Raw genomic sequence first — 40,458 nt, 5'->3', positions numbered from 1 at the left:
CCAGACCGTTCAGCACAGCAGATGAAAGCACCGCCTCGATCTGAGGCTTTTTGTTCAATCCAACTGGTACAGTTTTAAACCGGAATCTTGCACAATTTTACCCCGACGTTGACAAGCGTGGTTGGCGAAACAGCAGGCGCGACAGCCACTTGAAAGTCATGCCATCCTCCGCTTAAAACGATGTGTCGCCTCTACGGCGAGGCGCGCGGCCATCGCGGACAAAGTCGTGCATCGACCCGTGCGGCTGTTGGTCAGCCAGTCCCCGATCGTCCAGTCCCCATGGGGACCGCGTGCGTCGATCGCCTTGTAGGCCAGCCGATTCCAGGGCGCGCAGACAACGCCATTGCCATGGAAGAAATTACCGCCGATGCCGGTCACCGATGACACGTCGATCACGTCCCCGGTCGCATTCGCCCAGTGCCATGCCGGGGGCCAGGTCGGGTAACGATCGGTCTCGCAGCGCCAGAACAGCATGGAGCCGTCCCTGGCGGGAACGCCCAACACAAAAGCGCCGCCGTCGAGGACCGCCAATGACCAGCTCATCTCGCCCGCATTGGCCGTGAGCTTGGCCAACTCCTCCTCGACGATGAGGTCGGTTGCCGTGACCACCGACTAGACGCCTTCGCCCTGCGCCGCGAGGAGCAGCTTGTCGCCATCGGCCAACCCGAAGCTGACGAGCGTACGCGTGACCGGCTTGAATTCCTGGTCTCCATGGAAGACCTCGAAATCCTCGGGCGCGCCACTTAGCTTCATCCGTTTGATCGCCGCTTCAATCACGTCCGAGACCTTGGCGGTCTTGGCGAAATCGGCGGTGAACGGACCCTTGGGCGTGCCGATCGTAAGGGTCAGTCGATCATCGCTGCCGCGCCCCTTGTCATCATCCTTGCTCATACTGTCATGCTCCTTTCGCAATCGTCGCCGATCGCCTCAGGCGTTCGGCGTATCCCTGTGCAGTGCTCTGCCCCTTGCCAAATACCCTCTGACACCCTGACATAAAGTAGGGTTATTTTTATATTGGTAGCGGCGCGGAGGAAATCTTCCGATCCTCCGGTGAGGATGACGACGGAGAAAGACGGAAATGGTGTCATAGGTGTCAGGATGTCAGAGCGGCCACCAGAAAATGGGTATGTAGCACCGACGAGTCCAGTGGAACCGCGGACACACACCTGAGACTGCGAGACGGCACCGAGGCCCGTCCGGGCTCCAGTCCTGCCGGGGAGGCCTGCGAAGGTATTCGCGGGAGGCATCGAGGCACTGGGCGGTACTGACCCGGCACACACGCCCGAGACCTATCCGGAAACCCGTCTCGACCGCGTCGTCATAATCTGCGCCCAGTTACTGGCCATCGCCGGAACGTGCCGTGACGTTCCGGCGATCGATTGCATGCTAAAGGGGCAGAGGGTCGTGGCCGTTCGATCGCGGTTTTCCGCGGCCTTAAGGGGGTAAGCCTATTTCGTGTATCCAGCTGTGTATACGAAAGGCGCCATTTTCCGTTCACACGGTCGCGAATAACCGTATTATTGCCGATGCATCTTCAGCAACCGAGACGATTATGGACGAAGACGAAGCAGTCAGGCGGACCGAGGCCGCGATCAAGAAGGCAAAAATCGATGCCTTCGGCGATAAGGCTCATCTTGCTCGCCATCGGACTGTCGGAAGCACAATTTCCGAGACGATCCAAATATCTCTGAACGTTCGCGATAATCCAGATTTCATCCAAAACATGCCGCTGCCATGGACTGAAAACCGCAATATGATCATAAGCGCGTTCGAAGACTTTTTTCGTCGCAGCCACATTTGTCCAGGCCTGAACAATCCGCGATGCTGCCATGCTGCAGCCGGTAAATACTGCTTCCCTAATTGGCAGGAACGGGAAGATCCTGAATGGTACGCGCAGCAAATCAATCTGTTGCTCTCACAAATAAATGATCGGATCACACAAAGCGGTCCGCTGGTCCCAGCACTCGCTGCAGATGAGGCATTTGAACTTGGCCGACTGTTCACCGAAGCAGTGAACAAATTCAATTGGGATGAGCATGCGAAACGTGGATTGAAAACAGTCAAAAGCGCGAGACGAGGTGGTGCAGACGGCAGTCGCGTCAGGGCGGGTCAGGTGAGGTCAGACCGCTATTTGGGTTCGATCAACCCAACCACATGCTCCGACCAAGTCTCGAGGGCCAGTTTCTTCTCGTCGTCGTACTGGTGGTGCAGATAATGCGCACCCGCGCCAGACCGGGTGCTGCCGACATGGCCTATAACTTGGTCCGCGATAGAGGTTGCACATGAGGAGATGATGCCACAGCAGCGACTAAAGGCAATCAAGAGCGAAAACGGTTGATGGCCTTCTTCCATTCATGCTCCGGCGGCAAGAGGAAGGGAGGTGACCGTGGGCGCTTCCCGCACAAGCGATATGCGTGCGGCACCCTTTGCCTGCATCTGCCAGTTCTGCCGACACGGGATGCAAACGAAACGCCTTGCTGCGGCTGGAAGGCGGTCGTCCCACCCTTTACGGTGGAACAGCCACCAGAGCGCGTGAGGATCGAAAACTGCCATATGCGTGCACCATCCACAGGAAACGCGGACGGCATATTGCCAGGCGGCGGCCTCAAAGAGATTGGTCGCCTGCTTCGATCCGTCCACCGTGAAGCGGCTCATATGGTTTGCTCCGTCGACTCGCTAGGGTCGTGATTATGGAACATATAGGGTACAAATGCACCTGTGCCCCAACGCAAACATGCTCGGGATGCCGTAAGCGTCCGCCGTGCACCGCGGGGGGAAATCTGTCTGAAGCCGCGCGGCCAATCAGACATCAGAATATTCGCCCCTATTGTCCGGGCCGAGTTAAAAAAGCCCATTCTTCAGACTCGTCGTGGCTCCCGTCCAGTTTATGAGCGTGCAAATTCACCAGAGATGGCGCGACCGTTTTTGCAAATCAACATTTGACGGCACCGTGTTGACATTCGATCCCGGGCGTTATACACATTTGACCGCACCCTGTTAGGAGTCCTGTATGACAACCAACAATACGATCCGAGCGTCGCTGCGCCTTAAGCCCGACGTACACGCTGCAGTACTGAAGGCAGCGTCAGCGAGAGGCGTGGAGGCTGCCACATTCATGCAGAACGCGATTGAGCAGGCGGTTTACGAGTTTCTTCCTGAGGAACGGAGAAGGGAGTTGGAAATGATGGATCAGTTTTTCACAATTGCACAGGATTTAGCGCGCCAGATATTCGACCAAGGGCGGTTCACCGAGCACTTCACCCTGACGGTAATCCAGGACATGACGGAGAATCCCGATATTAGGCTACTATACGCAAACTTGATTGGCGATGACGACATTTTGAAGACGGGCGTCGCTAAGAAATCACCCCTCAACATGTATCTAGGCTGGTACATAAAGAATGCCATCGACGCCAAGCCGCTGCTCGACGGCAGTGGGAAGCCCCGACGAGCCTTCGTCAAAGGACAGATCATTCAAAGCTACACGCTGCTGACACTGAATTAATGCGCGACGCCCCCAGTGGTCCGCGCGACAATTCCTATGTCGATGCGTATGTCGACGCGATGTTCGTGGAGTTAACGTGGAATATCTGTCACTTTAGTGGGCTTCTAAACAATTGGTTCACATTGTTGAAGCTTCACGACGAAATGGGTCGGCCGGCGGATGCTTCGGCAGAATGGGATGATGTGTATTTCCCCGATTTTGTCGCAGCCTACAACTCGACCGTTCCCGACAGCATCAAGGTGAGGAACAACAATCTCCTTGGAGGCGACGGCTTCGGAACATGAGACGACCGGCAGCTTTCGGGGCCGGCTCATTCTAACCAGAACGACTGAGATGGGCGAATTGCTGCCGTTGACGGAGGATCGCCTTGCTGAGTTTTCCGTGTATCCAGCCGTGTACACAGAGAGCCCGTATCTTGGTGTGTGCCCCCGTATGGACCTGTAATGCAATATCCATCGACAATGGCGGATTTACGTCACTTGTACATCGATCATGTAATTTTATGATAATTTATGATAATTATATTTCACTATTTTACACCGAGAATGTCGGCGGTTCGAGCCCGTCATCGCCCACCATCCTTTAAACAGGCCATGCCGGGGGCATGGATTGTTTAAAGGATCAAAGAGGTACGCGCCGGGGTGCCTTTATTGAAAATCAAACCGTAATCTGCAGGTCATACGCAAGAAGTTGAAAGCGCCCTAAAGCGCGGCGGCAATCAGTTCCGTCGCTTCCTTCCCCCGCCAATCCAGCGCGCCCAGCACCCGCGCCACTTCCTTGCCCTCCGCATCATACAGCACCGTTGTCGGCAGCAAGCCAGATCCATAGTGAAAACCGAACTGGTTCTCGGCGTCAATATAAGGTTGCAACGCGGCGAACTTGCGTTCCTTGAAAAAAGGATCGACTTTTGCCCGACCCTGGCTGTCCTGCGAGATCACGACGACCTGCAGCTTGCCATTATGATCGATCGCCAGTTGGTCCAGCGTCGGCATTTCCAGCACGCATGGGCCGCACCACGTAGCCCACAGATTGACAAGCAGCGGCTTGCCCTTGAAGTCGGCCAGCATCACATCCCCGCCATCGGGGCCTTCGAAAGTGAAATCGGGCGCTGCCTCTCCGGCATGACTGGTGTCGATGGTGAAGCTGCCGCCGGATTCGCTGTTCGACGCTTTTTCTTCCTTTGGTGCAGCCGCGCCTTGCGCATTCTCTTGCCCCGCGCCCGCCGATTGCTTATCGCAAGCGCTTAATAGTACGGGCAGTGTGGCAAGCAGGAGAATGGCAATTACGCATCGCACGACGGCAGGCTCCAACAGCATGTGGGGCGGGCGCTTCGCTGAAGGCCCGGCTTCGGTGATGCGCGAGATAAATGCCTCCATCCCATTCGACAAGCGTTTATGGCGACAGGACATTGCCGGATCGAAGGCGCATGTCGCCATGCTGGCGCAGCAAGGCATTGTTTCCGCGGACGACGCCGCTGCGATCAGTGCGGGTCTGGATCAGATTGCAGCCGAATTCGCAGCGGATGGCATTACTGAAAATCTGGACCTTGAAGACATCCATATGCATGTCGAGGCACGGCTGGCCGAAATCGTGGGACCAGCAGCGGGACGCCTGCATACGGCACGTTCGCGCAATGATCAGGTTGCGACGGATTTCCGCCTGTGGGTGCGCGACGCCATCGACATGGTGGATGCAGGGCTGAAGGCATTGCAAATCGCACTCGTCACCCGTGCCGGGGAACACACCGCCAGCGTCATGCCTGGATTCACCCATCTTCAATCGGCGCAGCCGGTGACGCTCGGCCATCATCTGATGGCTTATTATGAAATGATTCGTCGCGATCGTTCCCGCTTTGCCGATGCGCGGGCGCGGATGAACCAGTGCCCGCTGGGCAGCGCAGCATTGGCTGGCACAGGCTTTCCCATCGACCGGCACGCGACGGCAGCGGCGCTCGATTTCGCCAAGCCAACAGACAACAGCCTCGACAGCGTATCGGATCGCGACTTTGCCCTCGATTATCTAATGGCGGCGACGCAATGCAGTCTGCATCTGTCGCGTCTGGCCGAAGAATTCATCATCTGGGCGAGCCAGCCTTTCGGTTTCGTGTCGCTGCCCGACGCCTATTCGACGGGCAGTTCAATCATGCCGCAAAAACGCAATCCCGACGCGGCCGAACTGGTGCGCGGCCATGCCGGACGAATCGCCGGCTGCATGACAGCTCTGGTCATCACCATGAAGGGCCTGCCGCTTGCATATTCAAAGGATATGCAGGACGACAAGCCGCCGGTATTCGAAGCGCATGACCTGCTGGGTCTGTCCATCGCCGCGATGACCGGCATGGTGGGCACGGTTACCTTCCGTACCGATCGGATGCGCGCGCTGGCGGAAAGCGGTTTTGCCACCGCGACCGATTTGGCCGACTGGCTGGTGCGCGAAGCCGATGTGCCCTTCCGCGAGGCACACCACATTACCGGCCGCGTAGTGAAGATAGCCGAAACAGAGGGCAAGCCACTTGCCGACCTGCCATTGCCTACATTGCAGGCGATCGACGCGCGGATCGATGCGCGGGTGTTTGACGTCCTCACCATCGATGCGTCGGTTGCCAGCCGTAAAAGCCATGGTGGCACATCGCCCGATCGGGTAGGCGAACAGATCAAGGCCGCCCGCGCCGAACTGAACATTGGATGACAGGCCCCATGCGTACCCCTTTCTGGTTCTTGCTTGCCCTGCCTCTGGTCCTTGCCGCCTGTGGCAGTCGTGTTCCGCTGACACCGCCCGAAGGCCATAGTCTTCCGCCCAAACCTCGCGCCGCTGAAACGGTGCCCACGCCAACCGAATTGATGGAACCATCGACGCAGGCGCAGCCGGGTCGAAGCGATGAATTGTTGAAAAAATCCGAAAAACGCGAACAAGACGAATTCGACCTGCCGCCTCCGGGCTAAACCTTCCATGCTCTTATTCCCCACGGAACCCCGATGAACCATTTTGAATACAAGAACGGCGTGATGCATGTCGAACAGGTGCCGATGGGCACGATTGCGCAAGCCGTCGGTACGCCTGTCTATGTCTATTCGACAGCGACGCTGGAACGACACGTCCGCGTGTTTCAGGAGGCATTGGCGCCATTGCCGGATCCGCTGGTTGCCTTTGCAGTAAAGGCCAATCCCAACGCAGCGGTGTTGGCGACACTGGCACGACTCGGCCTGGGCGCCGACGTGGTGTCTGCCGGTGAGCTTCGCCGCGCGGTGGCAGCGGGGATTGAACCTGGTAAAATCGTCTTTTCGGGCGTCGGCAAAACCGCCGATGAGATGCGGCTGGCGCTGGACCTTGGTATTTTCCAGTTCAATCTTGAGAGCGAGCAGGAGGCCGAAATGCTCTCCGAAATCGCACTGTCGATGAACAAGGTTGCACCTGTCGCCTATCGCATCAACCCGGATGTCGATGCCGGAACGCACGAGAAAATCTCCACTGGAAAATCTGAAAACAAGTTCGGTATTCCCTATGAGCGCGCGATCGCCAGCTATGACCGCGCGGCACAACTGGCGGGGCTCGATGTGCAGGGCGTCGCCATCCATATCGGCAGCCAGCTTACCGACCTTACCCCGCTTGCCCTCGCCTTTGAAAAACTGGGCGTGTTGATAGAAGATCTGCGCGATGAGGGGCATGACATTCGCACGGCGGATCTGGGCGGCGGATTGGGCGTGCCCTATGACTCCTCTCTGCCCGTGCCTCCGCTCCCGGCTATCTACGGCGAAATGGTCAAGCGCATTGTGCAGGACTGGAATGTCCGGATGGTTTTTGAACCGGGCCGGGTGATCGTCGGCAATGCAGGCGCCCTGTTGACCGAAGTCATCCGCGTAAAGCAGGGTGCGACGCAGCCCTTCGTCATTGTCGATGCAGCCATGAATGACCTGCTTCGTCCCAGCCTGTATGATGCATGGCACGATATTCGCGCCATCAAGCCACGCGGCAAGCAGACATCCGCCACGGTTGTCGGTCCGGTCTGCGAAAGCGGCGATACCTTTGCAAAGAACCGTGAAATGGACGTCGTGCAAGCTGGCGACCTCTTGGCCTTCATGACGGCGGGCGCTTATGGTGCGACCATGGCCAACACCTATAACAGCCGCGCGTTGACCCCCGAAGTGCTGGTCTCCGGCGACAAATGGGCCGTGGTGCGCCAACGCCCGCCGATTGAAACCTTGATCGAAGGCGACATCATCCCGGATTGGGTGCGGTAGGATGCACAGCCTGCCGCTTTTCCTTCGCCTTCAGGATCGACCCGTGATCCTGCTGGGTGAAGGTGAGGCAGCAGAAGCAAAGGCGCGGCTGCTCCGCCGCTCAGGGGCCCGAATTGTCAGCGAAACGCACGAAGCCGCCCTGGCCATTGTCGCTATCGAGGAAGAAGAAACGGCGCTGGCTGCCATCGCACGATTGAAGGGGCGCGGCATATTGGTCAACGCTGTGGACAGGCCGGATCACTGCGACTTCACCCTGCCGGCCATCGTCGATCGCGATCCGGTGCTTATCGCGATTGGCACAGGCGGGGCTTCAGCGGGTCTTGCCAAGACACTCCGTCAGCGGCTTGAACAGTTCCTCCCTCCCGGCCTTGGCGGTCTGGCGATGGCGCTCAAGGATGCTCGCGCCGCCATGAAAGCGCGCTGGCCCGATGCCGCGAACCGGCGGAGAGCCATTGATACAGCGCTGGCAGAGAATGGACCTGTCGACCCCTTTGTGCCGCAGGATGCAGACGCCGTTGAAAAGTGGCTATCAGGGAAGCAGCCGACAATAGCTGACGATTTCGTCGAAATTCCGCTTGCATCGACCGACCCGGACGATCTGACATTGCGTGCCGCCAGATTACTTGGCCAAGCCGATACTCTCTATCACTGGCCCGACATCCCGGCAGCCATATTGAATCGAGCCAGGGCGGACGCGGTTCGCATTCCCGTCAGCGAGGCACCCACCAAGGCCCGCCCCGGCCTGTCACTCTATGTGCGATGGAATAAATGATCGGCGGCTTCATCATACACAATGGTCAACCGCAAAGGATCAGCGAGGCGCAGATCCAGAGTCCTGTCGGCGGCCATGATTTTCTGTGGCTACATCTCGACGGGCGCGATGAAAACTCTCGACCGTTGATCGAGGCCGATGCCGCAATCCCATTGACGGCGCGTTCCGCCCTGTTCGCGCATGAAACCCGCCCGCGCTGTACGGTGATGGATGGCGGTGCGCTTATCAACCTGCGCGGCCTTGGTTCAACGCCAGAGGACGACCCCGACCCTTTGGTGTCCATCCGCATATGGGCGGAAAGGGGCCGTGTCATTACCGTCAGTTTCCGCAGCATCACCGCTTACCGGCCCGTAGCCGACCGATTTCTGAGCGGGCAGATACTCGATCCCGGCGACCTGATCGCCGCCATTGCCGATGAAATCACGGACTCGCTTGATCCTGATGTCGCCAGCTTGGGCGACCGGCTGGACGATATAGAGAGCAAACTGGACGGAAACCCGCCTACAAGTTTAAGGCGTCAGGTCGCGGAAATCCGATCGCAGGCCATCGGTTACCGCCGTTTCATCGCGCCCCAGCGTCAGGCACTCGACCGCATTTCCCAGACGGATTTGCCCTGGCTTGACGATGTCGACCATGTCCACCTGCGCGAAGCCGCCGATCGATGCGCCCGCATGGCCGAGGAACTGGAGGCTGTCCGTGAACGCGCGGCATTGGCGCATGAAGAACTGACGGACCTTCGCGCCGAACAGCTTGATCGCCGTTCTCTGCTTATATCCATTGTAGCGCTTATTTTTCTGCCGGTCACATTCGTCACCGGCCTTCTCGGCATGAATGTCGAGGGCATCCCCTATGCCCATGAGCCTTGGGCTTTTTGGGGCGTGATAGGTTTTTGCGCCCTGATTGCAGGCGCCGTCGGCTTATGGTTCGCCAGTACGCGCTGGGTGAACAGATGAATCCGAATCAGTGCTGCATCGCGGCGCTTACTCGCTGCAATTCATCATGGAGTGACTGGATGGACGCGACCAGCCGTGCCCGATCGGCGTGCAGTTCTTCCAGCTCCGCCCTGGTTTCACCCAATTCGACCGCACGCCGCGCAATTCGGGCATCAAGCTGATCATTGTGCCGGATGAGCAGACTCATCTGTTCGGCCCGGTGAACCAGATGACGAATCCGGGCATCGAGCACGTCAAAATCGAAAGGCTTGACGATATGCTCATCGGCCCCCTCGGCAAGGGCCTCGACCGCTGCATGGCTATCGGAACGACCGGAAATCATCATGATCGCGGCATTGCCCAGCAGGCCTGAAGCCTTCATTTTCTTCATGGTGTCGATACCCGACAGCATCGCCATCATCATATCGATAATGATCAGATCGAACCGCTGCGCCTGCATCAAGCTTAAAGCGACAATGCCATTTTCGGCCAGAACCACATCATGCCCCCGGTGCGACAAGCGCCGCGCCATGACACTCAGTGCGATAGGGTCCTCATCGACGACCAGCAACCGGGTCCGCCGCTGTCCGGCAGCCGGTCCCGTTTTGTCGCCCGAAAGGTCCTGCGCCTTCTCTCGCTTGAATATCTGCATGAGGTCCACCTGTTGAAAGCTGCTGAAATGCTATGCTTAAGGCCCTTACAAATGGTTAACGCCGTAGCCACGCCGCAACCATGATCCTAAGCTGGCCAGATGGAGAAACCCATGAATGATCGTATAAATATCGTTATTGAAGACGGCGTAGCAGATGTCCGGTTCAACCGTCCTGATAAGATGAACGCGCTCGATCCCGCTTTGCTCGATGGAATAGTTTCAGCAGGCGATACGCTACGGTCCATACAGGGCTTGCACGCCGTTGTTTTGTCTGGCGAAGGTCGCGCCTTTTGCGCCGGGCTTGATCTTACCAGCTTTTCCGCCATTGCCGAGACGGCGGGCGACCTGATGCAGCGCAGCCATGGCATTTCCAACATCTTCCAACACGCGGCAATGCTCTGGCGCGAACTGCCCGTGCCGGTCATAGCGGCAATTCACGGCGTCTGCTTTGGCGGCGGTCTGCAAATCGCGCTGGGCGCAGACATTCGCATTGCCGCCCCAGACACGAAGCTTTCAGTCATGGAAATCAAATGGGGTGTCGTCCCCGACATGGGCGGCTTCGTTCTTACACGCGGCCTGGTGCGCGGCGATGTCCTCCGCGATCTTGTTTACAGCGGTCGTCAGGTCGAAGCCGCCGAAGCGCAGGCGCTTGGCCTGATCACTCACCTGTCCGATACACCGCACGCAACGGCTATGACCATGGCGCGGAACATAGCGGCGAAAAATCCCGATGCCATCCGCGCGGCCAAACGGCTTTTCGATCTGTCACAGGATAAGGACTTGGCCGATGTCCTTCTTGCCGAAAGCCGCGAACAGATGGCCTTGTTCAGCCGTCCCAACCAGAAAGAAGCCGTTACCGCAAATATGGAAAAGCGTGCGCCGGTTTTTTCCGATTAAGCCAGCTTTTCGGTTATGACTGAGCCATCTGCTTTGGCTGTGCAAGATGTGCCTGCATCATTTCTCGCACTTCAGGATCAATGATCCTGCGTCCCTCTGCACCGTGCGTCACAACAACGGTGTCACACACAGCAACGCATTCGCCATGCTGAAAAGCAGCAGACAGGATATGCCAGCTGGTGTTGCCGATGTGGCCGATGCCGCTCGCAATAATAATGGGGTCAGGTAAATGCGCTTCATCCACAAAGGCAAGATTGACCGCCGCAACCAGCCAGCGGACGCCCTTGTCTCTGGGATGGCGTCCAAGCGAATTGTGAAAGCGGATGCGTCCAGTTTCAAACAGACCGGCCAACGCAACATTGTTGACATGGCCCATGACGTCCAGATCCTGATACCGGGTGTCAAGGCTGACCTGAAAAGGATAATTGTCTATATCGAGCCGCCAGCTATCGGGTTTCGCCATGTCCCACCTTTCCTTTCCATATATGACGGCATAACCAGCGGTAGGCGTTTTGCAAATGATCTGACATAATATTCCCGGTATGAGGCGGTTATGACACAGACCCCACGATTGCTGCTGGACGCCCGGGCCGAGCTTGGCGAAGGGCCGCGTTGGCATGAAGCAGAAAAGCGTCTGTACTGGGTAGACATCGCCCGCAACGAGCTCCATCGTCTTGATCCCGTGACGAGCCAGGACGAATGCCGGACGTTCCAGTCACCGATTGGATGCTTCGCCTTCATGAAGGAGGGCGGACTGATGCTGGCGATGAAGGATGGCTTTGCGCGCCTCGCCCATTTCGATGCGCAGCCTGAACCCTTTGGCGAACAGATTTTTTCTGGCAGCCCCGATCTGCGCTTCAATGATGGACGTACTGACCGCCATGGCCGGTTTTGGGCGGGCAGTGTCAACATGCTGAAATCTGCCCATGACGCGGCGCTTTATCGCCTGGATTCCGATGGAACGGTCACGCAGGTGGAGGGCGGCATGCTGACATGCAACGGCGCGGCTTTTTCGCCTGACGGCAAGCATTTCTATCATACCGACACGCCCAGCCATACCGTGCGCGTCTATGACTATGATGAGACGGCGGGCACGCTCTCTCATTGCCGCATATTTCACCAATTCCCTATGGGCAAAGGCCGGCCCGATGGCGCCTGCGTCGATGTCGAGGGATGTTACTGGACCGCATTGTTCGATGGGGGCCGTGTCGTCCGCCTTTCACCACAAGGCGAGATATTGGCGCAGGTCGCATTGCCGGCGAAACGCCCTACGATGATTGCACTGGGCGGACCGGATTTGCGAACCGCCTATGTAACGACCGCCCGCACAGGCCTCTCGCCCGAAATACTTGCCCAGGAACCATTTTCAGGCGGCATTTTCTGCTTTGATGTCGAAGTGGCGGGCATGCCGGAAACACCCTTCGGCACCGGCTGAACCGACCGCTGGGGCTTACACCGCCCGCTTCGTTTTGGGAAAGGCGAGAAGGGCCGAAAACTGGCGTCCGCTCCCAGGCGCACTGAACCCGTTCAGAACTTTATCTGCGCTCATCGGACGACCGAACAAATAGCCTTGTCCTCGTTCGCATTCCAGTTGGCGCAGCATGCTCCGCTGCGACTCTCGTTCGATTTGCTCGGCAGTGCATTTCACGCCCATCGCTCCGCACAACTGGACGATGCCCGCGACCAGTAACTGCGATGGCGGGGAAACATCCACGTCGCGTATCAACTGGCCATCGATCTTCACATGATCGAAGGCAATTTCCTTAAGGTAACCGACGGAAGCGAAACCGGTGCCGAAGTTATCCAGCACAATCCGGACGCCGATTTCGCGCAGCAACTGAACGGTCAACCGGGTAGTATCAAAGTCGTTCAGGAATGCCGCTTCAGCAATTTCGATTTCCATTCTGGCGGGATCAAAACGGTAAAAATCGAACAGCCGGGCCAACAGCAAAGGCGTCGACGGATTGTGCAGTTGAACCGGGCTGAGATTCATCGACAGACCAATATCCAGCGGCCAGGATGCGGCGGCCAGCAATGCTTTGTCAAAAATACGTTCCGACATGCGCGATATTTTGCCGGTGCGTTCGGCAGCGCTGATGAATTCCATCGGATTGACATCGCCCAGATCCGGGTCGGTCCAGCGGGCCAGCGCCTCGAAGCGCAGGACAGTGCCATTCGCGAGATCGACGATCGGCTGATACACCACGTCCACTTCCGAAATTCCATCCTTTAGGCCCATGGCCTGTTCCAGCTGCATGGCGCGCTTCGTCTGCATCTTGATGTTGGAATCATAGTGGACAATGTGAGTGCCGCCGCTTTTCTTGCCGCGATACAGAGCCAGATCAGCGTTGGAAATCAGGGAAATATCATCCCGCGCGTCATCAGGGAAAAGCGCAAAACCAATGCAGGCCGACAAAGTGACCGTTACGCCTTCTACACAGAAAGGTTGCGAGAAAATCTCCATGATGCTTCTGGCGAGTTCGATGGCGTCCGGCGGACTGGCAATACCAGCCCCCACTACGGCAAATTCATCCCCGCCCAAGCGCGCGGCAAAGCATTGTGGGCCACCAGATCGACCGAGTCTTTGCGCGATCTGCACCAATAGCTGATCCCCTAGACGGTGACCGTAATTATCGTTGATCGGCTTGAATCCATTCAGGTCGATCATCAACAGCACGAACCGTTCGCTATTGTCCGCCTGGGCAATTTTTTCCTGCAAATGTTCCATGAAGGCCCGACGATTGGGCAGCCCGGTCAGGGCATCACTTTGCGCCAACTGCTTTTCGCGTGCCTGAGCTACGATGTTGGCAACGAATTCCCGATACTGAACCACTATCATGCGCAGCACGATCAGGCAGGTCAGCACTATGTCAATGCTAATGGCTATGCGCAGTTTTTCTCCGCTGACCAACAATGGCACAGCGACCGGCATAACACCGACCAGAAGCGTGGGCAAAGCTGCCGAAGGAAGGGCGGCCAGGCAATAACCGCCAGCGACAGCGCCGAGGCTGAGGAACAACAGCACCAAACCCTGGTGATCGGGATCGACCGAAAACAGGATGGAAAGGCCATAGCCGCCCATAAGTATGCTCAATGCCCATGCGGATATCACGGTGGAACGGATACGAATCTTGATAGTCGCGGGATCTGGATTCCCATCTCGCCGGTTGAGCCAAATGGTCATGCGAACGACAATGATAGCCGTCAGCACCGCCGGTAAATAAAGAGTCGTCAAGGGCGGCAAATCCGGGTCGCGCCCTATCATCCAGGCCGCAAGCTGGATCAGGATGATAGTATACATCGTAGGAATGTTGGCCTTGAGGACCTCATATTGCCGACGCTGCAGTTCACCCTGCAACGCTTTTTCCGGCAGGGGCCGTATCAAGCCGACAATCCTGGTCCACACCCTCCGCATGGGAAAAATCTAGGGATAAAAAGTTAAGGAATTGATTTCATCCTGATAAAACAAATAGATCTCAGGATATGCAGGTCAGCTTTTCTTGGTCAATTCGCGGAGTTTTGCGAAAGGCCCGGCATCTTCCTCTTTCAACACGCCGACTTCACGCAACGCCCGATCCGCGTTCTTCGATCTGGGATAAGGATCCATGGTCAACGCCAACGTCTCGGCAACGGCTTCGCCCATATCGATCTGATCGCCGGAAAAGAAAATAATGTCGCAATCATCGGCATTGAGTTCGATTTCAGTGTCAGGATCAGATTCCGCGTTCGTCGGTTCAAAACGAATTGTGAAGGGCTGGTGGATGCGTTCAGGGACCGGCGCACCCGTTGCGACGCAAGCCTGAACCAGATCGGCCTCAATCCGCCCTCTGGCCATGATCGATCCGTCGGACGTTGCAAGAACCTTGGCTTCCCTCGCAAGAATATATTCGGCGGCCAGCCGGTGCAGTTCCACGAGTCCGAAGCGCTGGCGCAACGCCTCGCGCTCTTGCGGATCAGCCTCAATCCGAACCGGATCGCCGCCCCGGCCCAGCATATCCAGCCGCTCAATCCGCGAAAACTCAGGATCGGGGATCGTCATCAGGGTAATTTCCCATCCAGTAGCGCAGGCACATCACAGGTGCCGATATCCTGCCAGAACGCGCTCAAGGAACAGGACACATGATCGCGTTCCGCCGCGGCTGGCGGATCACCGCGATATAGATTGCGAACCAGTGCTTCATCGAGCGAGTCGACACCCGCAAATGCCGTGCGATAGGCGGAAAGACGACCGCCAAGCGCACTCATCATCTTGCCGATATGTTTGCCCACAATCATATCACCAATACCGATCTGACGAAGCTGACCATCCATGTCATCGATAAAGATTTCGGTCAGCCAGACACTTTGCTGCCGTGCTTGCGGATGCGTTTCCAGCCGCAACAGAATAGCGGATAATATCGCCGCGATCATATCAAAACGGCCATCCAGCGTATCGGGAACGCCCCCCCGTGCATACCAGTGCGGTTGACGCGCATAGGCCACAACAGCCTGGTACAATGGCCGCATTTCGTCACGGACATCGGCATTGGAAAACAAGCGACGAAATATGGACATAGTTTGGTGATGGCCCGAATTTACCGAAAACTGCGCCGGGCCTTGTTTACCCAAGCGATATTCCATATTGATTGACCGGACTGCCAATGCAATGGCCGTATTGCTTTTATATTCGTGTTTCAGGAGATTTTCATGCGCCACAAGGTTGCGCGGTTCGCCATGGTCACAGGCGCGCTTGCCCTTTTGCCTCTCGCGTCAGGCTGCGCACGCGTCCGCACGCATCAGGGCTATCTCGTCGATAACCTGTTGGTCGATTCGATTCAACCGGGCGTTGATAACCGGGAATCGGTAGAACGCACACTGGGCCGACCCAGTTTTGATGGTCAGTTCGACGAGAGCGAATGGTTTTACGTGGCGCGCGATACCCGGCAGATGGCCTATTCCAAGCCCAAGCCGACCAATCAGACAGTATTGCGCATCCGCTTCGATGCTGCTGGGAATGTTACTGCAGTGGACAAGACCGGACTGGAGCTGGCTTCCAAAATTTCCCCCGATGGCGACAAGACGCCAACGCTGGGCCGGCATCGCGGACTGTTTCAGGAAATCTTCGGCAATATAGGCGCAGTCGGTGCTGCAGGTGGTGCAGGCGAGGCAGGGCCAGGACCAAACGGGTCCTGATGCCAGAAAGCCGGATGAAAATGACAATGCCGCATTTCTGACGCTCAGAAGCCACTTGGGCTTTCCGATGACTCTCAACGTCATCATGCTATGACCTTTGCATGCAGTTAAGGTACCTTGAATATTTCGTCGCCCTCGCCCGGGAGCGGCATTTTGCACGGGCAGCCGAATCCTGTCATGTGGCCCAACCCACATTGTCAGCGGGGCTGGCGGCACTGGAGGAAATGCTGGGACAGCGTCTTGTCATCCGTGACCGGCGCTTCATTGATCTAAGCCCAGAAGGCTATGCCGTGCTGCCTTTTGCACAGCAGATGCTTGCCGACCAACAGGCCATGCGGAGCGCCCTTAACAGCGATGCGGGTCCCCTGCGCGGTACGCTGCGCCTTGGCGCCATTCCTGCCGCCATGCCCTCTGTGGGTTGCCTGGTAAAGGCCATTGCCGCCGCACATCAGGGTCTTCAGATCAATATCCGTTCAATGACCTCTCGTGAAATCGAACAGGGTCTTGTCGCCCGCGATCTGGATGCGGGCATCACCTATCTGTCCAGTGAACCGCCTGCACAAGTCCGCAGTGTCGCGCTCTATTCGGAACATTTCATCTTCGCCACGCACAAGAATGGTCCTTGCGCAGATCAGACCTCAATAACTCTGGCGCAAGCGGCTGAAACCCGGCTGTGCCTGTTGCACGAAGGCATGCAGAACCGGCGCATATTGAACGCGTGCCTCGCCAAACGCGGCCTTTCGGTCGAACCGGTAGCCACGGCGGACAGCTATGTCGCATTGCTCGCCATGGTATCCGATGGCGGCCTTTCCGCTATTATCACTGACAGCCATAGCGCCATGGTCAGTGCTCACCCGAACCTGCTGCTCCTGCCCATTTCGGATAACATTCCTGCCAATCAGGTCGGTCTTGTCATCATTGACCGCGAACCGCTTTCCCCGCTTGCCCGGGCAGCCTTTGCGATATCCGGAAAAATTGACTTCCTTCGCCAATGATGTCACGTTGATAGCCTTTGTCGATCAGGAACTGCCTATCTCTATTTGACAACTGCTATCAACTGGCAGACGAAAAATCTGGATGCGGCAACAGAAAATGAGCAGTTATGCGAGAGGATGGACAGCAGGACGAAATCGCGGCGATCCTCGCCCGACATAGCGGACGCGAAGGAGCGTTGCTGCCGATCCTGCATGATGTGCAGGGCGCCTTCGGGCATGTGAGCGAGGCAGCCAAACGCCAGATTGCGCTCGCCCTCAACCTCTCTCGCGCCGAGGTGCATGGCGTTGTCAGCTTCTACCACGACTTCCGTTCCGCACCCGAAGCACTGCCCATCATAAAACTGTGTCGCGCTGAAGCCTGTCAGGCGCGCGGCAGCGAAGCGCTGGCCCCCAAGATGGAAGTCATGGCCAAGGGGAAAGTCAGGGTGGAAGCGGTCTATTGCCTGGGCCTGTGCAGTGTTGGCCCCAACGCCATGGCGCAAGGAGAAGTCTACGCACATCTTGATGAAGCAGCCGTTCATGAATTGATCGCCGGGGTGTCGGCATGAAGATCTTCATCTCCGACGATGCGCTTGCCATTGCATGTGGAGCTGACCGGGTGGCCAAGGCCTTCGCCAGAGCGGCGCCGGATGCAGAAATTATTCGCACATCAAGCTGGGGCATGCACTGGCTCGAGCCGCTGGTCGAAATGGATAATGGCGGGGGGCGTGTTGGCTATGGCCCGGTGAAGGTCGGGGATGTGGAAACGATCCTTGACGGCGCAGCGCATGCGCTGCGGATTGATGACGTCTCTCAGCACCCCTTCATTGCCTCCCAGACCCGCCTGACTTTCGCCCGCGCCGGCAGGACCCGACCTACCAGCCTTGAGGATTATGAAGCCAGCGGAGGCTGGGCGGGCCTGCGCAACGCCCGCATGATCGACCCGCTGGACGTTATTGAGCAAGTCACGCAATCCGGGCTGCGCGGGCGCGGCGGTGCCGGCTTTCCCGCTGGCATCAAATGGCGCACCGTCGCCAATGCTATAGCGTCGCAAAAATACATCGTCTGCAATGCCGATGAGGGCGACAGCGGCACCTTTGCCGACCGTATGCTGATGGAGGGCGATCCCTATTGCCTGATCGAGGGCATGGCGATCGCGGGATATGCTGTGGGCGCGGGCAAAGGCTATATCTACGTCCGCTCCGAATATCCGCATGCGATTCGCAAACTCAATGCAGCGATCGAAAAATCGCGCGCCATCGTGGCACCTTTCGATATCGAAGTGCGCGTGGGAGCCGGTGCATATGTCTGCGGCGAAGAAACCTCGCTTCTCAATAGCCTTGAGGGAAAACGCGGTGAAGTCCGCGCCAAGCCGCCGCTTCCGGCGTTGGAGGGGCTGTTCGGCAAACCGACTGTCGTCAACAATGTCCTGACGTTGGCCGCCATACCCTTCATCATGGCACAGGGCGCGCAGGCCTATGCCGATTTTGGCATGGGCCGGTCACGCGGCACCATGCCCATACAGATTGCAGGCAATGTGAAGCATGGCGGACTTTATGAGACCGCCTTTGGCGTAACGCTTGCCGAACTTGTCAATGATATCGGCGGAGGAACGCATAGTGGCCGTCCGGTTCGCGCTGTGCAGGTCGGCGGTCCGCTTGGCGCCTATTTCCCGCCGGCCTTGTTCGATACGCCGTTCGATTATGAAGCCTTTGCGGCAAAGGATGGCCTGATCGGCCATGGCGGCATAGTGGTGTTCGACGATAGCATCGACATGCTCGCCCAGGCGCGCTTCGCTATGGAATTCTGTGCTGTCGAAAGTTGCGGCAAATGCACCCCCTGCCGCTTGGGTTCCACGCGTGGCGTCGAAACACTGGACAGAATTCGCGCAGGCGGTCGCAAGGGTTCCGACCGGGTTGAAGCGCTCCCCCAGATGCATAATGTGACCGGCGGCGTGCGTGATACGGCGGCCGAACTCGCGCTTGTTGCGGATCTGTGCGACACTATGAAATATGGATCGCTTTGCGCTCTGGGCGGCTTTACTCCTTACCCCGTGATGAGTGCGATCACCCATTTTCCGGAGGATTTCGGCGTGGAAAAGCGTGAGGTGGTGAAGTGATCAGCTGTCCCCTGTTCCGTCATTCCCGCGAAGGCGGGAATCCATCTCACGACGTTTCGGCAAGCGGGAGGCTTGGGAGATGGATTCCCGCCTTCGCGGGAATGACGAATAAGAGAGATGCGAAGCCGTGAGACTCCTCGGCGCCCTGATCGCCGGTGGGCGATCCCGCCGCTTTGGCAGCGACAAGGCCCAGGCGCTCGTCAATGGGAGACCCTTGCTCGACCATGTGATCGAAGCACTGAAGCCGCAGGTTGGGGAAATGGTGATATGTGGCCGCGAATGGCCGGGGCTATTGAGCTTGCCTGATCGACCAGAGCCGGATCAGGGTCCACTGGGCGGTCTATGCGCCGCGCTTCACCATGCGCACAAGGCTGGATTTGGCGCCGTACTGACGGCCGGTTGCGATACGTTGCCCGTACCCGACAAACTGGCGGGCCTGCTGGACCATCAACCGGGGGTCATCAGGGACCAACCGCTTTTCGGTTTCTGGTTCGCGAGCATGGCACCGATGCTTGACGCATGGCTGGCCGACCAGCCCCGCCGTGATATGCGCGGATGGATCGACCATAGCGGCGCAAACGAGGTGGATTGCGACATCGATTTTTCAAATGTGAACACGCGCGAAGAATATGACCAGCTCGTTGCGCCAAAAGGAAGGACGGCATGACCTATAGCAAGCAGGCGGATTTCGGCACGCCAGCATCGGCCGCGGAGGAACGGGTCAGCCTGACCATCGACGGTCAGAACATCACGGTCCCGGCGGGCAGCACCGTCATGCGTGCCGCCGCCGAAATCGGCACATCGATCCCGAAACTGTGCGCCACCGACAATATGAAGGAATTCGGGTCCTGCCGCCTTTGCCTCGTCGAAATTGACGGCGCACGCGGCACGCCTGCAAGCTGCACCACTCCGGTCGCTGAAGGCATGGTCGTCCACACCCAGACGCCCAGGCTACAAAAGCTCCGCAAGGGCGTGATGGAGCTGTACATTTCCGACCACCCGCTCGATTGCCTGACCTGTTCGGCCAATGGCGATTGCGAGCTGCAGGAACAGGCAGGTGCGGTTGGCCTGCGCGAAGTGCGCTACGGCTATGAAGGCGATAATCATCTGGGCTTGTCCAAGGATGGTTCCAACCCCTATTTCGATTTCGATCCCAGCAAATGCATTGTGTGCTCTCGTTGCGTGCGCGCCTGCGACGAGGTGCAAGGAACCTTCGCACTCACCATCGAAGGGCGCGGTTTCGGATCGAAAGTATCTGCGGGAACGACCCTCGACGATTTCATCTCGTCCGAGTGCGTTTCCTGCGGCGCCTGCGTTCAAGCCTGCCCTACCGCTACATTACAGGAAAAGGCGGTTGTCGAAATCGGCACGCCGGACCGGGCTGTCGTCACCACCTGCGCCTATTGCGGCGTCGGCTGCACGTTCCGGGCGGAGATGCGCGGCGAACAGCTTGTCCGCATGGTGCCGTGGAAAGACGGCAAGGCCAATCACGGCCATAGCTGCGTCAAGGGGCGCTTTGCCTGGGGCTATGCCCAACATCAGGACCGCATCCTCAAGCCCATGATCCGCAAGGCTATCAGCGATCCATGGCGCGAGGTCGAATGGGATGAGGCGCTGACCTACGCAGCCTCTGAACTCAAACGCATTCAGGGCCAATATGGCCCGCGCTCGACCGGCGGTATCACATCCTCCCGCTGCACCAATGAGGAAACCTTTCTGGTGCAGAAGCTGGTCCGCGCCGGCTTTGGCAACAACAATGTCGATACCTGTGCCCGTGTTTGCCATTCGCCCACCGGCTATGGCCTGAAAACCACCTTTGGCACCAGTGCTGGCACGCAGGATTTCGATAGTGTCGAGGATGCCGATGTCATTCTGATCATCGGCGCGAACCCGACCGATGGCCACCCCGTCTTCGCCAGCCAGATGAAACGCCGCCTGCGCCAGGGCGCAAAGCTGATCGTCGTCGATCCGCGCCGTATCGATCTGGTCCGCTCGCCGCATATCGAGGCTGCGCATCATCTGCCGCTGCGCCCCGGTACGAATGTTGCGGTGCTGAGCGCCATGGCGCATGTCATTGTCACCGAAGGACTGGCGGATGAGACATTCATCCGCGAACGCTGCGACTGGGACGAGTATCGGGACTGGGCCGCATTCGTTTCCAACCCCAAGCGGTCACCCGAAGCGACCGAAATGCTCACCAGGGTTCCTGCCGCCGACCTGCGTGAAGCCGCGCGGCTTTATGCCACCGGCGGCAATGGCGCGATCTATTACGGTCTGGGCGTCACCGAACATTCACAAGGTTCGTCCACCGTGATGGCCATTGCCAACCTTGCCATGTGCACCGGCAATATCGGTCGCCGGGGCGTTGGCGTGAATCCTTTGCGCGGTCAGAACAACGTGCAAGGCGCCTGTGATATGGGCAGCTTTCCGCATGAACTATCCGGCTATCGTCACATCAGCGACACCGCCACGCGCAGATTGTTCGAGGATGATTGGGGCGTGGCTCTGGATTCCGAACCCGGCCTGCGCATCCCCAATATGCTTGATGCCGCCGTCGATGGCGTATTCAAGGCGATCTACATTCAGGGCGAGGACATTCTGCAGTCCGATCCCAATACCAAACATGTCGCGGCAGGGCTGGAGGCGATGGAATGCGTCATCGTCCATGACCTGTTCCTCAATGAAACCGCCAATTACGCCCATATCTTCCTGCCCGGATCGACTTTCCTGGAAAAGAACGGCACATTCACCAACGCCGAACGCCGTATCCAGCTTGTCCGCAAGGTCATGGCACCGATGAACGGAATGGAGGATTGGGAAGTCACACAGGCGCTGGCCAATGCGCTGGGGCTGGATTGGCACTATCATCATCCTGCCGAAATCATGGACGAAATCGCACGCCTGACCCCGACATTCGCAGGCGTCAGTTTCGACCGACTCGATAAGGAAGGCTCCTTGCAGTGGCCCGTCAATGCCGCCGCGCCTGATGGCTCTCCCATCATGCACATCGATGGCTTTGTGCGTGGCAAGGGCAAATTCGTCGTGACGGACTATGTTCCCACCGACGAAAAGACCGGACCGCGCTTCCCGTTGCTGCTCACCACCGGCCGCATTCTAAGCCACTATAATGTCGGTGCGCAAACCCGCCGCACCGCCAACACTGCCTGGCATCCGGAGGATCGTCTGGAAATCCATCCCGTCGATGCCGAAGATCGTGGCCTGAAGGATGGCGATTGGGTACGCCTTGCCAGCCGTTCGGGCGAAACCACCCTGCGCGCCCTTATTACCGACCGGGTTGCTCCGGGCGTGGTCTACACAACCTTCCACCATCCTGAAACTCAGGCTAATGTAGTCACTACGGAATATTCGGACTGGGCCACCAACTGCCCTGAATATAAGGTAACGGCGGTGCAAGTTGCCTCGTCCAACGGTCCTACCGACTGGCAAGAGGATTATGAAGAACTTACGGAACGCTCGCGCCGCATAGCGCATGTGGAAGCAGCAGAATGAACAGTCTGGATCACCTCATCTATATGGCGAACCAGATCGCCCGAAATTTCGCGACGTTAAAGGAGGCGCAGGCAATAGCTGCCGTTGCCGGACATATTCGTGACTTCTGGGACCCCCGCATGAAATCCATGATTTTTGCGCATATGGACGCTGGCGGGGCGGGGCTGGAATCTGTCACCCGGGCTGCACTGGATCAGCTTGCAAAGGAAAATGGCCATATCGCCGCCTGACGAAAGCTACATCCGCGATCAGACGATCCGCCTGATCCGGGCCGACGGAGGGCCGACGGAGACGATTTGCCGGGGCATCGCTGTTGAAGACCCGGTGTCATTGGAATTCAACGGGATCGCCTATGCCGTAATGATGGCGACACCTGCTGACCTTGTCGACTATGTCACCGGCTTTGCGCTTTCCGAAAAGCTGATCGAAACCGCTGCCGACTTGGAGGACGTGGATATCCACCATGCGGACAATGGCTGGATCGTTCGCACCCAGTTGGCGCACACACGAACCGAAACCCTGCTTGCCCGTGTCCGCACGCGGGTTTCGGAAAGCAGTTGCGGGCTGTGCGGCATGGAAAATCTGGAAGAAGTGATGCGCCCCCTGCCCAAAGTGGTGGCGCATGAAGCCGTGTCACATAATGCCATTTTCCGGGCGCTGGATGAACTTGCCGAACATCAACCGCTTCACAATGCTACCGGTGCGGTCCATGCCGCCGCCTTCGCTGATACAAAAGGGCATATTCTCCATGCCCGCGAAGATGTCGGCCGCCACAATGCACTCGACAAGCTGATTGGTTGCCTGGCACGTGTCGGCATTCCGGCAGGGAACGGGTTTATCATCACCAGTTCCCGTTGCAGTTATGAAATGGTGGAAAAGGCGCTTCTGGCAGGTGCGACGACACTCGTCACCATCTCTGCCCCCACATCCCTTGCCGTGTCGCGGGCGCAGGATGCAGGGTTGACACTCATTGCCCTCGCCCGCCCGGATACGGCGTGGCTCATGGGCGAATAGGGCTTTACCGCCCCTGACTCCGCCAGCGGTTGACGGTGCGCTCGATTATCTCTGCCTCGCCGCCGGTCTGTTGCCACAGATCGGTGAAGCTGGGATCACCCGATGCCGGACGTTTTTCTTCGGCCAGGTTATCGAGCGCGATGCGGATGGGAATGGCCACGCCCTCGCCGCAGATGATGCATTCACGATTGCGCAGCGCTGGAATACTGTCAAGGAACCCGCGCGCACCTTCGGGCATGGCTGCCTTCACGAATTGCTGGTCGCGGTCATTATTCAGGCGCATGGCAATAATCGTGCCGCATTGCGACAGCACGCCTTCGGCCAGATCGGACGGACGCTGCGTGATCAGGCCCAGCGAAACGCCATATTTACGGCCTTCCTTGGCGATCCGTTCCAGGATCTTGCGAACCGATTGGCCGCCGCCAATCGTGCTGCTCGGAATATAGCGATGCGCCTCTTCGCAGACCAGAAGGATCGGTCGTTGCGGCTCGTTGCGTGACCAGATGGCATAATCGAACACCATGCGCGAAAGCACCGCGACCACGACCGCGGTGATGTCCGATGGCATGGCCGATACGTCAATGATCGAAATCGGTTTGCCATCGCTCGGCAGGCGAAAAATCTTGGCAAGAAAGGCGCTCATCGTGTCGCCGACCAACATGCCGGAAAACATGAAATTATAGCGCGGATCGGCCTTCAGCTCTTCGATCTTGCTCTTGAGCCGCATATAAGGTGTGGAATTGGTGCCCTTGTCGAGCTTGCCCATTTCATTTTGCAGGATGTTGGTGAGGTCGGACAACAGATAGGGAATAGGCGAGTCTACGGTAATCCGCGCCACCCCTTCGGCCAGCCGGTTTTTCAACCGGGCGGCAAGCAGGCATTTGGCGAGAATATCGCAATCCATCGTGCGGTCTGAACCTTCCGACGTGACCAGGACCTCGCAATGTTCCTCAAAATTCATCAACCAATACGGCATGGCCAGATTGTTGATGTCATAGATCGCGCCATTGCCTTTGAACGCCGCGCTATATTCGCCATGCGGGTCGATCATGACGATGTGACCCTGCGGCGCCAGATCGCATATCTTGTGCAGGATCAGCGCGGCGGATGTCGATTTACCCGTGCCCGTAGATCCCAAAAGCGCGAAATGCTTGCCCAGCATCGCGTCGACATACAGGGCCCCGCGTGTATCCTTGGTGGGATAGACCGTACCGATTTCGATATTGGCGCGCTCATCGGCGGCATAGATTTGCCGCATGTCGGAACTGGAAACGGGGAAAATTTCAGTGCCCGGCGTCGGATAGCGAGTCACACCCCGGCGGAATTTATAGATCTTGCCGGTCAGCTTTTCCTCATCGCCCTCACCCAGGAAATCGACATCGGCGACGATCTGTCCATCGATCCGGCGATCAAGGACCAGCGAACGGACATTAGCGACCAGCCAAGTGGACCCAACCCGCATTTTAATCTGGCTGCCGACCTGTCCGGCCATGGCGATGCACGGGTCGGGATCACCGGCAAACTGCGCCAGAACATTGGCCTCGATCAATATCTTGGAACTTGAACCGGCGATCTGGAAGACTATTCCCATAGCCATGCCATTTAACGGCGAACCGATATTGGCAGGCACTATCGAAGCTGGTGCGGGCTCATATTGCCCAAAGCTGCTCATGTCGTTCATAAAGCCCCTCAATATTGCCCGAAGAGCCCAGGGTCTAACAGCCATGGGTAAAGATTGGATTATTACCGGCAAATCGCCGATTCACCGGCAAAAATCATCATTTGCGGCGGAAAGCATATCCTGCGATCCAACCCATGAACAGTGCAAAGCCAATAGCGACAAAACCATAGAGGATGGACCAGTCATCTGCGGCCATGGCAACGAAACGTTCAAAGCCCGATTTGTGAATCTCGATCTCTCGTACTGCGGCGGCGAGCACACGGCCATCCTGGATCAGGAAGGTTTCGGCAGTGTAGGTGCCGACAATGACCCGGGCAGGCAGCGGCAATCGCGCACGGTAGAGAACGCCATCAGTAATTTCCACTGTGCCTGGGGCTTCAACATAAAGCCCTGATCGACGGCGCAGATCGACCAATCCGGCCTGAAAGCGTTCAATCTCGTCTGTCACATTAAGCGAAGAAGGTGACAATTGCAGTTTGCCAACGCCCAGTTCGTATATGGCCGCAGTACGTTCGTCGACGATGTCAGCGATCGCGCGCGACGAGGCCATGGCGTAATATGAAGGCGCGGAACGAAAATGCGCGCTTGTTGCATTGAGCCAGATTCCGGCAACCTTTTGCTTTTCGCGCATGGTGATCGATTGGCTGGGTCCTTTCAACACCACCACAATGTCTGCGGGATGCTTGGGCGGACGGCCATCGGGATATATGATCGCTCCAAAGAGCAGCAGTTCGGCCCCGGTAAAACTATACTGGATTTCGACTGACCGCTGCGACACGTCTGGCACCAACATGGGCTTTGGAGCGGCGCCAAGCAGCAAAAGCAACACTGGCAACAGCATCACCCGCATCACAGCACTTCTACCGTATAAATTTCGTCGGGTTGCCAACCAAGGCCGAGTGCCATGCGGATAGCAACGATCAGCACGATCAAGGCAAGGAAGACGCGCAAATATTCCGGCCGGAACTTCATCGACAAGCGCGCGCCAATCTGTGCGCCGGTGACGCTGCCGACCAACAGTAACAAAGCGAGTACAAGATCGACCGCCTTGGTGGTCACGCTGTGAAACATCGTTGTGGCCATGGTCACGAAAAGGATCTGGAACAGCGAGGTGCCGACCACCACCTGCGTCGCCATGCCGAGCAGGTAGAGCATGGCAGGAACAAGGATGAAGCCACCACCAACCCCAAGCAGCATCGTTACTATGCCCGTCAACATGCCGAGGATAAAGGGCGCTATCGGCGAGATGTACAGGCCTGAGCGGTAAAAGCGCCACCGCATCGGCAGCGCCGCGACCAATGGATGATGCCGCCGCTTGCGTGCCCGCGGTCGTTCGCCCCGCCGCATCGCCAGGATAGCCTGGATCGATTCTCTGGCCATCAACAGACCAATGCCGCCCAGCATGACCACATAAAGAAGCCCAATGGCCGTATCGATCTGACCAATGCTTTGCAGCAGGCGAAATAGACCCGCTCCAATCAATGCGCCTATAACGCCGCCCGCTACCAGCACCAGTCCCATGCGGATGTCGACTGCACCGCGGTGCAGATGGGCGAACACGCCCGACACACTGGCGCCAGTAACCTGCGATGCAGCGGAAGCAGCCGCAACCGTGGGCGGTATGCCATAGAAGATCAGAAGCGGTGTCGTCAGGAATCCGCCGCCCACGCCAAACATGCCCGAAAGCAGGCCGACAAGGCCGCCAAGGCCAATAATGACAAAGGCGTTGACCGACAAATTGGCGATGGGAAGATAAAGGTTCATTATCCGTTCTGGCCTAGTCGCAAACCATGCCGATATAAAGACGTTCCTTTACCGCGAAAGATCAAAAATCGGCGGCCAGAACCAATGCTGGTCCAGAACCGGGACGTGCACTGCCCGCGATCCGTTCGCGCCATTCCAGCGCGACCCGAGCGTAGCTGCCGCCGAGAGGAACCCGCGCCGACAGTTGCGGCCCGATATCCAGGCGCGACAGAGAAGGCTGCGCCCCGCCGGACAGTGCAAAACCCGCCATGATCGCATTCGTCCCGCCTGTCCCCGGCAGAACATGCCCCAATGCTATCCGGCCGTCGGCAAACAGATCTGTCCGCGATAATCCCACCATCCCCGCCTGTGCATAACCTTCCACTTGAAACCCGGCTACTAGCGGCGTTGGGCCGATGCCACCTGCGGCATAAGCGGCAAATGCGTCGCGCCCGCCCTGACCCAGGGCGATGCGCCGCTCAACAGCAAAGGCAAGCGGCAACGTGCGTGCTGGGCGCCATGTCATACCCAGTGCAGCCTCCTCGCTCTCCGGCGATTGCAGGGCGCTGGTCACCCGAGCGTGAACTGCAAGGCTGTGGTTATCCAAAGGTGTCAGATCATAGGCAATCCGCGCGCCAGCCTGACTAGCCCCCAATTGGCCTGCATTGGCCAAGCTTGCTCCGCCGTTTTCCGGCCGATAGAGAAGCCAGGTGGACAGCGACCAGCGATCCACAATGCTTCCCCGCTTGGGATCGCCGCTCGAACCCAATGGCTGCAAAGTACCACTATCGAGTGGATGATTGAAAATGCCGCTCTGCACAGCCTTCGCCTCGACATCCGCAAATGTGTTGAGGGTGGGAGAAGATGGCATCTGACTGTCCTGTGTCCGGCTATCATGCCATGGAAGTGGCCGTGACTTTTCTCGCAATCCGGCAAAGGATGCAGCTTCGGTTTTCCTGGCGCGCGGGACTGTATCGCTGATTGAACCGGCCATGCTGGCAGGCCACCCCTCATGCCGGGTCGCAGGGGCTTGCTCCATGCGTTGTTGGTCGGCACGTGTGGTGGCTCTTTCTTCCACAAGCAGTGCCGCGGCCCGTCCCACAAACCATAACCCTACAACAAGACCAAGAAACCTGAACGGCTTGCTGGCAATCATGTCTCGCACGCCAATTCAGCCGGAAAATGATGGGCGGTCTTGTCCCAGACTGGCGCCCGACCGCTGTTAATTCGCAGATAATGGAATGCCGCCTGCCGCGCAGCCAGGATTGCGATGATATTGGCCAGAAAAGCCCGCGGCACGGACCTTGCACCCTCTCGCCAACCATAATAGCGCGTGACAAAGACGCACCGGATCACAAGCCGCCACAACAGCAAAACTGCATTGATGATCAGCAAAATCTCCAGCAACGGCCGCAATGGAGCGCCTTGGATTCCGAGCGCCAGATGCACGATGTCGATCGCTCCATAAAGAAGGATGGAAACATAGGCGCAACACAGGATGACCGCCGCCAATGGCGCGCGGCGATCGCGCAAGCGCATCCAACGTTCGGCCAGACTTCCATGCCAGCCGAGCCGGTCCCAGCCTGCCAACGCAATGCCGGTCATCCAGCGCGCCTTTTGTCGAACGGCGGCGTTTAGGGTGTCGGGGAAATATTCGCGAGTGCAGACAAGACCGCCAGCCTCATCCGCCATGTGGATGAAAACGCCGCGTCCGCCAAGCGCACCAATGCGCAGGCCAAGTTCATAATCTTCGGTCAGACATGCAGGATCAAATGGCAGGCCCTCCTGCTGATCGGCAATGCTGGCGATTGCGGCACGGGCAAAAGCGCATCCAACGCCGGCGGAGGGCATTGCAGCCCCGATCGCTTCGCGTACGACAAGATATTTGCCGTGCGCTTCGGCAAATTCATCACAATAATGGCCCGACACCCAGCGGGACTGCGGATTGACCAGTGGCAGCACCGGGAGCTGCACCAGATCGAACCGTTCTATCATAGTATCGAACAGGCGGATTTCGCCCGGATGCACGACATCCTCTGCATCGTGCAAGACAATTGCCTTGAAGGGCTTGCCCTGAACGGCCTCCAATCTCTGCATCGCCATCCAGATGGCATTCAAACAATCACCCTTGGTCGTGGGACCGGCATTCGCCCCTATCACCAGGGAAATGCGTTCATCCTGTTTCGCCGCCGCCGCGACAGCCATGATCGTCGCGCGATCATTGGGATAGCATCCGACGAAAATACGAAAGTCGGCTTTGCCCCAGCTTTTCAAACAATGCCGCAGCATGTGGCCAATGACATTTGCTTCGTCCCATGCAGGAACGAAAACGGCGACAGGGCCGGGATTGGGCGATATCGGAAGGGTCGCCATCGTCATCACTTCATGACGCATATAAATAAAGGCCCGCTTCCATAAGGTACGAGCCAACCAAAAAATATCCACAAGAAGGTCATCAAGCGAACCGATGAGAAATCCAACGGCGGCAAAAAGCATCAATTCATTCTGAACATTTTCAAATATCGTTATGATTCGATCCTGGATAACAATAAATATTTCCTAACAGCATCGAATGCGCAAATATTGACGGACCTATTTCCAAACCGAAACGAAAGTTCAAGCAAAATTTCGGAATGACAATTCACATGTCTTTGATATTGGCTTTAAAACCGTTACGGTCCCGACAGTCAGCGAAACCTCGGCTTGCAGGAGAATATCGACACAATGAAAAGAACTGGTGCCAATTCAGCATTGAGGGATTTCCTTACCAGCGAAGCGGCAGGTGGCGTTTTACTGATGGTGGCGGCGGCGCTCGCGATGATCGTCGCAAACACCAGTCCGGATTTCTATCACCTCTATCATGACCTGCTGCATGACGAGGTCGGGCCTGTCCTGTCCGACAAACTAGGACCAATGACGGCGCACTTGTGGATCAATGATGGGCTGATGGCGATTTTCTTCCTGCTCGTCGGTCTGGAAATCAAACGCGAATTTGTCGATGGACGGCTATCGACCTGGGAACGCCGCCGTTTGCCGGTTATCGCTGCGGCGGCTGGTATGCTGGTTCCCGCTTGCATTTTCCTGTTCGTCGCGCGTGGCCATTCCGGTCTGGAAAATGGCTGGGCCATTCCGGCCGCGACCGATATTGCATTTGCCATCGGCGTCCTCGCGCTCTTGGGCAGCAGAGCGCCAACCTCCTTAAAACTATTCCTGACGACGGTCGCCATTGTCGACGACATGGGCGCAGTCGCCATCATTGCCATCGCTTATACCGGCGGGATCAAAAGCATAGCGCTTCTGGCCGCAGTCCTGATCCTTGGCCTGATGTATTTTCTCAACAAGACCGGGGTGAAGCCCCTTTCTGTCTATTTGTTGTGCTTTGCCGCCCTCTGGTACGCGGTGCTGTTATCGGGCGTGCACGCGACCGTTGCGGGCGTACTCGCGGCCATGATGATCCCGATCCGCCAGACCCCCGGCACACCCGATGCCATCGACAGCCCACTCCATATTCTGGAACATAAGCTGCATCCCTGGAGCGCCTATCTGATCGTCCCGCTATTTGGTTTCGCCAATGCCGGAGTCCGGTTGGAGGGCATGGGCATGGAACAGATACTGGCGCCCCTGCCGCTGGGCATTGCCGCCGGCCTGTTCCTTGGCAAACAACTGGGTATTTTCGGCAGCATCTGGCTGTGCGTCAAATTTGGATTGGCAAGCAAGTTACGAGGCGCGACCTGGTTGCAAATCTATGGCGTGTCATTGCTCTGCGGCATCGGATTCACCATGAGCTTGTTCATCGGCGCGCTAGCTTTTCCTCATGACCTTGCACTGGTGGAAGAGGCGAAAATCGGCGTGCTGGCAGGATCGATTCTCTCTGCACTGGTGGGCTTTGCTGTGCTGCGGTTTGCCCCGCTGCATCCCCGGCACCACCAGATTGAACGAGAAGAGGATGCCGAAATCATCCTGGACGGGGATATTTCGTCCATGGAGGAACAGCCCGCATAGCCAAGCGGGATGTGGTGATCGTCAGGCTGGGATCACCACGCCTGACGATTACCGCGTCGGAACTGGCGTGTCCCCCGAATAATCATAAAAACCCCGGCCAGTCTTGCGTCCGTACCATCCCGCCTCGACATATTTTACCAGTAGCGGTGCAGGACGATATTTGGGGTCGCCCGTAGTGGTAAACAGCACCTTGCAGATTTCAAGGCAGGTATCGAGGCCAACGAAATCCGCCAATGTCAGTGGACCCATCGGGTGGTTGAGACCCAGTTGCACCGCCGCATCGATGTCGGCCACATTGGCGACGTTTTCGCCCAGTGCAAAACAGGCTTCATTGAGCATGGGCAGCAGGATGCGGTTGACGATGAAACCTGGCGCATCATTGGCATGCACCACCTTCTTGCCCAGTGTCTGCGCATATTTCTCTACTGCCGTGATGGTTTCATCGGCAGTCGCAAGCCCCCGGATCAATTCAATCAAGCCCATGACCGGCACGGGATTAAAAAAATGCACGCCCGCGAAACGAGCGGGATCAGGCGCGGCCTGTGCCAGACGAGTGATTGGAATCGAACTGGTATTTGATGCCAGAATTGCCTGAGGCGCAAGCACCTTGCCCACCTGCTCAAAAATCGAACGCTTGATCTCCTCGCGTTCCGTCGCCGCTTCGATAACCAAACTCGCCGCCGACATCGACCCATAATCAGCGGCCGGTTCAATCCGATCCAGCGTCTCTTCAGCGACCTTTGCTTCGATTTTACCTTTTTCAACCAGACGGGAAAGCTGTTTAGCAATGCCTGCCTTGCCCTTTTCCGCCTGTGGAAGGCCGATGTCGGAAAGGATGACCCGATAGCCCGCCTGCGCCGACACCTGAGCAATTCCTGCACCCATCTGTCCTGCCCCGATGACGCCTATCGTCTGCATGACCATTCCTCCCATTCGATTGCGGTGATGAGCGCCCATAACGCAATCATCGTGCATATGCGACGGCTAAACTTTCCCATTTCCGCTGTCATGACCCATGGCCGCGGCACACGAGCATGAATCAACCTGGCGGATATTGTGATCAGCGCCTAAACAGCAAGTTTTTCAGGCTGCGCTTCGGCCAGGAACAGCGAAAACATGTCGCCCGCGTCGGTCCATTCATTGACGGGATTCCATCCGCCAGCCCTCAGCAACAACCGTGCATCGCGCAGGCCATATTTGTAGCTATTCTCCGTGTGAATGGTTTCACCTGCCCGCATGGAGTAACGGTTGCTGTCAATGGCGAAGGTAACGTCGCGTACCGCCTCCAGATGCATCTCGATCCGCGCACGATCGTCATTCCACACTGCCAGATGGCGAAAGGCGTCCAGCGGGATCGTCCCATCCAGCTCCCGATTGATCCGTGCGAGCAGATTGAGGTTGAACTGCGCGGTCACACCCGCCGTATCATCATAGGCTGGGACAAGAACCGACGCATCCTTGATCCGGTCAATGCCGATCAAGAGCATCGCCCCCTCGCCCAATGACCAGTGCAGCGATCGCAACAGGTCAACAGCGGCAGGTGCATCGAAGTTCCCAATGGTTGATCCGGGAAAGAAGCCCAGCCTTGGAATATTCGCGAGTTCCTTTGGCAATTGTACCGGGCACAGAAAGTCCGCTTCTACCGGGCGCACGGGGAGACCGGGGAAATCCCGCGCCAGTACCGCGCTGCTTTCTCTCAAGAAATCGCCGCTAATATCGATGGGAACATAAGCCGCAGGATCAATCTGGCGTAACAGATGTGGCGTCTTTGCTGCCGAACCCGCGCCGAATTCAACGACCGCGCGTCCTTTGCCAATGATCTGGCCAACCTGCGCGCAATGGGTTTCAAGCAATTGTGTTTCGATACGCGTTGGATAATATTCGGGTAGTCTTGTTATATCCTCGAACAATTCGGAACCCCGCTGATCGTAAAACCAGCGGGCCGGTGTTGTCTTGGGCATCGCGGTAAACCCGGCCAATATGTCATCGCGGAAGGCCGGATCGACAACAATGTCCGACGATTCCGTCTTTTTTGCCAGACTATATTGCGCCATCAGAGATCCTTCGCGAGCCGCAGACCGGTAAACTGCCAGCGTTGATGCGGGTAAAAGAAATTACGGTAGGATGCGCGCATGTGCCCGCGCGGTGTCGCGCAGCTTCCACCCTTCAGCACGAACTGACCCGACATGAACTTGCCGTTATATTCGCCGACCGCGCCTTCCGCTGCGTGAAAGCGGGGATAGGGCCGGTACGCACTGCCGGTCCATTCCCATACATCGCCGAACATCTGCGCCAATCCGTGTTGCTGTTCACAGGCGCGCGGACGTGGAGCGGCGGCCTCATCCAATTGGTGACCGCCAGCAGGGTCTATTCCCTGCGCCGCAGCCTCCCATTCTTCTTCGGTAGGCAGGCGAACCCCCGCCCAACTGGCATAGGCATCCGCCTCATACAGGCTGATATGAGTGACGGGTGCCGCGGGATTGACCATGTGCCGACCGTCATGGCCGAAACAGGTCCAGTCGCGCCCGGCCTCGCTCTCCCAATAGAGCGGCGCGGAAATAGCATTGGCTTGTACCCAGGCCCAACCGTCCGACAACCAGAGGCGCGGGTCGGCATATCCTCCATCGGAGATAAATTCTATCCATTCACCATTGGTCACCGGACGGTTGGCCAGCGCATGGGGGGCAAGCAACCCATCATGGCGTGGCCCCTCACAATCAAAAGCGAAGTCCGGCCCTTCATGGCCAATGGCTGCAACTCCGGTCCTTCCCTCTATCCAGACGATCGGACCCGGCATTGGCGCGGGCATGGAGGAAGGCGCGCGCCACATGGCGGGTTGCAGCGGGTTTTGCGCAAACAAGTGCAATATGTCGGTCAGCAGCAATTCCTGATGTTGCTGCTCATGATGCAGGCCGAGCGTGACCAGTGCACGAACATCGGGCGCCAGATCAGGTGATGCCGCCATAAGCGCTGCATCGACATGCGCACGATAGGCCAGCACTTCATCAAGCGAGGGCCGGGTCAACATACCTCGACGGGGGCGGGCATGACGCTCTCCTTCCGCCTCATAATAGCTGTTGAAGAGAAAGGGATAATCCTCGTCGAACAGGCTGTAATCAGGCACATGATCGCGCAGGATAAAGGTTTCGAAAAACCAGCTGACATGCGCCAGATGCCATTTGGCGGGCGATGCGTCGTCCATCGATTGCACAGTGGCGTCGGCGTCGGACAGCGGTTGCACAAGTGATTCCGACAAAGCCCTGATGCGCGTATACTGATCCGTCCATTCCTCGACCAGTCGTTCTGATGTGATATGCTTTCCCATACCCTCTCCCGGCTGTTTGTATCGGGTCAACGCAGCTTCATTCGTTCCGATCCTAGTATAGTGGCGGCGGGTGACGAAAAAATTTCAGGGATCAATTCAGCGTGAAGCGCCCGGAACCCATAATATATCGCCCGCGCCCCCCGCGTTGACAGCGCGTGCCATGACGAACAGATGGTCGGAAAGGCGGTTCAGATAGGTCAGTGCCTGGGGATTGAGCGATATTCCATCCCCCGCGCCGACAGCAGTACGTTCGGCCCGGCGAACGATCGCGCGGGCAAGGTGGATGGCGGCCGCGGCCTGGCTTCCACCGGGCAGGATGAAGCTGCGCAATGGCTTCAGCGGCGCATTCATCTGGTCGATTTCCTTTTCCAGCCGCGCGACCTGATCCACAACGATGCGCAATGTCATTTCGCTTGGCGTGAAATCCTCCCCCGGCGTGGCAAGGTCGGCGCCAAGATCGAACAGGTCATTCTGGATGCGGCGAAGCATGACCGCAAACTGCCCTTCGCCAAGCGCCGCTATGGCCATGCCAATGGCGCTATTGGCTTCATCGACATCGCCGATCGCAGCCATGCGCGGATCGGATTTGGCAACGCGTGACCCGCCAACCAGACCGGTGGTGCCATGGTCGCCAGTGCGGGTGTAGATTTTGTTGAGCTTTACCAAGGAACTATCGACCGCCACCCGTCATCAGCAGCAGGAAGGCGACAAGCAGGACCGCAACTGCCTGAAAACCGATGCGGGCCATCATCATCCTGTTCTGTTTCAGGCTGGAGGCACTTGGTCCCGTACCGCTTTTCAGATCCCGTTCTGTCGTTCTCAGGAACGTGATGATGCCACGCACCAGCGCCACTACCGTCGCAATGGCGGCCAGGATAATCAGGATGATGAGAAAAGTGGTCATGACCACTATTTAGGCATTGCCCACACAAATGCCAACGGGAAAGACACCCCGCCGCAAATCCGCGACCAATTGCCCCGGATCGACGCCGCCAGCACGCAGGTCCGCCAGTGTCAGTCCCCCATGGCGTTTGGCCAGCCGTTTCCCATCTGGTCCCAGCAACAAACGATGATGTCGGTAAAACGGGGTCGGCAGGTCAAGCAATGCCTGCAACAACCGATGCACATGGGTAGCGGCAAACAAGTCCTGCCCTCGCACGACATGCGTGATCCCCATATCCGCGTCGTCCAGCGTCGCTGCCAGATGATAGCTGGTCGGCGCATCCTTGCGCGCCAGGATAACGTCGCCTGCGGCCAGCGGATCGGCGGTGATGGTGCCGGCATCCATATCATTCCATGTCAGCGCCCCGGCAAGGGTTACGGCTTTTGCCATGTCGATCCGCCATGCATGAGCCTCCTTTTCCAATCGGGCCGACCGTTCCGCCTCAGCTAATTGACGGCAGGTTCCCGGATAGAGCGATCCTTCGGGTCCATGGGGTGCTGACAGGCTGGCGGCGATGTCCGCACGCGTGCAGAAACAGGGGTAAACCAATCCGGCTGCCTTCAACCTGTCCAATCCAGCGTTGTAAATTGGCAACCGTTGAGACTGAAAAAACACTTCTCCGTCCCAATCAAGGCCGATCCAACGCAAATCCTCCAAAATAGCATCGGCATGGGCCGTCCGGCTGCGCGTGCCGTCAATATCTTCGATACGCAGGCGGAATTGCCCGCCATTTTCGCGCGCCAGATCATGCGCCATCAGCGCCGACCATGCGTGGCCAATATGCAATTTTCCAGTCGGACTGGGCGCAAAACGCGTCACTATATGCGGTGCCCCGGAGACGACGTTCATACAGACTCTTGACGAATGCGGGTAGTTAATGCTGTCATACGCATGTCATGCATTTCATGGATTAGCAGGGCAGGCAAGGGGGAGACGCACGCGTTTATGTACCATCCCGACCTTATAAGACATCCGGATAACTGCCCGGCGCTCGTACTGAATGCCGATTACACACCTTTGAGTTATTATCCGCTGAGCGTATGGCCTTGGCAAACCGCCATCAAGGCGGTTTTTTTGGATCGCGTGGACATCGTTTCCAGCTACGAACGGGAAGTGCACAGTCCCAGTTGGGCCATGAAAATTCCGTCGGTCATCGCACTCAAACAATATGTCCGACCGTCCGAATACCCTGCCTTTACCCGGTTCAACCTGTTTCTGCGCGACAGATTTTCCTGCCAATATTGCGGTGTGACGAGCGACCTCACCTTTGATCATGTCGTTCCCCGGCGGCAGGGTGGACGGACTACATGGGAAAATGTTGCAACCGCCTGCTCCCCCTGTAATCTGAAAAAAGGCGGACGGACGCCAAAGGAGGCGCATATGCGCCTGAATGTCACGCCAACCCGCCCAACCAACTGGCAATTACAAGAACGCGGCCGCGCTTTCCCGCCCAATTATCTGCACGATACCTGGCATGACTGGCTCTATTGGGACGTCGAACTGCTGGCCTGATCCGCATCGCCGCGCCTTTAGCTTGCGTAGGGCGAATTTGCCTTTAGAAGCGGCGCAATGGACCGAATTCTTATCCGCGGCGGCAAAAGATTGGAAGGCCGCATCCCTATTTCCGGCGCAAAAAATGCTGCACTGACGCTTCTGCCCTGCGCGCTGCTGACCGACGAACCATTGACGTTGCGCAACCTGCCGCGTCTTGCCGATGTCGACAGCTTTGGCCACCTGCTGAACCAGTTGGGTGTATCAACGATGATCGAGGGTAGCAGACCGGAGGATTTTGGCCGCGTCATGACCCTTCGCGCCAGCAAGATCACATCCACCATCGCGCCCTATGACATCGTGCGCAAGATGCGCGCGTCGATCCTGGTGCTGGGGCCGCTGCTCGCGCGTGCTGGCGAGGCCACGGTTTCGCTGCCGGGCGGTTGCGCCATCGGCAATCGGCCAATCGACCTGCATTTGAAAGCCCTCGAAGCCTTTGGTGCGATCATAGAAATCACGGCGGGCTATGTGAAAGCCAGCGCCCCTACTGGCGGTCTGCCCGGCGGTACGATCAACTTTCCTGTGGTATCAGTCGGTGCAACGGAAAACGCGCTGATGGCCGCCGTGCTGGCGAGGGGCCAGTGCATCATGGAAAATGCCGCGCGCGAGCCGGAGATTGTCGACCTGTGCAACCTGCTCGTCGCTATGGGCGCGCAGATCAGCGGCATCGGCAGCGACAAGCTTGTGGTTGACGGCGTGGACAGACTGCACGGCGCAACCTATCGCGTCATGCCCGACCGGATCGAGGCGGGCAGCTATGCCTGCGCTGCTGCAATCACAGGCGGATCGCTGGAACTCGTCGGGGCCAATGCCGATGACATGCACGCGATATTGGCGGGCCTGCGGGAAGCGGGCGTGATCATCACCGAAACGCCGGGCAGCATCACGGTAAGTGCCGATGGTCCCTTGAAACCACTGTCGATTTCCACCGCGCCCTTTCCCGCTTTTCCTACCGACATGCAGGCGCAGTTCATGGCCATGCTGACCTTGGCGCAGGGGGCAAGCGTCCTGACCGAAACCATTTTTGAAAACCGTTACATGCATGTTCCTGAACTGGCGCGCATGGGGGCGGATATTCAGGTGAATGGCCGTAGCGCAGTGGTACGGGGCGTACATAGGCTGGTGGGCGCGCCAGTGATGGCGACAGACCTGCGCGCCTCGATGAGCCTGGTTCTCGCCGGCCTTGCCGCCGAAGGAGAAACGCAGGTCGCCCGTGTCTACCACCTTGACCGGGGATATGAGCGGCTGGAGGAAAAACTGGAAGCCGTAGGTGCCGACATCGAACGGGTGAGCGACGGTTAAACTGGCTTAAGCGGCTTTCAATTGCGCTATCAAACGCGCGAATTCGGCATCGAGATGTTCCGCACGGTTGCGCACAGCGGCGCCGATATGTCGCGTGGACGCGGCGGTCTGGGCAACATTGTCGAGGGATCGGGAAATCGCTTCGATCGCTTGATCGGCAATTTGGGCATTGTCTGCAACGCCTCGTGAGTTACGCTGAATATCCTCAGCGACGGTCTGCTGCTGCTGGACGGTGGCCGAAGATGACGCCATGGACCGGACCAGCGCACCCAGTATTTCGTCCACTGTTCCAACAAGGTCGACCGTCGACTGAGCCGCCGCTTCCATGCCATCCACCCGATCATGAATGCTGCGGGTCGTTTGCGCGGTCTGGCTGGCCAGCGCCTTCACTTCGGTCGCCACCACAGCAAAACCATATCCGGCCTCCCCCGCTCGTGCGGCCTCTATCGTGGCGTTGAGCGCCAACAGGTTCGTCTGCTTGGCAATGGATGCAATCACGCTGGCGGCATCATTGATGGAACTGACCTGTGCAAGAAGATGGTCGTTCGCGCTTCGTGCCGTTGCCGACTGATTGCTTGCCACCAACGCCGATTCACGTGCTGTTTCGGTGGCCCGGCGAATTTCACTGATGGACGCCGTCAATTCTGCAATGCCGTCGGTCACGGCCTGAACCGCTGCAGCAGCGTCATGGGAGCGGCCGCGGACCACATCGGCATGCCTTTGCTGTTCATGGATGGTGTTGATCGTCATTTCGGCGCTGAGTTCAAGGTCATTGGCAGTTTCAAGCAATTGTTTGACCAGTGAAGACATGGAGTCCTGCAAGGCCGTCGCCATTTTGTGGGAGTTCTCACCGAGTTGCTGGCGATGCCGCGCCTGTTCGGCAATTTCGCGCTGCGCCAGTTCGTCCGCGCGGTGTCGCGCCTCTTCGGCTTCGAGCAGCGCGGCTTCAGCCTCGGCGCGGGCCTGATCGGCTTTTTTGGCATGGCGTGTCGCCTCGGACGCCGCAATCCTGGCAATCCTGCCATTGGTCTCCAGATCAGTGCGCGAACGGTATATCAGCGTGATCAGCCATAGAGAGAGGCCACCAAAAACAAGCGCGCAAGAACTCAACAAAGGCAACATCTCGACGATTGCTTTTTGACCAAACGGGTAGGGCGGCCAGGTTATGCTGCCCAGATAGACGCCGGCATTATCTGCCTCTGTTAGCGACACCCCTTTAATCCGCTCGTTCGATGCCAATTGCTGCCATTCGATGCCCTGAAAATGGAATGTTTCCTGCCATTTCTGCAAGACAGTCCTATCCAGCATCCGGACAAATATAATGTAGCGCAGCTTATTGCCGGGCAACTGCCCTGTACCTTGCAATGGGATGATCGGCATTGCACCGACGAAGGCAGGCGCGCCGTTATAGGACGCGAGCAGGCTGACGCCCGTCTCCATTCGCCTCGCCGCAGCCAAATTCCGGGGCAATGTTTTCATCAACACCTGTGCGGCAACCGGCGCCGCCTTCTGCAAAGGCATTGCGGCCGTGCCATCGGGCGTCATTGCCCACAAGGCCCGTCCTTTTTCATCAATGACATAGCGGTACATGGGATAGGACAGATTCGTGGCCGCCCAGTCCCGGTTCAAGGCACCATATAGATTGTCCACGGCGTCATCCCGGCGCACCGTTGTATAGGCATTGTCGCCAATTCTATGAACTTCGCGTTGAAGCGCCTCGCTGATCACGGTCTTTATGTAATTGGCCGCATTTTCATCAACTTTCATGGCGAGCGAGGACAGCAGGAAAGCACAACTCGCCACTGCCACGAAGACAAGACCGACAAAAGGCAGCATCATGCCCATGCGCGGCACATCAGGCAATTCGCGCCACCTGATCTTCTGTATCGCCGATACCCAGCGTGCCATTCAACTCTGTCCTTATCCCTCTCCAGACGCTCTATAACGACCAGTGTTAGAAACCCGTTAACTCATCGCGACGGCAGCGTAATGGAGTGACGTAAAGAATCGCTTTTTAGCCTTTCTCTAATCTTTGCCCTGTATTCGCTCTGCCCATGGATATGACGCCCGATCCGGCATTGCATAGCGCAGCAAAATTGCGCCCAGCCTGGGAAGCGCTTGTTGCG

43 protein-coding genes (1 of these 43 running past the window's edge) are annotated in these 40,458 nt (G+C 57.7%); 22 read left to right on the top strand and 21 right to left on the bottom strand.

Annotation, left to right across the window (positions count from 1 at the left end; all coding sequences use genetic code 11):
* Positions 1 to 156: 156 nt before the first annotated feature.
* Both L3X40_RS05335 and L3X40_RS05330 read right to left on the bottom strand, forming a co-directional pair.
* The gene (locus tag L3X40_RS05335; protein ID WP_237364722.1) at positions 157 to 609 is read right to left on the bottom strand and encodes a hypothetical protein; all 453 of its coding nucleotides are present in this window, start codon (positions 607 to 609) and stop codon (positions 157 to 159) included.
* 3 nt (positions 610 to 612) lie between these two features.
* Positions 613 to 891: a hypothetical protein gene (locus L3X40_RS05330; protein WP_237364721.1), complete on the bottom strand. Its 279-nt coding sequence runs from the start codon at positions 889 to 891 to the stop codon at positions 613 to 615.
* A gap of 661 nt (positions 892 to 1,552) precedes the next feature.
* On the opposite strand from L3X40_RS05330, the gene L3X40_RS05325 reads away from it, so the two are divergent.
* Positions 1,553 to 2,215 (top strand): hypothetical protein, encoded by a 663-nt coding sequence (locus L3X40_RS05325; RefSeq protein ID WP_237364720.1) that lies wholly within the window; start codon positions 1,553 to 1,555, stop codon positions 2,213 to 2,215.
* Positions 2,216 to 2,352: 137 nt separating this feature from the next.
* Here L3X40_RS05325 and L3X40_RS05320 read toward each other — a convergent pair whose 3' ends face one another.
* Entirely contained in the window at positions 2,353 to 2,655 is a 303-nt protein-coding gene (locus L3X40_RS05320) for a hypothetical protein (protein ID WP_237364719.1), read from the bottom strand.
* Positions 2,656 to 3,010: 355 nt separating this feature from the next.
* On the opposite strand from L3X40_RS05320, the gene L3X40_RS05315 reads away from it, so the two are divergent.
* Positions 3,011 to 3,505: a hypothetical protein gene (locus L3X40_RS05315; RefSeq protein ID WP_237364718.1), complete on the top strand. Its 495-nt coding sequence runs from the start codon at positions 3,011 to 3,013 to the stop codon at positions 3,503 to 3,505.
* Positions 3,505 to 3,789 carry a hypothetical protein gene (locus L3X40_RS05310; RefSeq protein ID WP_237364717.1) on the top strand — a complete coding sequence of 95 codons (285 nt, stop codon included), beginning with the start codon at positions 3,505 to 3,507 and terminating at the stop codon, positions 3,787 to 3,789. The genes L3X40_RS05315 and L3X40_RS05310 overlap by 1 nt, the downstream gene beginning before the upstream one ends.
* A gap of 417 nt (positions 3,790 to 4,206) precedes the next feature.
* On the opposite strand, the gene L3X40_RS05305 is transcribed toward L3X40_RS05310, so the two are convergent.
* On the bottom strand, positions 4,207 to 4,800 hold the full coding sequence (locus L3X40_RS05305; RefSeq protein WP_338331128.1) for a TlpA family protein disulfide reductase: 594 nt from the start codon (positions 4,798 to 4,800) through the stop codon (positions 4,207 to 4,209).
* 19 nt (positions 4,801 to 4,819) lie between these two features.
* Here L3X40_RS05305 and argH point away from each other — a divergent pair, with 19 nt between their 5' ends.
* The 5 genes from argH to L3X40_RS05280 are packed head-to-tail and all read left to right on the top strand — an operon-like array spanning position 4,820 to position 9,468.
* Positions 4,820 to 6,193, top strand: a complete 1,374-nt coding sequence (gene argH / locus L3X40_RS05300) for an argininosuccinate lyase (protein ID WP_237364728.1) — start codon at positions 4,820 to 4,822, stop codon at positions 6,191 to 6,193.
* Positions 6,194 to 6,201: 8 nt separating this feature from the next.
* Complete coding sequence (locus tag L3X40_RS05295; RefSeq protein ID WP_237364715.1) at positions 6,202 to 6,447, top strand: hypothetical protein; 246 nt, start codon at positions 6,202 to 6,204, stop codon at positions 6,445 to 6,447.
* A gap of 33 nt (positions 6,448 to 6,480) precedes the next feature.
* Complete coding sequence (gene lysA, locus L3X40_RS05290) at positions 6,481 to 7,743, top strand: diaminopimelate decarboxylase (protein WP_237364714.1); 1,263 nt, start codon at positions 6,481 to 6,483, stop codon at positions 7,741 to 7,743.
* A gap of 1 nt (position 7,744) precedes the next feature.
* Complete coding sequence (locus tag L3X40_RS05285; RefSeq protein ID WP_237364713.1) at positions 7,745 to 8,515, top strand: precorrin-2 dehydrogenase/sirohydrochlorin ferrochelatase family protein; 771 nt, start codon at positions 7,745 to 7,747, stop codon at positions 8,513 to 8,515.
* Entirely contained in the window at positions 8,512 to 9,468 is a 957-nt protein-coding gene (locus L3X40_RS05280; RefSeq protein WP_237364712.1) for a zinc transporter ZntB, read from the top strand. Before L3X40_RS05285 ends, L3X40_RS05280 begins: the two co-directional genes overlap by 4 nt.
* 7 nt (positions 9,469 to 9,475) lie before the next feature.
* Here the strand turns inward: L3X40_RS05280 and L3X40_RS05275 are convergent, their stop codons facing one another.
* Positions 9,476 to 10,099, bottom strand: coding sequence for a response regulator transcription factor (locus L3X40_RS05275; RefSeq protein WP_237364711.1), 624 nt, complete (start codon positions 10,097 to 10,099; stop codon positions 9,476 to 9,478).
* A 111-nt stretch (positions 10,100 to 10,210) separates the two neighbouring features.
* Here L3X40_RS05275 and L3X40_RS05270 point away from each other — a divergent pair, with 111 nt between their 5' ends.
* Positions 10,211 to 10,996, top strand: a complete 786-nt coding sequence (locus L3X40_RS05270; protein WP_237364710.1) for a crotonase/enoyl-CoA hydratase family protein — start codon at positions 10,211 to 10,213, stop codon at positions 10,994 to 10,996.
* A 13-nt stretch (positions 10,997 to 11,009) separates the two neighbouring features.
* Here L3X40_RS05270 and L3X40_RS05265 read toward each other — a convergent pair whose 3' ends face one another.
* Positions 11,010 to 11,459, bottom strand: coding sequence for an acyl-CoA thioesterase (locus L3X40_RS05265; protein ID WP_237364709.1), 450 nt, complete (start codon positions 11,457 to 11,459; stop codon positions 11,010 to 11,012).
* Between the two features lie 90 nt (positions 11,460 to 11,549).
* On the opposite strand from L3X40_RS05265, the gene L3X40_RS05260 reads away from it, so the two are divergent.
* Positions 11,550 to 12,431: an SMP-30/gluconolactonase/LRE family protein gene (locus L3X40_RS05260; protein WP_237364708.1), complete on the top strand. Its 882-nt coding sequence runs from the start codon at positions 11,550 to 11,552 to the stop codon at positions 12,429 to 12,431.
* Positions 12,432 to 12,446: 15 nt separating this feature from the next.
* Here L3X40_RS05260 and L3X40_RS05255 read toward each other — a convergent pair whose 3' ends face one another.
* The 3 genes from L3X40_RS05255 to L3X40_RS05245 form a co-directional block, all read right to left on the bottom strand.
* Positions 12,447 to 14,381 carry a putative bifunctional diguanylate cyclase/phosphodiesterase gene (locus L3X40_RS05255; RefSeq protein WP_237364707.1) on the bottom strand — a complete coding sequence of 645 codons (1,935 nt, stop codon included), beginning with the start codon at positions 14,379 to 14,381 and terminating at the stop codon, positions 12,447 to 12,449.
* A gap of 105 nt (positions 14,382 to 14,486) precedes the next feature.
* Positions 14,487 to 15,035, bottom strand: a complete 549-nt coding sequence (locus tag L3X40_RS05250) for a DUF177 domain-containing protein (protein ID WP_237364706.1) — start codon at positions 15,033 to 15,035, stop codon at positions 14,487 to 14,489.
* Positions 15,035 to 15,550, bottom strand: coding sequence for a ubiquinol-cytochrome C chaperone family protein (locus tag L3X40_RS05245; RefSeq protein WP_237364705.1), 516 nt, complete (start codon positions 15,548 to 15,550; stop codon positions 15,035 to 15,037). The genes L3X40_RS05250 and L3X40_RS05245 overlap by 1 nt, the downstream gene beginning before the upstream one ends.
* Positions 15,551 to 15,682: 132 nt before the next feature.
* Between L3X40_RS05245 and L3X40_RS05240 the strand changes: the two genes are divergently transcribed.
* From L3X40_RS05240 to fdhD, 8 genes are all read left to right on the top strand, one after another.
* Positions 15,683 to 16,168, top strand: a complete 486-nt coding sequence (locus L3X40_RS05240) for an outer membrane protein assembly factor BamE (RefSeq protein ID WP_237364704.1) — start codon at positions 15,683 to 15,685, stop codon at positions 16,166 to 16,168.
* A gap of 101 nt (positions 16,169 to 16,269) precedes the next feature.
* Positions 16,270 to 17,163, top strand: a complete 894-nt coding sequence (locus L3X40_RS05235; protein ID WP_237364703.1) for a LysR family transcriptional regulator — start codon at positions 16,270 to 16,272, stop codon at positions 17,161 to 17,163.
* 107 nt (positions 17,164 to 17,270) lie between these two features.
* On the top strand, positions 17,271 to 17,711 hold the full coding sequence (locus tag L3X40_RS05230; protein WP_237364702.1) for an NAD(P)H-dependent oxidoreductase subunit E: 441 nt from the start codon (positions 17,271 to 17,273) through the stop codon (positions 17,709 to 17,711).
* Positions 17,708 to 19,261: a formate dehydrogenase beta subunit gene (locus L3X40_RS05225; protein WP_237364701.1), complete on the top strand. Its 1,554-nt coding sequence runs from the start codon at positions 17,708 to 17,710 to the stop codon at positions 19,259 to 19,261. Before L3X40_RS05230 ends, L3X40_RS05225 begins: the two co-directional genes overlap by 4 nt.
* A gap of 127 nt (positions 19,262 to 19,388) precedes the next feature.
* A complete protein-coding gene (gene mobA, locus L3X40_RS05220) occupies positions 19,389 to 19,928 on the top strand; it encodes a molybdenum cofactor guanylyltransferase (RefSeq protein ID WP_237364700.1) in 540 nt (179 codons plus the stop codon).
* Entirely contained in the window at positions 19,925 to 22,771 is a 2,847-nt protein-coding gene (fdhF, locus tag L3X40_RS05215; protein ID WP_237364699.1) for a formate dehydrogenase subunit alpha, read from the top strand. Before mobA ends, fdhF begins: the two co-directional genes overlap by 4 nt.
* Positions 22,768 to 23,001 carry a formate dehydrogenase subunit delta gene (locus tag L3X40_RS05210; RefSeq protein WP_237364698.1) on the top strand — a complete coding sequence of 78 codons (234 nt, stop codon included), beginning with the start codon at positions 22,768 to 22,770 and terminating at the stop codon, positions 22,999 to 23,001. Before fdhF ends, L3X40_RS05210 begins: the two co-directional genes overlap by 4 nt.
* Complete coding sequence (gene fdhD, locus L3X40_RS05205) at positions 22,982 to 23,785, top strand: formate dehydrogenase accessory sulfurtransferase FdhD (protein ID WP_237364697.1); 804 nt, start codon at positions 22,982 to 22,984, stop codon at positions 23,783 to 23,785. The genes L3X40_RS05210 and fdhD overlap by 20 nt, the downstream gene beginning before the upstream one ends.
* Positions 23,786 to 23,789: 4 nt before the next feature.
* Here fdhD and L3X40_RS05200 read toward each other — a convergent pair whose 3' ends face one another.
* The 5 genes from L3X40_RS05200 to L3X40_RS05180 form a co-directional block, all read right to left on the bottom strand.
* Positions 23,790 to 25,376: an ATP-binding protein gene (locus L3X40_RS05200; protein ID WP_237364727.1), complete on the bottom strand. Its 1,587-nt coding sequence runs from the start codon at positions 25,374 to 25,376 to the stop codon at positions 23,790 to 23,792.
* A 187-nt stretch (positions 25,377 to 25,563) separates the two neighbouring features.
* Entirely contained in the window at positions 25,564 to 26,316 is a 753-nt protein-coding gene (locus L3X40_RS05195) for a TIGR02186 family protein (protein WP_237364696.1), read from the bottom strand.
* Positions 26,316 to 27,230 (bottom strand): sulfite exporter TauE/SafE family protein, encoded by a 915-nt coding sequence (locus tag L3X40_RS05190; RefSeq protein WP_237364695.1) that lies wholly within the window; start codon positions 27,228 to 27,230, stop codon positions 26,316 to 26,318. Before L3X40_RS05190 ends, L3X40_RS05195 begins: the two co-directional genes overlap by 1 nt.
* Before the next feature lie 61 nt (positions 27,231 to 27,291).
* Positions 27,292 to 28,080: a bacteriophage N4 adsorption protein A gene (locus L3X40_RS05185; RefSeq protein WP_237364694.1), complete on the bottom strand. Its 789-nt coding sequence runs from the start codon at positions 28,078 to 28,080 to the stop codon at positions 27,292 to 27,294.
* A 281-nt stretch (positions 28,081 to 28,361) separates the two neighbouring features.
* Entirely contained in the window at positions 28,362 to 29,753 is a 1,392-nt protein-coding gene (locus tag L3X40_RS05180; RefSeq protein WP_445177156.1) for a glycosyl transferase family protein, read from the bottom strand.
* 180 nt (positions 29,754 to 29,933) lie between these two features.
* On the opposite strand from L3X40_RS05180, the gene nhaA reads away from it, so the two are divergent.
* Positions 29,934 to 31,211 (top strand): Na+/H+ antiporter NhaA, encoded by a 1,278-nt coding sequence (gene nhaA, locus L3X40_RS05175; RefSeq protein WP_237364692.1) that lies wholly within the window; start codon positions 29,934 to 29,936, stop codon positions 31,209 to 31,211.
* Between the two features lie 48 nt (positions 31,212 to 31,259).
* Here nhaA and L3X40_RS05170 read toward each other — a convergent pair whose 3' ends face one another.
* The 6 genes from L3X40_RS05170 to gluQRS all read right to left on the bottom strand — a co-directional run bounded on the left by L3X40_RS05170 (position 31,260) and on the right by gluQRS (position 36,328).
* The gene (locus tag L3X40_RS05170) at positions 31,260 to 32,129 is read right to left on the bottom strand and encodes a 3-hydroxyacyl-CoA dehydrogenase NAD-binding domain-containing protein (RefSeq protein WP_237364691.1); all 870 of its coding nucleotides are present in this window, start codon (positions 32,127 to 32,129) and stop codon (positions 31,260 to 31,262) included.
* Positions 32,130 to 32,278: 149 nt separating this feature from the next.
* The gene (gene egtD, locus L3X40_RS05165) at positions 32,279 to 33,265 is read right to left on the bottom strand and encodes an L-histidine N(alpha)-methyltransferase (protein WP_237364690.1); all 987 of its coding nucleotides are present in this window, start codon (positions 33,263 to 33,265) and stop codon (positions 32,279 to 32,281) included.
* Positions 33,265 to 34,536, bottom strand: coding sequence for an ergothioneine biosynthesis protein EgtB (egtB, locus tag L3X40_RS05160; protein WP_237364689.1), 1,272 nt, complete (start codon positions 34,534 to 34,536; stop codon positions 33,265 to 33,267). The genes egtD and egtB overlap by 1 nt, the downstream gene beginning before the upstream one ends.
* Positions 34,537 to 34,632: 96 nt before the next feature.
* Positions 34,633 to 35,202, bottom strand: coding sequence for a cob(I)yrinic acid a,c-diamide adenosyltransferase (locus L3X40_RS05155; protein WP_237364688.1), 570 nt, complete (start codon positions 35,200 to 35,202; stop codon positions 34,633 to 34,635).
* Between the two features lie 4 nt (positions 35,203 to 35,206).
* Entirely contained in the window at positions 35,207 to 35,440 is a 234-nt protein-coding gene (locus tag L3X40_RS05150; protein WP_237364687.1) for a twin transmembrane helix small protein, read from the bottom strand.
* Positions 35,441 to 35,449: 9 nt separating this feature from the next.
* Positions 35,450 to 36,328: a tRNA glutamyl-Q(34) synthetase GluQRS gene (gene gluQRS / locus L3X40_RS05145; RefSeq protein WP_237364686.1), complete on the bottom strand. Its 879-nt coding sequence runs from the start codon at positions 36,326 to 36,328 to the stop codon at positions 35,450 to 35,452.
* Positions 36,329 to 36,424: 96 nt separating this feature from the next.
* On the opposite strand from gluQRS, the gene L3X40_RS05140 reads away from it, so the two are divergent.
* Together L3X40_RS05140 and murA are read left to right on the top strand one after the other, a co-directional pair.
* Positions 36,425 to 36,991: an HNH endonuclease gene (locus L3X40_RS05140; RefSeq protein WP_237364685.1), complete on the top strand. Its 567-nt coding sequence runs from the start codon at positions 36,425 to 36,427 to the stop codon at positions 36,989 to 36,991.
* Between the two features lie 57 nt (positions 36,992 to 37,048).
* Entirely contained in the window at positions 37,049 to 38,332 is a 1,284-nt protein-coding gene (murA, locus tag L3X40_RS05135) for a UDP-N-acetylglucosamine 1-carboxyvinyltransferase (RefSeq protein ID WP_237364684.1), read from the top strand.
* Positions 38,333 to 38,338: 6 nt separating this feature from the next.
* Here the strand turns inward: murA and L3X40_RS05130 are convergent, their stop codons facing one another.
* Entirely contained in the window at positions 38,339 to 40,240 is a 1,902-nt protein-coding gene (locus tag L3X40_RS05130; protein WP_237364683.1) for a methyl-accepting chemotaxis protein, read from the bottom strand.
* 146 nt (positions 40,241 to 40,386) lie between these two features.
* Between L3X40_RS05130 and L3X40_RS05125 the strand changes: the two genes are divergently transcribed.
* On the top strand, positions 40,387 to 40,458 hold the 5' end (the start) of the coding sequence (locus L3X40_RS05125; RefSeq protein WP_237364682.1) for a GNAT family N-acetyltransferase. The gene runs 1,041 nt beyond the window's last position; the window shows 72 of its 1,113 coding nt (coding positions 1-72); the start codon lies at positions 40,387 to 40,389; its stop codon lies beyond the right edge, outside the window.

This window comes from Rhizorhapis sp. SPR117 (genome assembly GCF_021742065.1).
Note: the sequence above shows the minus strand (reverse complement) of the source record. Positions and strands in the feature narration are given on the sequence as shown.

What these genes read in the sequence shown, in the direction of transcription:
- L3X40_RS05330 (WP_237364721.1), bottom strand. Translation starts at nt 891, where the DNA reads ATGAGCAAGGATGATGACAAGGGGCGCGGCAGCGATGATCGACTGACC.
- L3X40_RS05325 (WP_237364720.1), top strand. Translation starts at nt 1,553, where the DNA reads ATGGACGAAGACGAAGCAGTCAGGCGGACCGAGGCCGCGATCAAGAAG.
- L3X40_RS05320 (WP_237364719.1), bottom strand. Translation starts at nt 2,655, where the DNA reads ATGAGCCGCTTCACGGTGGACGGATCGAAGCAGGCGACCAATCTCTTT.
- L3X40_RS05315 (WP_237364718.1), top strand. Translation starts at nt 3,011, where the DNA reads ATGACAACCAACAATACGATCCGAGCGTCGCTGCGCCTTAAGCCCGAC.
- L3X40_RS05310 (WP_237364717.1), top strand. Translation starts at nt 3,505, where the DNA reads ATGCGCGACGCCCCCAGTGGTCCGCGCGACAATTCCTATGTCGATGCG.
- argH (WP_237364728.1), top strand. Translation starts at nt 4,820, where the DNA reads ATGTGGGGCGGGCGCTTCGCTGAAGGCCCGGCTTCGGTGATGCGCGAG.
- L3X40_RS05295 (WP_237364715.1), top strand. Translation starts at nt 6,202, where the DNA reads ATGCGTACCCCTTTCTGGTTCTTGCTTGCCCTGCCTCTGGTCCTTGCC.
- lysA (WP_237364714.1), top strand. Translation starts at nt 6,481, where the DNA reads ATGAACCATTTTGAATACAAGAACGGCGTGATGCATGTCGAACAGGTG.
- L3X40_RS05285 (WP_237364713.1), top strand. Translation starts at nt 7,745, where the DNA reads ATGCACAGCCTGCCGCTTTTCCTTCGCCTTCAGGATCGACCCGTGATC.
- L3X40_RS05280 (WP_237364712.1), top strand. Translation starts at nt 8,512, where the DNA reads ATGATCGGCGGCTTCATCATACACAATGGTCAACCGCAAAGGATCAGC.
- L3X40_RS05275 (WP_237364711.1), bottom strand. Translation starts at nt 10,099, where the DNA reads ATGCAGATATTCAAGCGAGAGAAGGCGCAGGACCTTTCGGGCGACAAA.
- L3X40_RS05270 (WP_237364710.1), top strand. Translation starts at nt 10,211, where the DNA reads ATGAATGATCGTATAAATATCGTTATTGAAGACGGCGTAGCAGATGTC.
- L3X40_RS05265 (WP_237364709.1), bottom strand. Translation starts at nt 11,459, where the DNA reads ATGGCGAAACCCGATAGCTGGCGGCTCGATATAGACAATTATCCTTTT.
- L3X40_RS05260 (WP_237364708.1), top strand. Translation starts at nt 11,550, where the DNA reads ATGACACAGACCCCACGATTGCTGCTGGACGCCCGGGCCGAGCTTGGC.
- L3X40_RS05250 (WP_237364706.1), bottom strand. Translation starts at nt 15,035, where the DNA reads ATGACGATCCCCGATCCTGAGTTTTCGCGGATTGAGCGGCTGGATATG.
- L3X40_RS05245 (WP_237364705.1), bottom strand. Translation starts at nt 15,550, where the DNA reads ATGTCCATATTTCGTCGCTTGTTTTCCAATGCCGATGTCCGTGACGAA.
- L3X40_RS05240 (WP_237364704.1), top strand. Translation starts at nt 15,683, where the DNA reads ATGCGCCACAAGGTTGCGCGGTTCGCCATGGTCACAGGCGCGCTTGCC.
- L3X40_RS05235 (WP_237364703.1), top strand. Translation starts at nt 16,270, where the DNA reads ATGCAGTTAAGGTACCTTGAATATTTCGTCGCCCTCGCCCGGGAGCGG.
- L3X40_RS05230 (WP_237364702.1), top strand. Translation starts at nt 17,271, where the DNA reads ATGCGAGAGGATGGACAGCAGGACGAAATCGCGGCGATCCTCGCCCGA.
- L3X40_RS05225 (WP_237364701.1), top strand. Translation starts at nt 17,708, where the DNA reads ATGAAGATCTTCATCTCCGACGATGCGCTTGCCATTGCATGTGGAGCT.
- fdhF (WP_237364699.1), top strand. Translation starts at nt 19,925, where the DNA reads ATGACCTATAGCAAGCAGGCGGATTTCGGCACGCCAGCATCGGCCGCG.
- L3X40_RS05210 (WP_237364698.1), top strand. Translation starts at nt 22,768, where the DNA reads ATGAACAGTCTGGATCACCTCATCTATATGGCGAACCAGATCGCCCGA.
- fdhD (WP_237364697.1), top strand. Translation starts at nt 22,982, where the DNA reads ATGGCCATATCGCCGCCTGACGAAAGCTACATCCGCGATCAGACGATC.
- L3X40_RS05200 (WP_237364727.1), bottom strand. Translation starts at nt 25,376, where the DNA reads ATGGGAATAGTCTTCCAGATCGCCGGTTCAAGTTCCAAGATATTGATC.
- L3X40_RS05195 (WP_237364696.1), bottom strand. Translation starts at nt 26,316, where the DNA reads ATGCGGGTGATGCTGTTGCCAGTGTTGCTTTTGCTGCTTGGCGCCGCT.
- L3X40_RS05190 (WP_237364695.1), bottom strand. Translation starts at nt 27,230, where the DNA reads ATGAACCTTTATCTTCCCATCGCCAATTTGTCGGTCAACGCCTTTGTC.
- L3X40_RS05185 (WP_237364694.1), bottom strand. Translation starts at nt 28,080, where the DNA reads ATGCCATCTTCTCCCACCCTCAACACATTTGCGGATGTCGAGGCGAAG.
- nhaA (WP_237364692.1), top strand. Translation starts at nt 29,934, where the DNA reads ATGAAAAGAACTGGTGCCAATTCAGCATTGAGGGATTTCCTTACCAGC.
- L3X40_RS05170 (WP_237364691.1), bottom strand. Translation starts at nt 32,129, where the DNA reads ATGCAGACGATAGGCGTCATCGGGGCAGGACAGATGGGTGCAGGAATT.
- egtD (WP_237364690.1), bottom strand. Translation starts at nt 33,265, where the DNA reads ATGGCGCAATATAGTCTGGCAAAAAAGACGGAATCGTCGGACATTGTT.
- egtB (WP_237364689.1), bottom strand. Translation starts at nt 34,536, where the DNA reads ATGGGAAAGCATATCACATCAGAACGACTGGTCGAGGAATGGACGGAT.
- L3X40_RS05150 (WP_237364687.1), bottom strand. Translation starts at nt 35,440, where the DNA reads ATGACCACTTTTCTCATCATCCTGATTATCCTGGCCGCCATTGCGACG.
- gluQRS (WP_237364686.1), bottom strand. Translation starts at nt 36,328, where the DNA reads ATGAACGTCGTCTCCGGGGCACCGCATATAGTGACGCGTTTTGCGCCC.
- L3X40_RS05140 (WP_237364685.1), top strand. Translation starts at nt 36,425, where the DNA reads ATGTACCATCCCGACCTTATAAGACATCCGGATAACTGCCCGGCGCTC.
- murA (WP_237364684.1), top strand. Translation starts at nt 37,049, where the DNA reads ATGGACCGAATTCTTATCCGCGGCGGCAAAAGATTGGAAGGCCGCATC.
- L3X40_RS05130 (WP_237364683.1), bottom strand. Translation starts at nt 40,240, where the DNA reads ATGGCACGCTGGGTATCGGCGATACAGAAGATCAGGTGGCGCGAATTG.